Here is a 53,700-nt window from a genome sequence, read left to right on the forward strand (position 1 = left end):
CGGATTAGGATTATCGGGCTCCGGATTATCCGGGCCGGGGTTAGGACCAGGATCAGGCTGATCAGGATCCGGGTTGTCCGGGTCGGGGTTATCCGGATTGTCCGGGTCCGGAACCACCGGGTCGGGACCGACGGGCTCCTGCTTCTTTTTCACCGTCAGCGTTCCGGGCACGACCTCGACATCGAAATTCGGATCGGTGACCGTCGCGCCGATCTGGTACTTGCCAGCAGGAGAGCTCTCATCGGCATCGCAGGAGTACTCGACCTTCACACCCGAAGTATCAACCGCACTCTCCAGGCTCGAGGTAAACGCCGGGTCCGCCTCTCCCTCGAAGCGCTCGGCGTCGTCAACCTTCACCTTGAGCTTTGCCGGAGCGATCTCGAACTGGCAGGCAGCGGCACCGATGTAGCCGTGGCTGCGCAGCGTGGCGACAGCGCGGTATGTGCCGGCATCGGTCGGGGCATCCGTCGAGAAATATTGCGTACTTCCGCGTCCGTAGTACCAGACCTTCAGGTCACCCTTGCAGACCTTGGGAGCACCGGAAACTTCGGGGGCCTGCGACGCGCCATTAAAGGTAAAGTCGCCATCCGCAAACGTAAGCTTTACGCGCTTTGCCTGGACAGCGAGCGCAAAGCGGGCGGTCATGGCCTCGCCACGGGCATCCGTGCACGTAATATCGAAGGCGAAAACGCCCGTCTTGGACGGAACACCAGAGAGCGTCAGACCGCCCGAAGTACGGGAGAGCTTGAGCCCGTCGGGGAGCTTCGTCTTATCCCATGCGTACTCGTACGGAGCCTTGCCGCCCGCGGCCCCGGCAATCGTGGCGATGTACGTGCCGTGCGCACTCGCTGCCGGCAGCAGGCCACCGTTAAACACAAGGGTGTCCCAGGCAACGACGGAGACGGAGACGCAATCACTGTCCGTCTGCTTCTCAGTACCAAGGTAGCGCTGAGTGATGCGGCAGAAATACTCGCCGGCCAGCTCGTCGTCGAGGTCCGCGAGCGAGAGCGTCTCCCCCGTCTCGCCCTCGAGCGCCACGGCCTTGCCATTCACCATGCGGAACCACTGGTAGGAGAGCTCAACCTCGGCAGCGCAACCCGTGGACGAGGCCGCGTGGTCGGCGACGTTCTTGCCCGCCTCGGCCGCGACCGAGAGCACAGCCGAATCGCCCTCATGGACGCTCACGTCCTGCGGCTGCGCGACCACACGCGGAGCGTCCGCCTTCGCAAACTCGAACGCGACCTCCCGCGATGCGGTAACATCGCTCAGCGTGACCTCGTACGCCCCGCCCTTGTAATCAGAAATGTCGAGGTCAACGGTCGCATCTGAGCCGGCCTGCGCGACCGCCACGCGCTCGAGGTAGCAGCCCTCGTCGGGCGTCGCCGAGACGGTCGCATCCCCGCCCTCAACGACCGAAACCAAGTCGTTGTCGACCGAACCGTTGACTGCCTTCGCCGTCACCTTGTAATGTTCGGGCTTCTTCTTGACCGTCAGCGTACCGGGGTCGACCGCGACATCAAAGTTCGGATCGGCAACCGCCGCGTCGATCTGGTACTCACCCGCCGGCGATTTCTTATTCGCCGAGCAGAAGTACGTAACTTTAACGTCCGAGGTGTCGCAACGGCTCACCAAGCTGGAGGTAAACTCGGGATTTTCCTGGCCCTCAAAGCGCTCGGCATCGTCGACCTTCACCAGCAACTGGGCAGGTGCAACGGAAACCGTCAACTCGACGTCCTCGGCGGCAAGATAGTTTCGAGACGCCTTGGCATGGGCGACAACACGTGCCGTACCGGCAGCCTTCACCGTCGCGCAGCGTCCCTTAATCGAAACCGGGCCCCTATCGTCATCGGAATCGACCAGCTCAAAAGTCACGGGAGTCTGGGCAACGTTGTTAAACACAATGGGGTCTCCACCATACACGCCCGAATAGCTTGTCGTTCCCGTAATGACCTGGCTCGCCTTTGTAATCGAGAACTCGGCGGACTCTTTACCCTGATAGTTGGAGTCAGTCACCTTAACCGTGACGCGGTAGTTACCGCTGTCGCACGGCTCCAGCGCCGTCGGACCATAGGACGTTCCATCTATACCGCAATAGGCAACGGAATAGCCAGACGCATCAAGGCCGGCAACCGCAACCGCCGCACCGTGTCGTGCGCCATCGTATGTCACATCAGACGTCTCGATCGAAATATCGACCGGGGCCTTCTCGATCGTGAAGTCACAGGAGGCATTACCGACATATCCCTTGGCGTCGAGCGTCACCACCGCACGATACGTGCCGGCATCCACCGGCGCCTGATCCGACGAGTAATGTGTGTCGCCCGTGCCAACATAGGTCAGTTTGACATCGTCCTCGCAACCCTCGGGCACGCCCGAAAGCTCCGGGGCCTGCGCCGTCGCGTTGTAGGTAAAGGTCTGGCCCTCAAATGTAAGCGGGGCTTCCTTCGCCTTCACGAGCAGCGCGAAGCGCGCATCGCACTTGTTGCCCAGGTCATCAGTGCACCCAATCTTGAAGCTATGCACACCCGTAGCCGCAGGCACGCCCGAGAGTACCAAGGCGCCCGATCCGTCATCTGCCAGCGTCAGCTGCATGCCCTCAGGAACCTCAACATCATCCAAGTTGTACGCATACGGTGCCTTGCCGCCCGTAGCGCCCGCAATCACGACGCGGTACTCATCGTGAGCGGTCGCCACCGGCAGCACGCGCCCGTTAAACACAAGTGCTTCTCGCGGCACGATGGATACCTTCGCATGTTCGGTATCCGTCTTTGTCACCGTGCCCAGGTAGTTCTGCGTAATGCGACAGAAATACTCACCTTCGCCGTCGCTGTCGAGCTGGGTGATCGAAAGCGTCTCCCCCGTCTCGCCCTTCAGCGCCACCGCCTTGCCGCCATCGTCAGACACGCGATACCACTGGTAGCTCAGCTTGACGTCTGCAGCGGATCCAGAAGACACGGCCGCATGGACGCGAACGTTGCGCCCCGCCTCCGCGGCAACCGAAAGTTCAACCGGATCGCCCTCATAAGCACTTGCATCCTGCGGCTGAGCGAGCACCTCCGGAGCCGCAGCCTTTGCGAATTCAAACGTGACCTGCTGCGGAGCACTCACGCCACTCAGCGTGACCTCATACGCCCCACCCTTATAGTCGGAAATATCAAGGTCATAGGCATTGCCGGCCGAACCATCCTCGCCAGCCTCTTCGGCAACGGTCACGCGCGTCAGGTAGCAGCCCTCATCGGGCGCCGCCGAAAGCGTCACCTTGCCATCCGTGGCGACCAAAGCAGACTCCGGATCAACCGATCCGTTGACCGCTCGGGCCGTCACCTTGTACTTAGGTGCCTCCGCAAAGCGCGCCTCGACAGTCATGTTGTCCTCGGGGACAAACGTCCAGGTAGCATCCGTGCTCAGCGGCTCATCGCCCAGCGACCCGTCGTCGTTGCGTGCATACCACCCATCGAACACATAGCCCGCATCGGGAACGGCAGTCAGGGTCGTGGACTCACCGTTCTCGACTTCGTTGGTCACGGCATAGCCCAGAGATTCGTCCTCGGAGGAACCCTCGACGTGTCCGCCCTGACGCGAATCCACCGCCGTAACCGTCATCGACGCCCGCTCATAAACGGCCGTAAAAGTACGGTTGCCAAACACAACGCGGTTGATCACTGGCGTGGCACCCACAGGCATGCCGTTCTCGTCGACCCAGTATTTAAACTTCCAACCCTTGTGCGGCACGGTAAACATAATCGCCGCGGAGTGGTAGGAGCCGCCGGTACCAAGCGCAACCATGCTAAAGCCCGCGTCCTTGGGATACGTAGCAACCTGAACATCACAGCCCGTCTCATAGAACACGGCCGTAAGCTGCCTATTCTCCTTTGCGGTACCGATATAGAACGCGCTGTAGCTCACCGTGACACCCGCATCGTCGACCCAATGCGAGAAGTGGTACTTCTTCCACGGGATCGCGATCGCCATAAACATGTCGCCCCTGTCGTATGACCTGCTGCCGGCAGGAATGCCGTCGACCAGAAGGGCCGTACCGCGGAAGATGGACGAGCCGGTGACGGTAATGGTCACCTGTCCATCGGATTCGAACTGCGCGTAGTACGTTATGTCTTGCGTGACGGTCACATCGAGAGTCGTCGCAGTCTCGACAATCGAGGTGCCCTCCTTATCGGTGCTCCAGCCCACAAAGCGATAGCCCATGCCGGCAACAGCGGTCAGTTCCACCTGATCGCCCACGGCAAAGCTGCCGCTGCCCGTAGCACGGCAGCCCCTGTTCGATGCCTTGTCCTTCACCACGACCTCGCCCGTAACGGTCACCTCGTACGGATCGGCAAACACGGCCCGGAGCTCCAACGTATCGTCCTCGAGCCCCTCGACCATATCCTTGTCGAGCTTAACCCAACAATGGGCGTCGCAGCTCAGCAGCGACTTGTTGCCCTCGGCATCCAGGACATACCAGCCGACAAAACGTTTGGTTCCCATAGGCGTAGCGTTGAGTTCGACCGTATCACCGAATTGATAGGCACCCTCTCCGCTCAGGGTACCAACGCTATCGTCACTCGCGCTCAAAACGACCTGATAGGACTTAGGCGTAAAGGTCGCCGTATAGGTGGCGTCACCTGTGACCTTAACGGTATAGTCGGCGTTCTCGCTGACTGACTCGCCCTTGTCGTCCGTCCAACCCGCAAACGAATACCCGGTGTTGGCGATCGCACGAAGCGTTGCGCGGTCGCCGGCCTCATAGCCACCAAAACCGCTCACGGCTCCGCCCTCGGCAGGCGAAGCAACGGTATGCACGACATACGAACCCGACGCAAAGACGGCATAGAGCGACGTGTCCTCACGCACGGTAAATCGATATGTTTTCTTGGAGCTCACGCACGTGCCGTTCTGGAACCAGCCCACAAAAGCCGTATCCTCGGCGGCGATAGCGCGCACGGTTGCAACCTGTCCGGCGGCATACGCCCCCGCACCCTCGACCGTGCCCATGTTCTCTTCGCAGGAGACGTCCACCGTATATTGCTTTGCCGAGAACACGGCCTGGAGCGTCGTGTCGGACGTTGGCATCACGTGATAGGTGCTATCACGGCTTACCACGGCGCCCGAAGCATCGGCCCAATACTCAAACGCATAGTCCGAAAGCGCATGCGCGGTCAGCGTGGCGGCATGCCCCGCCTCAACGGTACCCGTGCCCTCGACCCAGCCGGCGACACTCGATTCGACCAGCGAGCCGGTGCCGGAATCGACTACCGTCGTGGCGTCGACTTCATAGCTTTTTGCCATAAAGCGAGCGATGTGCACATGGCTGCGCTCCTGGTGGCAGGTGAACTCCGCATCGGCAGACTCAAACGTGCCGTCTGCCGTATACCAACCAGTAAAGACATAACCGGGATTGGGCGTTGCCTTAAGGGCAACCTCCGCGCCGCGGTCCGCAAGAACACGGCTCGCCTTGACGGTGCCGCCCTCCGCAGGATCAGCGAGGGGCACGCAGACGGTATCGATAGGCACAAAGCCCGCGGTAATAACGCAGTGCCCGGTTTTACCGCGAGCCTTCGCAACCAACGAGGTCTCGTGCTTAAGGCTCTTCAGGCGGCCATTGACGTACCAACCCCAGAACAAAAAGCCAGGATGGGCCTTGGCCGTCAAATGAAGGGTTTCCCCTAATTTGAACTTATCGGTCGTAGGCTTCACCACGGTCCCATTGCACGTCACGGTACCGCCGAGCCATGAATCGGCGGTGACGATGACCTCGGGCTTTGAGTCGGTAAAAATCGCGGTATAGGTATCGCTCTTGGTGACCTTGACGACCAGCTCGGCGGTGTCGTACTCCTTACCGGAGTCATCCTTCCAATGGTCAAAACGATAGCCGTCGTTGGCCTTTGCCTTGAGCATCACCGTATCGCCGTAGCCACAGGTAACAGAAAATGCGCCCGGATGCCCCTCGATCTCAACGGCACCGCGCTCCACAAAGGTCTTTTTTGCCTTCGCCGTCACGGTATACGTGTTTTCCTCAAACACCGCACGCACCGTGCAATCCACGTCCTCGGGATAGAACTCAAGGTAGCTGGGGTCGGTGCCCAAAAGCAGGTCCGTCTTGGCGTCGTACCAGCCCTTAAAGGTAAATTGTTTGCTCGCCTCGGCCGTGAGCTCAATGCTCAGCGTGGCAGGCTCGCCCTTCATGCAGTAGCCCTCGCCGTGCACCAAATATTTGCCCGCCATGGCCGCGGCCGGCTCAACAACAACGTCCACCTTGCAGGCACGCGTAAACTTTGCCTGGATCACGCAGTCGGTAATGGGCTCAAAGGTATAGGAGCGCTCGCTCGAAACAAGCGTCGAGGTGGCATCCGAGCCGCCGTTGCTCAGATACCAACCGTCAAAGATATAGCCCTCGGATGGGGTGGCCTCCGCGGTCACGCGCTCGCCTTCGGGAACCTCGAGTACCATGACAGCAGTCTCACCGCGCTTCAGCGTAACGGTACCGCCCTCGAGCGGGTCGGCCTCGGCACGCACAGTATGCGCATCCCTGCCGTCCATTACAGCCTCGATCCGGGCATTCCCGTTAACGCGGTATTCGCAAACTTCCTGCTTGTTGGCAATCGTGATACCCTGCGCATCGGTTTCTCGCCACTCTACAAACCGGTACGTCTTCTCCGGATTGTCGGGGCGCACCTTGGGCCGCATCGTAAACGTGAGAATGTCCCCATCCTTCGCGCGAACCTTGCCATCCACGACCGGCACACCATCGCACAGCACCTCGGCGCTGTCGAAGGGATCGGTATTCACTAGGATGGTCTTATCCGCCCTGCGGAAGCGTGCAACCAGATGGCGGTCGACCTCGGCCTTAAAGATATACGTACGCTCGGGCGAAACCTCGACGCCGTCCTCAAACCATCCCACAAAGGCATAGTCAGGACCCTCGCTCGCAGTGACCATAGCCTGATCGCCACGCGTAATGCTCTGCTTTACGGGGCTTGCGGTGCAGCCTGTCGAAAAATCGGCCTGAATGCCATCGGCTTCGGCAACTGCCGTAATCTCGACTTTTTTCTCGAAAACGGCCGTCATCTTTACAACCTCGGGCGTCAGGTCCGTGATCGTCATCGTCTTGAGAGGAGATGTCGAGACCTCGACGCCGTTCTCTTTCCAACATACGAAGCGATAGCCGGGATTTGCGACAGCCTCGAGCGTGGCGACCGTCCCCTCATAGTGGATACCGCCTCCGGTAACGACGCCGCCCACCTCGGGCTGCGCGGTGGCAATAATTTCGATCTTATGGTCGCCATGAGGCTTGGGCTTCTTGTGGTCGTCGATGATGTCCTTAATCTCCTTGAGCACCTTGGTGCCCACAGCGGCAACATCCTCAATATTGTCGGCCATACCGATCTCGATCACCGCGTCGGCCGCGATGGGGTCGACGATCTCGCCCAAGCCATACATGGTAGCGAGAACGGCCGCAGCCGTAATCGCGGCGATGAGCGCGGCCTTCAGCGCCGCGAGTGACTCGTCGGGGTCAGTCGCCTCGCGGAAATGCGCGGTGTACTGCACATCCCCCTCGAGCACAAACGTGTAGGACGGACCATCGTCGCCGGTAAAGACAACGTTGCCGAGGGCATCGGTCGCGTAGTCAAACACATAGCCAGGCATTGGCACCGCCACGACCGTTACGCGCGATCCGATACCGTACAGACCGGTAGAGAGGAACTGTCCGAGCGGCTGCCCACTCTCATCGACCCCGTCCACACTCAGCACAACGCTCGCCTGCGGAGCACAGTAGCGCGGAGTAATTTCGATCCTAGCGTCAGTTTTGTCCTCGGACACAATCGCGTCCGCCTTGTCCACCGTATAGGTAAAGTCGAGCTGATCGCTCACGGCGTACGCATCATCGCCCTCGCCCAGATACCAGCCCAGGAACAGCGCGTTATCCGTGACGGCGGAAACCTCAACCGTCTCACCGGCATTGCGATAGCAGTTTTGAGCGGTAACACTCAGGTGCGCATAGTCCTGTGACGAATCGGTCGCCTGCGCATCGTTGACACGCACCGCATAGTCCTTGAGCTTAAAGCGAGCCTCGAGGGACAGATCCTTATCCGGCGTAAACGTGTAGACCGGCTCCCTGGAGATGTACTTGCCGGACTCGGTGTCATACCAACCCTTAAACGTGATGTTGTCGTTGAGCATTCCTAGAGCACCGGCATCGAGCGTGACCTCGTCGCCTGCATCAATCGTCGTCGCGCTGGAAACATCGGGCAGTTCAACGCCGTCCATCAGCTTGCGTTCGCCTTTATCGATCGTTTGGGCATAGGAGATCTGGAACGACGTCGGCTCAGGCTTCTTGAGCTGTAGCGTGCCCTTGGTCTGGGTTTCAAAATGCGAATAGCCGTCGTCATACACGAGCTTTACGGGCTGTCCGTCCATCGACTCATCGAAGACGTCACCGTCGCAGGGGGTGGCCGTAAGGTACTCGCCGAGCTCTTCCTGTATGAGCGCCTCGTAGTTCCAAATCGATACCGTATGCGGGTAATCGAGCTCAACGCTCATGCCCTCGAGCGAAATGGTCTCCCCCGTCTCGTAGGTCATGTTGTTGGGGTCGCATGAGATCTCAACGTTCTCGAGCACCTTGCCCACCGGGACGGGCAGGCAGCCGTTGCACCTCTCCCAAACAGCCTTGGGCTCTCCCTTGCTGTACTTTGGAATCATCTTTGCGGGGACCATGACGGTCATGTTGTATTTGGGGAACGTGTCGGTGTTAATGAGCACCGCATGGTTGCACCCAAAGAACACGGTCTCGAGATTGGTACTGCCAAACGCCTTTTCCGGCAACTCCTCGATCTTGGAGTTATATGGCAGCGTCAGTCCGCCGCTCAAGTCGGTGCCGTAGAAGCAGGTGTGGCCAAGCGTTTCGACCGTTGTGTTGCTCTCGAGCCCTGTGGTAGCAAGGTTCGAGCAGAACCTGAACGCGCAAACGCCAATCGATGTAATCGAGGCATTCTTGTCCAGGCCGGTATCGGTCAGAGCCTTGCAGCCTTCGTAGGCTCTGTCGGGAATCGATGTGAGGCCGACAACCTTGTCGAGCCCCGTGGACACCAGCCCACTCTCGGCAAACGCGGCGTCGCCCATAGAGCCAATAGTGGCAACCTCGTTGATGTTCAAACTCGTAAGCGACTTGCAGCCATAGAATGCCTCTTTCCCGATGGTGCCGATGGTCATACCGGAAAGGCTGATATCGGTGAGATTCGGGCAGTTATAGAAGGCGTGCAATCCGATTTTGGAAATGGAACTGTTCTCGAAGCGCACTGAGCGCAGATTGGTAGAGTCGGCGCAGAGCTGTGCGTCGACTTCATCAACCCCGTAATCGACAATCAAATTCGTTACCATTCGACCATCGACAGAGTTCTCGCGCGGGTTGTTTTCATCGATTTCTACCGTAAGATTTCCGTTTGCGTCGCACGGATACAGATAGTAGTTGGGCATGAGCTTGGCATACTCGTAGGCTGCCTGCTGCAGGTTGCCCTTGCTGTACGCGACAAGGCGCGTGTAGCCATCGTCATACACCAGCTGTATGGGTTCTCCGTCCATCGAGCCATCGAAGACGTCGCCGTCGCAAGGAGTTGCCGTAAGGTACTCGCCGAGTTCTTCCTTTATGAGGGCTTCGTAGTCGCTATCCATCGTCGAATGAGGATATTGAAACGTGACGCTCATGCCCTCGAGCGAGATCTTTTCCCCCTGCTGATAGGCCATCTTGTCGGGATCGCGCGAAATCTTTATCTTTTGGAGTACCTTACCCACGGGGACGGGCAGGCTACCATTGCAGCTCTCCCAAACCTCTTTAGGGTGGCCGCTTTCGTATTGCGAAACCATCTTGGCAGGGACCATGACAGTCATGTACTGCTTGGGAAACGTGGTGGAATTAATGAGCACCGCATGGCCGCACCCAAGGTACACGGTTTCGAGCTTAGAGCCATAGAACGCACGGCTCGGCAGTTCCTCGATTTTGGAATAAAGGGGCAGCGTCAGCCCGCCGCTCATATTGGTCCCGGAGAAGCAACCTTCGCGGAGCGTCTTGATCGTCGTATTGCTCTCAAGTCCGGTCGTCGCAAGGCGGGAGCAGTTTTTGAACGCATTAACGCCGATTGACGTGATGGATGTGTTCCTGCCCAGACCGGTATCGGTCAGAGCGCTGCAGGCATTATAAGCGTTCTCAGGAATCGAACAGAGGCCAACGACCTTGTCGAGCCCCGTAGACCGCAGCCCGCTCCAGGCAAACGCGGCATCGCCCATCGTGCCGATGGTAGCAACGTCGTCAATATTTAGGCTCGTAAGCGATCCGCACCCAGAAAAGGCCCCTGTTCCGATACTTCCAATGGTCATACCGGAAAAGCTGATATCGGCGAGATTGGAGCACCCAGAAAAGGCGTGTAGTCCAATTGAAGAAATAGAGCTGTTCTCAAAACGCACCGAACGCAGATTGGAGGAATACTCACAAATATATCCGGGGACCCCATCCACTCCGTAATCAACGATCAGATTGGTTACCAATTTACCGTCGACAGAGCTCCCATACGGGTCGTTTCCATCAATCTCTACCGTAACGCTTCCGCCTGCATCGCACGGATACACATAGCCGTTCGGCATAAGCTTGGCATACTCATAGACCGTTGGATCCTCATACACGAGGGGATCGACTTCGCTGTCATCGGACGAGGACTCTGACGTTGCAGGCGAGCTCTTTGCAGCATCGGAATCAGTCGCAGCACTTGTGAGGTCCTGCGCTAGGCTCGTCCCGGGGGTGTCGGATGCCGCGTTGGATGAGTCGTCCTGCGTATTATTCGTTTGGTCGGAAAACGTGGACGAAGCGTTTTCGTCCGAAGGTGATGATCCATCGACCGCATCGGTATCGGAGCCCGAGTCGGTCTCTTGGGCCTCGCTCTCCACGGCGACCGCCCCGGCATCATCGGCATAGGCCGTGCTGGGCGCAAGGGGTATCGAGGTCAAGACCATCGCGACCGAAAGATAGACGACTAAAAACCTATAGAGGGCAGCAGTGATCCTGTTCATAGGAACCTTCCCGCAATTTGCAAAGATACAGAGTCCCAGTGTGGGCCATCATCTCACAATACCCTGTATAAGCGACAATGCGGGAAGGCTGCGCAAACGGTTTATCTAAGGGCGCAAATGGTTGGTCTAATCGCTGCTTAAATCGCGCAAAGCGTCAATCGCGGTGTCGACTTCCTCGGCCGTGTTGAAGTAACCAAACGAGAAGCGAACCACGCCCCGGCGCTCGGTTCCCAGCGCGCGGTGCATGAGTGGGGCGCAATGGGCACCGGGGCGCGTCGCAATCCCCCACCCTTGCATGAGCGCGTCCGAGATCTCGGCAGAGTCGATATCACCCACGTTGAGTGAGACGATCGCCGAGCGCGACGGCTGGTCAAAGGCGCCGTAGAGCTTGATCTCCGGGATTTCGCGCACGCCAGCGAGAAAGCGATCCGCCAGGGCGCGTTCGTGAGCCGCAATCGCTTCAACTCCACCCTGTGCCTCGATAAAATCAAGGCCTGCGGAAAGGCCCGCTACGCCGTGGCCGTTGAGCGTGCCCGCCTCAAGGCGCGTGGGCCACTCCATGGGCTGCAACGTATCGAAGCTGTGCACACCCGTGCCTCCCATGGCCCAGGGCGCCACGTCGACGTCCTCCGCCACGGCCAGGCCACCGGTGCCCTGCGGGCCCATAAGCCCCTTATGTCCAGTAAAGCACACGACGTCGAGCCCCATGGCGCGCATATCGATATGCGCCGTACCGGCAGACTGCGAGGCATCGACGATCACAAGCGCACCCGCGGCATGTGCCAAGGCCGCCACGCGCGCAATGTCGACCGCGTTGCCGGTCACATTAGAGGCATGCGTCACCACCACGGCACGCGTACCGGGCGTGACCAGCCGCTCGAGCTCGTCGTAGTCGAGCACGCCGTTGGTATCACAGCCCGCATGCTCAACCGTCACACCCTGCTCTGCCGCCAGGCGGTTGAGCGGACGCAGCACGGAGTTGTGCTCGAGCACCGTTGTGACCACATGGTCGCCGGGACGCACCACCCCGTTGATGGCGGTGTTGAGCGCCGCCGTGGAGTTGGGCGTAAAGCACACATGGTCCGCCCTCGGGCAACCCAAAAGGCGCGCGAGCTTGGCACGGCAAGCGTGAATCGTACGAGCGGCATCGAGGGCACCCGACGTGGCGCCGCGCCCGGCATTGCCGAGCGAGCACATCGCCTGCGTCACGGCATCGATGACCGTCTGCGGCTTGTGCATGGTCGTCGCCGCGTTATCCAGATAGATCATCGCACGACCTCCCACATATCAATCACGGTATAGCCCTCGGTGGGAATGCCCGCTGCGGCAAGCTCGGCGCGCAGCAGTTCCTCATCGGCAGGCAACGCCTTCCACGCCAGACCGCAGCCGGCAGCGACCTCCCCGGGCACGGGAATCGTTCGCCCGGGAAGGCCGCGCTCGATGCATAGGGTCTCGCAGCCCATGGCGGCCGCCGTGGTGGGAAACGTGATGACAAGCGCCGGGCGCTTCTCCCTCATGGCAACTCCAACCAATACGCTACGGGCGCACGACGCGCACGGCCTGCTCCATCTTCTCCACGATCACGTACATGTTGGTGACCTCGCCCACCGCAAGCTGGTCTTTAATGCCAAAGTGGTCCAGGCAGGTACCGCAGGTGAGAATCTCGACGCCCTGCTCGGCCAGGCCCTTCAGGTCGTCGAGCACCGGAGAGCCCTCTACGGTGAGCTTGGCACCGCCGTTGTAGAACAGCATGGTCGCGGGCAGCTCCTCCTGCTGCGTCACGGCAAAGATGAAGGCCTTCATGAGCTTGTGGCCCAGCTCGTCGTCGCCACGGCCCATGCAATCGGTGTAGACGGAAATGACGAGTTTGCCCTTGCCGGCGCTGGCGTCGCAGAAAGCGGCACCGTCCTGCTCGGGGTCCGCAACGGCCACGGCACCCGCGGTCGTGACGGTCACGTGCCACTCGGCGTCCGAGATCTTCTCGACCGAGGCCGTGCAGCCCTTCTCCTGCGCCATCTTGGAGATGTTCTTGACGGCGGTCTCGTTATCGACCGAGGTCACCACGGCACCCTCGCCGTCAAGCTGTTTGAGCGCCTTAAGCGTCTTGACGACGGGCAGCGGACAGGCATCGCCCATGGCATTGACTTCAATCTTAGGTGACATAGCAAATCCTCTCAAAAGGGACCGCCCAGAACAGCAGACGGTCGCATAAACGGTTTTCCTTAATACACAACGTGAACGGCAGGACCACCCGGCACCGCCTCGCACACGCGGCCGATTGTGGCGGCGATGCGATCCTCGGCATGCAGACGGCGCGCGAGTTCATCCACATCGGCAGCAGGCGCTGCGATGAGCAGGCCGCCCGAGGTCTGCGGGTCGTACAGCGCATCTAGCATGCCCGGCTCCAGGTCATCGTCGGCCGCCACGCGCGGGCCAAAGAAGTCCTGGTTGCGGTAGGAGCCAGCGGGGATAATGCCCAGACGCGCCATGTCGAGCACCTGGTCAAAGAGCGGCACCGCCCCCGACGCAAGCTCAATCTGCACGCCCGAGCCCTCGGCCATCTCGCACGCATGCCCAATCAGGCCAAAGCCCGTAATGTCGGTGCAGCCGTGAAGTTCGAGCCCCTCGGCCAAACGGATCGGGGCCTCGTTGAGGGTGCGCATAGAATCAAACATCTGGCTGGCCTCGTCCTGCTCGATGAGCTCGCCCTTAATGGCCGTGGTGATAATGCCCGAGCCGATCGCCTTGGTCAGCAGTAGGACATCGCCCACGCGCGCACCGCTGTTGGCGAGCATGCGGTCGAGTGGCACAAAACCGCTCACGGACAGGCCGTACTTGGGCTCGTCGTCGTTGATGGTGTGGCCGCCCGCGATGGTGCAGCCAGCCTCGACGCACTTGTCGGCGCCACCCGCCAAAATCTGGCCGGCAACCTCGACGCCCAGGCAGTTAGGTATGCACAGCAGGTTCATGGCATGGCTCGGCCGCCCGCCCATGGCGTAGATGTCCGAAAGCGAGTTGGCCGCGGCGATCTGACCAAACAGAAACGGGTCATCGACCATCGGCGGGAAGAAGTCGATGGACTGCACGAGGCCCAAGTTGTCGCCAACGCGAAAGACGCTCGCATCGTCGGAGGTATCGAACCCCACGAGCAGGTTGTCGTTATGCACATTGGGTAAGTCGCCCAGGACCTGGGCGAGGGCTCCAGGAGCCAACTTAGCGGCTCAACCAGAGGCAGCGGTCATCTGCGTGAGCTTGATGAAATCGTCAGCCATCGATCCCTCCTCTCATAGGTCAATCTTTTCCTCCCAGTATACGCATGGTGGCGCCGCGAGCGGACGGCGTATCGCAACCCCTACGCGACGCAGCAGAAGGGACAAAGGGACTGTCCCTTTGTCACATTATCGACAAACCAGATGAATTCTCTTGGCATCGAAGTGCATGCGCAGGGTCTCGTCGGCCTGCGGCAGCTCGTCGGAAGCCACGCTCACCTTGTTGACCTTCCACTGCAGACGCGTGGGCGCATCAGTACGCGGCACGTCCAACAGCACCAGGCGCTCAAAGCGTGAATCGCTCACTCGGGCCACGTGCAAATCATAGCTGTTGCGACCCCGCTCCGCGCGATTGTCAACATGGAAGTAGCTTGCGCGAATGCCCAGGTACGCCACATTATCGGGAACCTCGCGACCCACGTTAAAGGTCATGCCCCAGTCGAGGGCCTCAACTTCTTCGTCGCCGATCTTGCGCGCCCGGCTTGTGTTCTTGCAGCCCGTCAGACGCAGCGCAGCCAAGGTTTGCGGCCGGCGGACCACGTCCTCGACGGAGCCGATCTCCTCCACATGCCCGTTATGCATCACGCAAATGCGCTCGCACAGGCGGCATGCCTCGTCAATATCGTGGCTCACGTAGAGCACGGTACGGTTACAGACGTCGAACAGGTCGAGCATGTTCTGCTCAAGCGCGCTCTTGAGATACGCGTCGAGCGCGCTCATGGGCTCGTCGAACATAAAAATGCCCGGGTGTGCCGCCACCATGCGAGCAAGCGCCACACGCTGCTGCTGGCCGCCCGAGAGGCGCGCGGGATAACGGTCGGCAAAGTCGGCCAGTCCAAAGATGCCCAGGTAGCGCTCGGCAAGTTGTCTACGCGCTGCGGCGTCACCTGCACCCTCAACGCCGGCGCACACGTTATCGGCCACCGTCATATTAGGGAACAGCTGATAGTTTTGAAACATCAGGGCGCATTTTCGCTCCTGGGGCGAAAGGTTGATGCCCGCCGCAGAGTCAAAGAAGGTCACGCCGTTGACGACGATCTTGCCCTCGTCGGGTGTCTCCACGCCGGCAATGCAGCGCAACGTGCAGCTCTTGCCGCAACCCGAGGCGCCCAGGAGCGCCACACGCTCCTCGCCGGCCTCAAGCTGCATGTCGAGCATAAACCCGGGATAGCGTTTTTTGATATCCAAAACGAGCGACATAGCTTATCGACCTCCCTGCGGTGCTGCGTCATCGCGCATGAGCTCGGCCAGCGCCTCGCGATCGATACGCAGCGCATCGCCGCCCACTGGGTCGAGCGAATCGATCTGGCTACCCAGCTGCTTGGCCTGCTTGCGCTCCGCGTGGGACAGGCCGCGCTCGCGGTACTTTTGCGAATGCGCCGTGTACATATTGATGAACAAAATGACCAGGAAACTAAACACGATCACGACAACGACCCAAAAGAGGGCCACCGAGGTGTTGCCGCCCATCCACTCAAAGTAGATGGCGATAGGGATGGTCTGGGTAATGCCGGCGTAGTTGCCCGCAAAGAACAGGGTGCAGCCAAACTCGCCCATGGCACGCGCGAAGGCAAGCACCGCGCCGGCGGCAATCGAGGGCCAGCCAAGCGGCATCATAAGCTTGGTAAAGATGCGATGCTCAGACCATCCCAGGGTTCGCGCGGCATCGAGCATCTGCGTGTCGAGGCTCTCGAAGGCTCCGAGTGCCGTGCGGTAGACCAGCGGAAACGACACAACGACGGCCGAAATGACCGCCGCCGGCCACGTAAAGACAATCGAGATGCCGTGCGCGATGAGCCACTGGCCCACCCCGGTCGAGCGGCCAAATAGCATGAGGAGCAGAAAGCCGCAGACCGTGGGCGGCAGCACCATAGGAATCGTAAAGACCGAGTCGAGCAGGCCCTTGATGCGACTCGAGGTACCCATAGTCTTCCACGCGGCGAACAGGCCCAGCGCAAAGGAAATCAGCAGGGCAAGGCCGCTCGTTTTTATGGACACCCAAAGCGGGCGATAGTCGATGTCGCCCAAAAAGGAGGCCAGAGAGGTCAAGGGACCCTGCTCATCCCGCAACACGACAGACGATGCTTCTACCATTTGAGCGCTATCAAGCCAACGCGCGCCGCCCTTGGCATCACCCGAGGCCGATGCAATCACCACATAGCGGTCCCCATCCGCACCACGCACATCAAAGCCATAGGTATACCCGCCGGCATTAAACGTTGTTTCCGCCGTGACATACCAAGGAAGATCCACGTCCCCAAGCTGCGCACCTCCCATGCAGTTTGCGCTGTCGAGCTCACAGACGAGGGCCTTGAGACCCGATACGCACTCGTTATCCTGCGGATCCAATTCATACTTCTCGACCGCCCTGGGCGATATCCACACCACAACGCGATCGGCAGCAGGCGCCACCACAAGGTCCACGTCCTCGTCAACGGGAAACCGGTAGCCCTCAGGCTGGCCCTCCATGGCACGAGCGGTCCCCTTGGCCAACCGCTCAAAACCCTCGATCCCATAGGAAAGCCCATGAGCGGTCGCAGCAACCTGGGCCCCGTCCTCAGCGACCCCAGCAAACGCAAATCCCGGCACCCAGCAAAGCGCGAAGGTCAAAGCACAGGCGACAAGCATGCGGAATCTATTAAGCACGAAAAGCTCCAAGCGAATACAAGGACGGAGTGAAACACAAAACGATGGAATTATCGCGCCAAGCCGCACTACTCGGAAAGCTCAAAGCCGTACTTAGCCCAAATCTTCTGAGCCTTCTTGTTGGACAGGCAAAAGTCGATAAACGCCTTGGCCTCGTCGGCGTGCTCGGAGCCATCGGCGACAGCGCCCGGATACACGATGGGCTTATGCGAGTCCTCGGGACACACAAAGGCCTCCTCGATGCCGTCATAGCGGAAGATATCGGAGCTGTAGACAAAACCGGCCACGCAGTCGCCCGTAGAGACGTAAGACGCAGCGGTGCCGACCTTGTCGGCCAGGGCCACCTTGTCGGCAAGCTCGGGTGCATACTCGCCGTCGTCGCCCTCGGTGCCGGTGTAGAGACCCACAGAAGCTAAGGCCTGGTTGGCGTACTTGCCGGCGGGGACGGTCTTGGCGTCGCCGATGGCGATCTTGCCGTCCAGATTCGCGACGTTGGCGATGGCCTCGATCTTGGTGTCGGAACCCTCAGCACGAATGATCACAAGGTCGTTGACGAACATATCCTCACGGGTGTCGGCATCGACGAGCTCGGCGGCCTCGGCGTCGTCCATGGTGCCTTTGGAGGCGGTGATGAGCACGTCGACCGTGGCGCCGGCGCGCATCTGCTCGACAAGGTCGCCAGACGCCTTAAACTGCGTGTCTGCAAACGTGGTGCCGGTCTGGTCGGTGTAGAGCTCTTGGACCTCGGGCAGAGCCTTCTCGAGCGAGTTGGCGGCAAAGACCTGCAGCTCGACAGCTTTCTTGGAAGATGCCTTGGCAGAACCGGCATCGGATCCGGCCGGCTCGGACGTCTTGCTGCCCGAGCAGCCGGCAAGACCAAGGCCGGCAGCGGCGACAGCAGAAAGCGAGACGAATCCGCGGCGAGAAACCATATCGAACATATTCAACCCTTTCGGACCTTGTGCCCGGGTACCCCACCGCGAGCTATAATCTGCATTCAGATTATACTTTCACGCGAATAATGTAAGTGATAAAGATTTCTCGTCTGATAATTTTCTTTTGCCGATAGTCTCAGGACGTTCCGCGCTGTTGCTGCATAAAAAGGCGGAGCGACTCGTAAAGTCGCTCCGCCGCAGGTAGTGCGATTATTTGGCGTGCCCGCCGCCCGCCGTCATTTGGGCCGCATGCTCCAGTTGATCGCTCACGGCCTCCCAGCTTTCGCGGGCCGCTTTCGTGGATCCCGGAAAGTTGATGACAAGCGTATGCCCACGCTGCATGCACACGGCGCGCGAGAGCATGGCGCGGCGCGTCTTGGTCATCGAGTACGCACGGATCGCCTCGGCAATACCCGGCACGTCGCGATCGCAGACGGCACGCGTCGCCTCGGGCGTCACATCGCGCATCGAAAGCCCCGTGCCGCCGCAGGTGAGCACGACATGGGCGTGGCACTCATCGGCGGCTTCCACAATGGCATCACCAATCTCGCTGACGTCATCGCGCACGACCACATGTGAGGCGACCGTCCAGCCCTGTGCCTCGATAAGTTCCTCGAGTGCGGCTCCGGCCTCGTCCTGGGCAAGATCGCGCGTATCCGAGCACGTCACAATCGAAATCTTCAACTCCATAGCATTCCTCCTACAACACGGCGCCCTCGGGCAGGTCGACGCGAACAACGTCCACGACATCTCCCGCCTTGAGCTCGCACGGTCCTTCGTCAATACGCAGTAGACAGTTGGCCCGCTGCATCGTGCCGAGCAGCGCCGAATTCTGCGTCTTGGCCTCGGTCACCAACAGCTCACCGGTCTCGGGGTCGCGCAAAACCGTGGCGCGATCGAAGAAGCGTCGGTCCTGGCGCTTCTTTACGCCGTGCGTCAATATCGCCTGCTGCACGGGACGCGCACCCTCGGCAAAGCCGCGCATCTTGCGGATCGCGGGGCGGGCGAGCATCTCAAAGCCCACATACGCCGCCGCGGGATTGCCCGAAAGCCCCAAATACGGCTTGCCCCCAAGCAGGCCAAACGTGATGGCTTTGCCGGGACGCATCGAAATGCGGTCGAAGAGCACCTCGCCCTCGCGCTTGACCAGCGCCGTCACGTAGTCGTAATCGCCCGCCGAGGCACCGCCGCTCGTAATGACAAAATCGCACTCCTGCACGGCGCGATGCACCAGCTCGGCAATCGCCTGCTCATCATCGGGCGCAATGCCATAGAACACCGGGTCGGCGCCGGCATCGAGTGCCTCGGCCATCAACGCCGACGAGTTGGAGTCGCGAATCTGCCCGCGTGCCGGCAGCTCACCCGGCGCGACCAGCTCCGTGCCCAGCGAGATAATGCCCACGCGCGGAGCGGCATGGACCTTCACGCTCGCGCAACCGGCGCTTGCCAGCAGGCCAGCGCCGGCCGGGGCCACAACCTCGCCGGCGTGCATCACAACATCGCCGGCATGGGCCTCCTCGGCGGCAGAGCGAACGTTCTCCCCCACTTTAGCAGGCGCCGAAAAGCTCACGTGCGAGCCCTCGTTGCCGTCGCCGTCAAGCACCTCGACGATCTCGTATTTCACCACGGCATCGGCACCTTCGGGTACCGGCGCGCCCGTCATGATGCGGACGGTCTCGCCCGCGCCAATTGTGCCCTCAAACACATGGCCCGCGGCCTCGTGTCCGATAACGTCGAGCGTCACCGGCGCCTCGCCAGATGTCTGCGCCAAGTCCGCCGAGCGCACGGCATATCCGTCCATAGCGCTGTTGGCAAACGGCGAAATGTCGATATCGGCCACCGCGTCCTCTGCCAAGGGAAGACCGGCGGCCTGCCACACGGGAATCTCGACAACTTCGGTGCGATTCACGTGCGACAAGACGATCGCCTGTGCGTCCTCCAACGGAATGAGTTTCTCAGCCATATGCACCTCTTAATGCCACGGCGCACAACAGGAGCGCCGATTCTTTATGCTTGTCTCAGTATAATCCCCCCGACGCACGACCGCGACTCGGCCTGTACCCGCAAATACACCTGTCGGTTGCAAGCCGCGAAACAGAATGGAAACCAACCCACCGGCTCGTCGCGTTTACCGCGTTTTATAATGCTCGTGTTGCAACCCAAAAGAGGAACGTATGGCTTTTACCGACAAACCCGAAAGCGCAAACGAGGCGCAGGATCATTCCCAGCCGCTCGACGACGGCGGCCTTTTCTCCCTTAATGACGTCATCATGGCAGGCAGGCAACAGCTCACCCGCTCCGAGCATCTCTTGGCTGCCGACACGCGCCGCAACGCCCGCAACCTACTCGCGAGCGCCAAGTTGCTCGTGCTCGTCGTCATCGCCTCGCTCGCCATGGGCGTTGCCGCTTGGGCGTTTTTGGCCTCGCTGAATATCGCGACCGACTATCGCGAGCACCACGCGTGGGTCTACGCATTGCTTCCCGTTGTGGGCATTGCCACCGCATGGGTGTACAAAAACCACGGCCTTGCTGCCAAACGAGGCAACAACCTGGTCATCGACTCCGCTCTGGGCACACGCCTCATCCATATGCGCATGGCCGTCCTCACCTTCGTCTGCTCTACGCTCACGCACCTAACGGGCGGATCGGCCGGTCGCGAGGGAGCCGCGGTGCAGATTGGCGGCACCATCGCCAGCAACATCTCGAGCCTCGCCCACCTCAAAAAGCATGACCACCACGACCTCATGCTCGCCGGCATCTCGTCGGCCTTTGGCGCCGTATTCGGTTCGCCCCTTGCCGGAGCTTTCTTTGGCATGGAGATGTGCTTTATCGGAAAGATCGACTACACCGCGGGCATCTACTGCCTGGTCGCCTCGTTTACCGGCTACTTTACGTCGCTTGCCTTGGGAACCGAGTACGAGGCGAATGTCATCGCCAGCGTTCCCAACATGACACCACGGACGGTTGTCATCGTTGTTATCAGCGCAATTATCTTCGGCCTGACGGCACGCCTCTTTGCCTGGTCGGTTCGAACCGTCAAAAGCCTGTACGGTCGCTTTATCACCAATTACCTCGTCCGCGCACTCATAGGCGCACTCGTGGTTTTGGCCGCCTATGCCCTCCTCGACGCCTGGGACTACGCCGGCCTTTCCACGTGGCTTTCCGGCGCCGGATTTGCAGGCAACACCACCCTGGCGGACGCAGCCATCAAGTTGGTCGTCACAGCGCTTACCCTGGGCGCGGGCTTCCAAGGCGGCGAGGTCACGCCCCTGTTTGGCATCGGTGCGGCACTCGGTGGCTGGATCGGTTGCCTTACCGGGCTTGACCCCAGTTTTCTGGCGGCTCTCGGCATGCTCGGCGTGTTCTGCGCCGGCCTCAACGTGCCCATCACCACCTGCATGATGGCCATCGACCTGTTCCACGGCACGGCCGCCGGGTTCTTTGTCATCGTGGCCTTTATCAGCTACCTAACCGGCGGACACCGCGGCGTGTACCCCGCCCAGCGCATTGTCTCGCCTAAACGCCGTTCGCTTATTGTGGATGAGGGCGGCACGGTAGCGGATGCTATCGAGCGCCACAACGACCTGATAGAGTAGACGTTAATATTCGCCGTGCAGCCACAATCGGGGGCAATTAGACCTGAGCGCGACCGCACCGTCACGTCATACGCCGGGAGTCGCCCCATGCACGCAACTGATTTTGGTCGCACGCTCATCATCGCCAACCCAGCCGCCCAGTCGGGTGCGGCGCGCGAAGTTGCCGAGCGCCTGCAGCGCTTTTTGGATATGACCGCGCGCGCATCCCAGTTTGACCTGGTGCTAACCGAGCACATGGGACACGCCAAGGAGCTTGCCGCACAGGCTCAGGGCTATCGCACCGTTATCGCACTCGGCGGCGACGGCGTGATCCACGAGGTCGTCAACGGGCTTATGACGCAAAAGGAGGACGCCCGCCCCGCTCTTGCCGTCCTGCCCGTGGGCTCCGGCAACGATTTTGCCCAAACGCTCGGTATCGAAGATTTCTCCGGCAAGGATTTTGGCGCGCTGCTCACCTGCGAGCTGCAGCGTCAGGACATCGGGCGGATTCGCTCGTGGAGCCCTGCGAGCGGCAGCGGCGAGGCTACCGTTGAGTACTACGACCAGACGCTCTCGGTCGGCATCGACGCTGCCATCGGCCTTGGCACCACCGAACTGCGCAAAAAGACCGGCTTGACGGGCGCTCCTCTCTACACCCTCTCGGGACTTGAGCAGTTTGGTCTGCGCTATCGCAACTACCCCATGACAGCCAGCTTTGACGGCACGCCCGCCGAGCGCGTGAGGGCGATTATCATGGCGATTCAGCTGGGCCCCACGTATGGCTCGGGCTATCGCATCTGCCCCGATGCCGACCCCTGCGACGGCATACTCGACGTCTGCTACGCCTGCGGCCCCGTCCCTCGCGCGGTTGCCCTACCCATGTTCCTTTCGGCCAAGGACGGCCACCACACCAAGCTGCCACCGGTTCGCATGCGCCGCTGTCGCCATGTCGAGCTTACCTTTGAGAAGCCCGACTACCCCATCCAGGCCGACGGCGAGCCCATCGTCGCCTCGCGCATCGAGGTCGACATCCTCGCCGGCGCCCTCCTCGTCTGGCACCCCACCCACTAGCCATCCCTAAGTTGCGGTGAAATAGGGACTGTTTATGCAGCTAAAGCCGCAAAACAGTCCCTATTTCACCGCAACTTATAAGGAAGCTATTCGTCGCTCCCCGGCTTGCGACGGTTGGCCTTTTTAATGGCGTTGAAGTGCTTGTCATTGAGCCTGCGCTGGCGCGATCGCTGTGGCACTTTGGTCTTGACGCGACGGCGCGGCGGACGGCCACGACGCTCAAGCTCTGCCCTCAGCTTGCGCAGACAGCTCGCACGATTCTGAAACTGACTACGGCTCTCGCGCGCCGCCACGACAATTCCCGTGGGCCCATGTTTCATGCGCACCGCAGAGTCTGTCGTGTTCACACCCTGGCCACCCGGGCCCGTCGCACGAAACACCTGAACCTCGCAGTCGCGTGCCAACTCCTCGACCGACATCTCGGCATAGCGCGTATACTCGCGCCATCCCATCTTGTTCTCATCCATATCAACACCCCCCATACAAAAAATGTGACAAAGGGAAAGTCCCTTTGTCACATCGCATACCAACCGCTTGTGTTCGCACTTAGGCGAAGGTGATCTCGCCGGTCTCGCAGTCCATATCGGCGATACGAGCCAGGCTCTCGACGCGGAAGCCGCGCTCGCGGAGCTTATCGCCGCCGCCCTGGAAGCCCTTCTCCACGGCAATGCCGATGCCGGACACCTCGGCACCCGCAGCCTCGCAGATCTTGATAAGACCCTCGAGCGCGCAGCCGTTGGCCAAGAAGTCGTCGATGATCAGGACCTTGTCGCCCTCGGACAGGAAACGCTTGCCAACGATGACCGGGTACTCCTTTTGCTTGGTAAAGGAATAGATGGTCGTGGCATACTGCTCGCCGTCGAGGTTGATGGACTGTGCCTTCTTGGCAAAGACCACCGGCACGCCGCCAAAATGCTGAGCCGCGATGCATGCCATGCCAATGCCCGAAGCCTCAATCGTCAGGATCTTGTTGATCTCGACACCCTCGAACAGACGGGCCCACTCGGCGCCCATGTGGTCGAACAGCTCAACGTCGCATTGGTGGTTGAGGAAGGCATCAACCTTAAGGACGTTACCGGCCTTTACGATGCCGTCATGGCGAATACGATCCTCAAGCTCCTGCATGGCGCAACCCCTTCTCGCGGCAACGATACCGCGCGATTAATAAACGTTGTTCGATAGTCTACCACGGACCGACCCCCGCCCGTCCCACAAGCCGCATCGCACCATAAAGCCGCAAGACCAGTAGATAGGCCCGTTCGTGGCAGACAGCCTCCCAACACGCTAATGACGGGCGCGCATCTTCACCAAACGCACCATGGCGAGCGCAAAGCCCACTGCCGCCACAGCCATCAACACATAGAACACCGAACGGAAACCAAACAGGAACACATCCGGACGACCTGCGACAAAACTGGTCACGGCCTCGCCCATCGCCACGCTCATCTGCCCATACAGGATATGCGACGCCGCCGTAATGCCCACTGCCATACCCGCATAGCGCGCCAGGCTGCCCAGGCTGCCCGCAAAGCCGAGCGCTTCGCGCGGAGCCGAGCCCATATACAGCGAGTTATTGGGACTCTGGAAAATCGACGTACCACACGACATAAACGCGACGCAGCACACGATCACAGGGATGGAAGAGTGCTCGTCGAGCGTGCTTACCACAAAGAGACCGCATACATACACGCCCAGGCCGACCGCCGTGGGGCCCTCGCAGCCGACACGGTCCGAAACCGTACCCGAAAGCGGGCCGATAAAGGCATTCACCATCGGCAGCGCCAAAAAAAGCAATCCGGAAATGTCAGAACCAAAGCCGTGGGCGTCCTGAAAATAGAACGGCAGGATAAACTCGGATGCGCCAATACCAACGAACACGATGAGCATGCAGGCAAGGTTGATGGTAAAGGCCGAATTTGCAAAGCAGCGACGAGCAGCCTCAAACAGGGACATGGGGCGCTCGCCGGCTTCCGGCTTAACATGCGGTAGCGTATAGAGCCCCACAATAAACGAGATGACGCCAATGGGCAGGTTGATGAGGAAGATGCTCTCCCAGGGAAAGCTTGCCACCAGCATGCCGCCGAGCACGGGGCCACACATCATGCCGAGGGCCACGAAGGTCGCGAGAATACCCATGGCACGACCGCGCTCGCGCGCCGGAAACGACTCGGTGATGATGCCCATGTTGTTGGCCATGGCCGCCGCGCAACCGACGCCCTGCACAATGCGTGCCAGAATAAGAACTTCGAGAGAACCCGAAAGGCCGCACAGCAACGAGCCGAGCGTAAAGACAATGACGCCCAGCTGGAACACGCCCACCTTGCCGCGCACGTCGCCCAAACGACCAAACGGCAACATGGCCACGCACGTCGCAAGCAGATACACCGAGCTCACCAGCTGAATGCGGTCGAGGCCCACGCCCAGCTCCTTTTGCATCACGGGCAGTGCCACGGTCACGACGGTCGAATCCAGACACGACATAAACGTCATGATGAGCACGGTAAACAGAATCGCCCATTTGTTCTTGCCATGAGTATCGCCCTCTAGGGCAATGTGCTCGCGGCGCAGCTGCTCTGCGGTTTTCTCCATATCCATCCTTTCGAGTGGCCCAATGCAAAAAACGGGGCCCCAATCGCCTGCAAACAGACGCGATTGGGGCCCCGCCTACGGAATCGGAACAAAAGGTCACCGAAGCTTTCTGCCAGCATCGGCACCTTGTACGGAGCTAGCCTAGCACTGCTCGAGCGCCTGCTCAAGGTCGGCAATCAGATCGGCCGTGTCCTCGAGGCCGCACGACAGGCGCACCATGTCGGCGGAAATGCCACAGGCGATGAGCTCCTCATCGTTCATCTGGCGGTGCGTGGCGTTAGCGGGATGCAGGCAGCAAGTGCGGGCGTCGGCCACATGCGTGGCGATCTGGGCGAGCTTGAGGCTCTTCATAAAGGTCTCGGCCGCCGCGCGACCACCGTTAAAGCCAAAGCTCACGACACCGCACGTGCCGTTGGGCATGTACTTCTGAGCCAGGTCATAGTACTTATCGCCCTCCAGGCCCGGATAGCTCACAAAGCGCACCTTGGGATGGCTCTGCAGGAACTTGGCAACGGCCAGGCCGTTCTCACAATGACGCGGCATACGCACATGCAGGCTCTCGAGCGAGCTGTTCAAGAAGAACGCCGCCTGCGGGTTCTGCATGGGGCCGAGGTCGCGCATGAGCTGAGCGGTTGCCTTGGTAATGAAGGCACCCTCGCGACCGAACTTCTCGGCATAGGTCACGCCGTGATAGCTCTCGTCGGGCGTGGTGAGACCCGGGAACTTGTCTGCATGGGCCATCCAGTCAAACTGGCCGTGGTCGACGATCACGCCACCCAGGTAGGCCGCATGCCCATCCATGTACTTGGTGGTAGAGTGCGTGACGATGTCGGCGCCCCACTCAAAGGGACGGCACATCACGGGCGTCGGGAAGGTGTTGTCGACCATCAGCGGCACGCCGTGGTCATGCGCGGCCTTGGCAAAGCGCTCAATATCGAGCACGGCAAGGGCGGGGTTGGCAATCGTCTCGCCAAAGACGAGCTTGGTATTGGGCTCAAAGGCTGCCTCCAGCTCCTCATCGGTGCAGTCGGGGGCGACAAACGTGCAAGCCACGCCCATGCGGCCCATGGTGTGGGCGAGCAGGTTATACGTACCGCCGTAGATAGCAGAGCTCGCGACCACGTGATCACCGGCACCGGCCACGTTAAAGATCGCGAGGAAGTTCGCGGCCATGCCCGAACTCGTGAGCATCGCAGCGGTGCCGCCCTCCATCTCGCAGATCTTGGCGGCAACCAGATCGCACGTGGGATTCTGCAGACGGCTGTAGAAGTAGCCCGACTCCTCCAGGTCAAACAGCTTGCCCATGTGCTCGGACGTGTCGTATTTCCACGTGGTGGACTGGTAGATGGGCACCTGGCGCGGCTCCGCATCGCCCGGATGATAGCCGCCCTGAACACATGTAGTTCCGATGGTCTGCTCGCTCATATCTAGCTCCCTTGCCTGGGTTACGTTTTCTTCGGTTCACGATACCGCTACCCTGCACCCCTCTCAACCCATCCCCAAGGTAGGTTAAGGGACAAATTGATCAGAGGTATTTATCTCAAGCCTTGGGCATTTGCTCGATAGATAAAAACGAGGCATACATGAAGCTCTCGATGATTACATGCCCCGTCACGGGTACCATAGGCGGGTACACCGTAACCAAGGAGACAACGATGAAGCAAATCGATACGGCCCAGCTCGACATCACCGCCTGTCAGGCTCAGGCTGCCGAATACCACGCCCGTGGCTTTAACTGCGCCCAGGCCGTCGCCTGCACGCTCGCGCCCGCTGTCGGGCTCGACCCCCAGGTCGCCTTTACCCTCACCGAGGGCTTTGGCGCCGGCATGGGCGGTATGACCGAGACCTGCGGCGCCATCTCGGGCGCCGTGGCCGTAATGGGCTTTGTGATGAGTGACGGCATGGAGAACCCCAAGACCAAGGGCCAGACCTACAAGCTGTCGCGCGAGATTGCCAAGCGCTTTGGCGAGAAGAACACCACGACCGTCTGCGGCACGCTCAAGGGCATCGGCTCGGACCAGGGTCCGCTCCGCAGCTGCCCCGGCTGCATCGACGACGCCGTCGACATCGCCTGCGATGTGCTAAAGCAGCTCGCCGAGTAAACGGCGACAACATAAAACGACGGCCGGCGCGCTTGGGATTCATCCAAAAGCACGCCGGCCGTCGTCGTTAGAACTCGGCAAATTCGGGAGCGCCGACCTCAATCTCCTCGCGCCCCGCCATAAGCTCGCGCATCTTAACGCAAAACGGCTCCTGCTCCCCCGCCTTAAACACCAAATGAATCGTCACGGCATCCGCGTAATCGGTATCCAAAACCTTGGCACCACAATCCTGCGCCAAACGAAGCACCTGCTCATACTGCGGATAGGCAACATACACGTCAACCGGCACGACACTTGTCATCTCAACGATCTGACCGGCCTCCCGAGCAGCTGCCACCGCCGCCTGAGTCGCCGCGGTATAGGCGCGCACCAAGCCACCAGGCCCTAACAGCGTGCCACCAAAATAGCGCGTCACAACGCAGCATACGTTTTTAAGTCCCGCACCGCGCAGCACCTCGAGCGTCGGCATTCCGCTCGTGCGGCTTGGCTCGCCATCATCGCTCTGGCGCTCGCGTCCATCGACCAAAATCCACGCGGGCACATTATGCCGAGCGTCATAATGACGCTTGCGAACCATCTCGATAAAGGCATTCGCCTCGTCCTCGGACTCAATATGGATCAACTGGGCAATAAACCGGCTCTTGCGGTCCACAAACTCGCCCGAAGCCTCAATATTCAATTGCAGAGTAAAATAGCTGTCCAACAAAGCCCCTCAACAGAATAATGCGCGGCAACAAACAGCCTCAATAATACGGCAAAGGCCGTACCAATAACCCCGGTAAAAAGAACAGCAACGCCGATGACCAGGAAACAACAGCGAGACGGCGTCAGCTGAGTCGATTTGGCCCGAAAGAGGAGGGAGCACGCCTTATGGCGGCGACCGACGAATGAGCGCCAAATCGGCCAGCTGACGTCGTCGCAGCGTCAACAAGAAAGCTGAGTGAGCCTGTAAGCCGGGTTCTGTCGTGAACGGTCATTTATCTTGTCTGCACGTTACCATGCAGCTCCACGCACGCTACCCGAACGCGGACCGGGCCGGCCCATAGCGTTCCTATTCGCGCTTGCTCCGGATGGGGCTTGCCAAGCCGCCGTGTTGCCACGACGCTGGTGGTCTCTTACACCACCGTTTCAGCTTTTCCCTTTACGCCTTGCGGCGCAGGTGGGAGTCTTCTTTTCTGCGGCGCTTTCCGTCGGATCACTCCGCCCGGCCGTTAGCCGGCATCCCGCCCTCTGGAGCCCGGACTTTCCTCACGCGTACCGCAAGCAGCACATCGCGCGACCGTCTGGCCCACTCAGCAGTGCAAGAGTGTAGCACACCGTTACCGCAGGCAATGGCACAACGCAAACGCTCGACACGATAAACCAAGAACCGCCATGCGCTACAATGGTCCTGTCGATGGGCAACGTCGTCAGTCGAGACGCGACCGCGCTCCGCACCCCTCCGTCTACTCGGTGTGTTCCCGCCTCCTCCCCGAGGCGGGATGTCGGCTTTTTTTCATGCACCGACAATCCAATAGCCTGTGGACAGCCCGGCAGCATTGCGCATCTCGGCGCCAAATGCAAAAAGGGACCCGTCCATTACGGACGGATCCCTTAAAACAAGTGATCGTCAAACCGAATTACTCGGCGTCGGTCTCCTCGTCCTTCTTCTCGGAAGGCAGCGGGGTAACCTCGATCTCGACGCCCAGAGTCTCAGCAGCAGACTTCATGGACAGGGAGATACGACGACGGTCGAGGTCGATCTCCATGACCTTGACCTGAACCTTGTCGCCCACATGGGTGACCTGAGAAGGCTGGTCGACGTGCTTGTTGGCCATCTCGGAGATGTGCACCAGGCCCTCGATGCCCTCGCCCAGGTCGACGAAAGCGCCGAACGGGACAAGCTTGGTCACAGTGCCCTCGACGATAGCGCCGACGGGGTACTTCTTGACCAGTGCGCGCCACGGATCCTCGGTGGTCTGCTTGAGACCCAGGGAGATGCGCTCGCGGTTGAGATCGACGTCGAGAACCTCGACCTCGACCTCCTGGCCGACCTTGACAACCTCGGAAGGATGGTTGACGTGGTTCCAGGAGAGCTCGGAGATGTGGATGAGGCCGTCGATACCGCCGAGGTCGACGAAGGCGCCAAAGTCGACGATGGAGGAAACGGTGCCCTGGAGACGCATGCCAGACTTGAGCTTGGACAGGATCTCGGAGCGCTCGGCCTTACGAGACTCCTCGAGCACGACGCGACGGGAGAGGACGACGTTGTTGCGGTTGCGGTCCATCTCGATGACGCGGGCCTCGATGCGGGTGCCCATGTAGGAGGTGAGGTCCTTGACACGACGGAGATCGACGAGGGAAGCGGGCAGGAAGCCACGCAGGCCGATGTCGAGGATCAGACCGCCCTTGACAACCTCGATAACCTCGCCCTCGACGTTCTCGCCGGAGTTGAACTTCTCCTCGATGCGGTTCCAAGCACGCTCGTACTCGGCACGCTTCTTGGACAGGACCAGACGACCGTCCTTGTCCTCCTTCTGGAGAACCAGGGCCTCGATGGGATCACCAAGTGCAACGATGTCTGCAGGGTTAGCGTCCTTACGGATGGACAGCTCGCGGACCGGGATAACGCCCTCGGACTTGAATCCGATGTCAACGAGCACCTCGTCATGCTCGATCTTAACGACAGTGCCGTTAACGAGATCGCCCTCATCAAAGTCGGTAATCGTACCGTCGATGAGGTTGTTCATCTCCTCCTCGTTGACATCGTCAAGAGAGAAAATGGACGAGTTCTGAATCTCACTCAAAGGTGGACCCCTTTCGAACTACGGGGCCCCGATTGCTAGGACCTACAGAAGGGTGCGACAAGCACACAACGTTTAGGAACACTCGGGAGCCGACAGATACTAATGTGACGCTTATGCAATCACGTTCGTATAGGTTACGGGGAAATGGGTTCGATTTCAAGCGTGAACTGCGTTTTTTTACTCGTGTGGAAACTTTTTTCGTAATCTTATGGACAGGTGTCTCCACAACTTGACGATAAGCAGTTTGCCCATACGCCTTTGGGGTAAAGTATCCCAGACATACGATTCTGGAACGATTTTTCGAGAAAGGTGCCCGCGTGCTCAAAGCAGTCGTTTTCGATATGGACGAAACGCTTCTTAGCATTAACCTCAACGCGTTCATCCTTCGGTATTTTAAGGATGTCTCGTCGATGCTCGCGGATATCGGGCGACGCAGCCGCGGTGGCACGATGGCGCGCCTGGGCACGATTCTGGTCGACCTCAACGCCAATCGTCGAAGCGGTACGGATAATCGCACCAATCTTGAGTTCTACCAAGAAGAGGTTGAGCGCCGGTGCGGCATCTGCCTCTCGGACCCACTCATCTACGAGGCGTTTACCTACTACGATCGCGAAGTCCTGCCGTACAAGAATGACGACGTCATCAACGCCCACGCCATGCCGGGTGCACACGCCGCGCTTCAGGCGGTACAGAACGCGGGCCTGCGCTGCGCGCTCTTTACAAACCCCAGCTTTCCCCAAGGCGCCATCGAGTGTCGCATGGGTTGGGGCGACCTGGCCGACGCCCCCTTTGAGCTCGTCACGCACATGGGAAACGCCACCCGTTGCAAACCCGATTCCACCTACTATCTAGAGCAGCTTCAGGTGATGGGGCTCGAACCGCACGAGGTCCTTATGGTGGGCAACGATCCCAAACGCGACTTCCCTAGCCCCGCCTGCGGCATTCAGACTGCCTATGTAGGCCAGGGCAAGCCCAACCGAGTCACCTGGCGCGGAACCATGGAAGGCTTCGCCCGCGACTTTAACGCCGTAGTAGAAGCCTTCTACGAACACCAAGTAGCCGACGAACTAAGCTAGTCCACAAATCTGGAATGAGACAAAAGGTCAGGTACGTTTGCCGCATGCTTCCTTACGTAGGCAACGACTTGAGGACAGGATGCGATGCCCCGGCGTCCTAGGCCGTAATCATCTTGACACGCTCGCCGATTTTGGCGTCGCGCTTGTCGGAGATAACAGTAAAGCCCTCCAGGTCGCACACCTTTACATTTGAAAACACATGGAACTTGGAGCTATCGGCGAGTACATAACTCGCTTGGGAATTCCGCATCACAATGCGCTTTTTGATAGCCTCGGGATAACCAGGCGTCATGATGCCACGATCCTCGTCCACCGCGTTGACGCCTATAAACGCCCGGTCAAAGTACAGCTCACGCAACGCGTTCTCCACCATTGGCCCGGTCAGCGAGCAGGTAACGGGATTAAAGTCGCCGCCAATAACCACCACCTTGGCAGCGAGGTCGCCCGTAAACCTACATGCGTAGCCGTTGGTGGTGTAGATAGTCACTGGTTTGTCGACGAGCAGACTCAGGAGCGCCGTCGCGGTGGTACCGGAGTCGACATAGACCGTCTCACCGTCCTCGACCTCCGCTGCCGCACGACGCGCGATCAGGTCCTTCTCGCTACTCCGCTGCGCGCCCTTTTCAAAGACACTCACCTCGCGAGCTGCAGAATGCAGTTTGACCGCACCGCCGGTCAGATACTCGATGCTCCCCCGCTTCTCGAGCTCCTTGAGGTCGCGGCGCAGCGTAGACATCGACACATCGGGCATAAAGGCCGCGAGCTCATCTATCTTGAGCAGGTCAGCCTCCTTAAGCTTATTAAGAATCAGTTCATGGCGCTCATACGGAATCATCGGCGTTCCTTCCTTTTCATCTATTTTCAAAGTTTAACCTAATCAAGCCAAACAAAAGCAAAAAGGGCCGCTGCGATATAAGCAGCGACCCCTTATTAGATGGAAGTCGGTCTTAGCCTTGGGCTCATGACTCGTAGCCCCAAAGCAAGACTAGGCGAGCTGATCGTCCTTGTCGGTGAAGATGTAGCCGAGTACGCCGGCGACAACAGCCGAGATAACCATGCCGATCATGGCGAAAGCGAAGTTCATCGGATCGGAGGAGACGAAGGCCGGGAACGTAGTGACGGAGCCAAAGACAAAGGCCGTGGTGACGACCTTGAAAAGGCCGAGGAACGCGCCGCCGCAGGCACCGCCGATGATCTGAGCCAAGAAGAGCTTCTTGTTCTTGACAAGCATGCCAAAGAGCGTGGGCTCGATGATGGCAGAGAGGCAGATGGTCACGGCACCGGTCATGGCAAAGCTCTTGAGCTTCTGATCGCGGGCCTTGAGGAAGACGCCGAGGGCGCAGCCGATAACAGCGAAGTTGCAGGCAAAGGTGGCCGGGCAAATGTAGTCGAAGCCATTGGAGGCGATGTTGTTAATCATGATGGGGTTGACTGCCCAGTGGATACCCATCGAGACGAGCACGGACCAGCCGCCGCCCACCAGGATGCCAGCAAGCACGTTGGAGCGGGCGATGAGCCAGTTGACCACGAAAGCGATGCCCTCGCCGGCATAGACACCCAAAGGACCGATCACGAGCATGGTGGCGGGGACCATGATTATCAGCGAGACCGCGGGAAGCACGACGAGCTTGAGGGTCTCGGGCACATGTTCATCCAGGAACTTATAGAGGAACGAGTAGACCCAGATGGCGATGATGGCCGGGATAACGGTGGAGTTGTAGCTCATGAGCACCACAGGAATGCCGAAGAACTCGCTCATGGCGCCGTTGCCCGCATCGCCCATCAAGCCGATAAAATCGGGATAGAGCAAGCAGGCGCAGATCAGGGCCGAAAGGTACGGGCTCGCACCGAAGCGTTTGCCCGAGGAGAAGCCTAGAAGCACCGGCAGGAAGTAGAACACACTCATCGAGAGGGTGTAGAGGATGGTGTAGGTACCCGTGCCCTCGGTGATAAGACCAAGCTGAACCGCAAGAATCAGCAAGCCGCGGAGGATACCGGAGCCGGCCATGGCGGGCAGCAACGGAGCAAAGACACCCGAGATGGCGGAGAAAATCCTGGAGACGATGCCCTCATCGGAGGAAGCGCTCGTGGAGACCTCGGCGCCCGAGCCCTTGACAAGCGGCTCGAACTTCTCATAGAGCTTGGGTACCTCGGTGCCAATCAGCACTTGGTACTGGCCGGCTGAGTTGACGGTGTTGACCACGCCGTCGACTTCCTTAACGGCCGCATCGTCACACTTGGAATCGTCGCGCAGGTTCAGGCGAAGACGAGTGGCGCAGTGCGTCATGCCCGAGATGTTCTCGGGGCCGCCCACGGCGGCAAGAATGCCCTCGGCAGTAGCTTCCCAATCACGTTTCATAGAATGATTACCTCCCCATAGCGCAGAAGAGCTCGCGCACGAGCGCGGCCGCTGCAAGTGCATCGTTTGCATCAATCACGGACTGTATCTTTTCCTGGCCCACACTTTCCAAGGAGTCATTCATAAGCTTCATCATAGCGAGGTTATGAGCGCACTCCCCTTCCGCATCCTCGATAATTGGGAACGTATCGAAGTAGATAGCGTGGTCAAAGGCGTATTTCTTGAGATAGAAGAGCATTTCGAGCGTCTTGACAGGCGTAGCCATGCCGATCATGAGTCCGTCGTCCATCACGCCGTAGCCATCGTTGAGGTGAATGCCGTAGAGCTTGCCGGCACGACCGAAGATATCGGTAGCCATCGCGGGGTTCTCGTGCTTCATGAGCATGTGACAGTAATCGAGCGTAACGCCAAGATTCTCGCGGTCCACCGCGTTGAGGATCATGCCGGTGAGGCCCATCGTATCGATATAGGCGTAGCTGCGCTCCTCATAGGGCTTGTACTCGATGGAGATATGCAGATCGGGCGCATAGTCGCAAACCGCCTGGAACGCCTTAACGAGGTTGTCAAACACGAGGGTGTAGTCGATCTGGAAGCTGTAGTCAAAGCCGTCATGACCGAGCCAGATCGTCACGGTATCGCCGCCGCAGGTGCGACAGTAATCACAGGCCTCATAGCAGAGCTTAAGCGCCTCCCCAGCGAGTGCGGGATCCTGATTGCCCAGGTCGCCATTGATAAAGTCGTTGCGAAAGCGAAGAGCAGTGCCGTTGAGCTTGAGGTCGTGCGCGTCGAGCTTGGCCTTCATCTCCTCGGCGGAGATGTCCACCACGTGCTCAGGGTAATTAAGGTCCACATGGGTGAGGCCGACGTGCTGGAACTGGTCGAAGACGCGGTCGATGTTCTTCTCACCGGTTCGGTAGTAGGAGTTGATGCGGGTTGCGAATTTCATCGCTGAGCTGCCTTTCCTGTAAGGAAACGTTCAAACGGAAAGCCCCGACCGTTGCGCGCGTTTGGGCAGGTGCCCCTTCCGTAACTACAGTCTATTGCAAGTAATTCTCATTCGCAATCATAGTTTTTCATATGTATTCATAGTTTTTCAAAGTAAATGAACAGGACACCGTCTTTTACCTGCACTTTTAGTTGATGCAAACATCTGACACTAGTTGAAACTAAATGACTATTCCTGATTCTAACTACCGTTTACCGACAATTATTAACCGTTTGCCGGCAAAGAAATGCACCTGCCCACTATGCAGGCAGGTGCTTTACGGCCACAAGAGCGACGACTTTAACAGCAAGATGCAGTGATCCGGAGCCCCTAGCAATCGACGACGGTCTTGCCGATCATGATGTTGAGGATCTCGACGTCGGTATCCTTCATGCCTACACGGCCCACATAGCCCATGCTGGCAATCGTCTCCTCCACCGTATCCTGGATCAGGCCCTCGCCGGCACGGAAGCCGCGGCCCTGCATGGCCATATCGTGGCCCAGAATCGCTGCATCGACAGCAGCCGAAATCTTGGCGGCGCAACTTGCCTTGGCGCCATCGCACACGATGCCGCCCACGTTGCCGAGCGTATTGGAGACCGTCGCACCGATCTGCTCGCGCGTGCCGCCGCACAGCCAGGTAATCGCAGCGCCGGCACCACACGCAGCGCAAATAGCACCGCAAAACGCCGAGAGCGCACCAATATAGCTCTTGATGTGCACGGCAATAAGGTCGGACAGTATCACGGCGCGCACCAGACGCTCGTGGTCGCAGCGCAGGTAGTCGGCATATTCCATGACGGGCAGCGCGCAGGTAATGCCCTGGTTGCCCGAGCCGCACACAATGGCGACCGGCAGCGCGCAGCCGTTCATACGGGCATCGGAGCCGGCGGCCGCACGCGCACGCGCACGGCAGGCGACGTCATCGGCACGAGCGCCCAGCAGCGTACGGCCCACCTCGGCGCCCCAAGCGTGCGCGAGGCCCTCGGCACTGATCGCGCCGTTCAGCTCAATCTGACGCTCGACGGCCGCGCGGGCATCCTCAATGTCGCCGGCCTCGATAAAGTCGATGATGGACTCGATCGACATGGGTGTGTCGGCCTTATCCGCCGCCCGCTCGGCCACCACGCGCTCGGCGCAGGCGGCACACTCCCCCGCCGACTTGCCGCATACCGGAATACCGTCGAGCGTATGGCACGTGACATTGGTGTGGTGATCGGTAATCTCGACGACCGCGGTATGGCCACCAGCCGTGGCAGTCACCTTGATGTAGAGGTTGGGCACACCCTCGACAAGCGACACATCGCAGTAGCCAGCGTCGGCGAGGAGCTCGGCCACACGAGCGCGGTCTTCATCGTTAACGCTCTCGAGCACCTCAAGCGCGCTCTTAGCGTCGCCGCCCACGGCACCCAGCACGGCCGCGGCCTCAATACCGTGCATACCGCCCGAGTTGGGCACGGTCACGCTCTTAACGTTCTTGATAATGTTGCCCGAGCAGGCAACATCCATATGATCGGGTTCGCAACCGAGCGTCTGGCTCGCCAGCGCCGCTGCATAGGCAACGGCAATGGGCTCGGTGCAGCCGAGTGCACAGACAAGCTCGCGGTTCAAAACATCGCAAAACGCGGCATCACGGATGGAATCGGTAGGCATAGGTATCTCCTGCTTGCATAACGGGCTGGGCTCTCGAAATAATTAGCCCTTTTATTTGATAACAATGCATCAAAAACCGCAACCATGGTTCCGGCGGACGGCGCTCAAGCACAAACTGGCGGCATTCATTCATGAAAAGCAGGTCTTGTTGCATGCTAAAGCGTTTGACCAAAAAACGCCCGAGCGTTTACACAAAAGTCGCGTTATCATGCAGTCGAACGCGGTAAAACCTTTAGCAATTCCGCCGCACGGACCAGAGAGGAACCACTCATGAAGATCGGTATCGGTAACGACCACGCCGCCGTCGAGCTCAAGAACATCATTTCCGAGCACCTGAAGGAGCGCGGCTGCGAGGTCGTGAACTATGGCACCGACACCTCCGAGAGCTTCGACTACCCCATCGCCGGTTACAGGGTGGGCAAGGCCGTGGCCAACGGTGACGTCGACCTGGGTATCCTGATCTGCGGTACCGGCGTCGGGATTAGCCTGGCTGCCAACAAGGTCGAGGGCGTACGCGCCGTCGTGTGCTCCGAGCCCTTCAGCGCCAAGCTCTCCCGTATGCACAACAACACCAACGTGCTGGCCTTTGGCGCCCGCGTCGTTGGCTCCGAGCTCGCCAAGATGATTGTCGACGAATGGCTCGACGCCGAGTTTGAGGGCGGCCGCCACGAGCGTCGCGTCAATCTCCTCAACGAGATCGACCAGACCCGCGGACTAAAGATTGTCGACGAGGCCTAAAGACTTACAAAGCCATACGCTAGCGCCAGCCCCCGCCCGGAAGAAACATCCGGACGGGGGCTCTTTAGTAGTTTTCTATGCGTTTACCAAAAATCTACCGGAATAAAAGGGCACCGCGGTTGGAATTCCGCGGCGCCCAAGCCACACGCTAACAGCTTTAAGGAGTCAAAGCTGGTTTAGCCAAAGAAGCGCTTGATCTCGATCTCGGCGTTCTCCAGGCAGTCGGAGCCATGGATCACGTTGGCATTGACATCGACAGCGAAGTCGCCGCGGATGGTGCCAGGAGCAGCATCAAGCGGGTTGGTAGCGCCCATAAGGGTGCGCATCTTGGAAACAGCGGAGAGACCAGAAACGACCATCTTGACGACCGGACCGCTCGTCATAAAGTCGCAGAGACCGCCAAAGAAGGGCTTGTCGGCCAGATGGGCGTAGTGCTCCTCGACGGTAGCGCGCTCGAGCGTGGTCATCTCCATGCGCTCGATAACAAGGCCGCTGCGCTCAATGCGAGCAACGATCTCGCCGATCTTGCGATCGCGCACGGCGTCGGGCTTAATCATGATGAAGGTCTTCTCGATAGCCATAAGGTAGCCTTTCAAGTAGGTTCGCGCGTGCCCAAGTCCCATTCCGGCACCCGCCTGGACTGCATCGTAACAGAGTTCTAGCTGCAGTTAAACAAAAAGCCGTTTATTGAAGCGTTATTATTTATTAAAGCGCTCCATATGTGTCACTTCTGTTTCGAAGCCCGACTAGAGTACCATCCGTCCCACTTTCAACTGCAACGAACAGAACGGGCGGTCGATTGTAGCCCGTGAACGCACCCCCTTCACAACCTGCGCAAATGTCCTACAGAAGTTCTCGACAAGCTCCTTCCTTCTCAATAACAAAACGGGTGCCCACCGTAGCGGGCACCCGTAAAGGCAAAATATGATGAACACACCAGACAGACGCATCCAATAAGCTAATTAGCTCCGTGGCCCATCTCGACGACCTTGGATAACGAGCCAAACACACCCTCATCGGCCGCGAGCTGCGCCTCGGCGCTTCCCAACTGCACGGCAACGGCAGCAGGGGCGGTACCACCCTCGGTCGTGCGTGCGGCGACAATCGACGGGATGTCGAGCGCCTCGGTAATGTCGCGCTCAAAGAGCGGGCTTGCCTCCTGGAACACCTCAAACGGCAGGTCCTCAAGATTGCAGCCGTGCTTCTCACACATCAGGACCAGATGGCCCACCACGGCATGTGCCTCACGGAACGGCAGACCACGCTTAGCCAGGTAATCGGCAACATCGGTGGCGGCAAGATGCCCCACGCCGCACTCGCGCGCCATGGCATCCTCGTTGACGGTCCAGGTCGAAATCATTCCGGCCATAACGGACAGGCACTGCATGAGCGTGTGAGCGGTATCGAGCGCGCCCTCCTTGTCCTCCTGCAAGTCCTTGTTATAAGCAAGCGGCAGGCCCTTCATGGTCACGAGCAGCTGCACCAGGTTGCCGTACACGCGACCGCTCTTGCCGCGGATAAGCTCAGCAAAGTCGGGGTTCTTCTTCTGCGGCATGATAGACGAGCCGGTGGAGTAGGAGTCTGAAAGCGTGATAAAGCCAAATTCGGAGCTCGACCACAGCACGATCTCCTCGGAAAGACGCGACAGGTGCATCGCCATGACGGATCCGGCGTAATGCAGATCGAGCAGGAAATCACGGTCGGAAACCGCATCGAGCGAGTTGGGAATCACGCCCGCAAAGCCAAGTTCGGCAGCCGTCATCTGGCGATCGAGCGGATAGCTCGTACCGGCAAGCGCGGCAGCACCCAGCGGGCAGTTGTCGGCGGCATCAAAGGCGGCCTTCAGGCGCGTAAAGTCGCGCGCGAACATCCAGGAATACGCCAGCAGATGATGCGAGAGCAGCACGGGCTGAGCGTGCTGCATATGCGTGTAGCCCGGCAGAATCACCTTGTCGTACTTCTTGGCCGCATCCACCAGCACATGGCGCAGCTCAAGATTGGCCTCCATGAGCTCCTTGGCCAGCGCCTTGACGCCCAGGCGCGTATCGGTCGCCACCTGGTCGTTGCGCGAACGCCCAGTATGCAAGCGCTTGCCAGCCTCGCCGATACGACGCGTTAGCTCGCTTTCGATGGACATATGAATGTCCTCGTCGTTGATATCAAAGGTGAAGTTGCCGGCATCGATATCCTGTTCGATTCCGGTCAGGCCCTCGGCAATCGCCTGCTCGTCCTCGGCGCTGATAATGCCCTGGGCCGCCAGCATCTTGGCATGTGCCTTAGATCCGGCGATATCCTGCTTATAGAGATGTTTGTCAACCGGCAACGACGCGCCAAACTCCTGCGTGACCTCGGCCACGCCTGCCTCAAAACGACCGCCCCAAAGAGCCATGGAACCGTCCCCTTTCATCAAATCCCAAAACAAGCGCCCAAAGCAATGCGCCCTGTCGCTAAAGCGATTTCTCAACCGCTAGTTTTGCATATTCCCCACCATGTGCGAGGCCATATAGCTAATTTGCAAAGAAGTGACGCGCCATACACTTGGCGCCCAACGTCTCCCTCCGAATGTTGCCCTGCGAACCATCGATCCAGGCCTTTAGGCTCATAGGAACGTCCTCGACTTTTGCAGCATCGAACTCGGGCGCGAGGGCAAGTAAAGCATGCGCGATAGCATTGAACATAATGGATACTCCCCATATATATAGGCGCAGGGCCGTCAAATTGATAGGAGGAGCCCCGCCGGACAACCCCGGCGGGGCTCGGACTCAGCCGCAGACGCGGCATCATATATGCGGGCGGAACGTAGGGGCCACCGATGTTAAGAAGTGTCAGTAAGCATAACGAAAGGTGGGGACCCCATGCGCCCGTTATGTATCACGCGGATGGGCCGCGCGGATACCAAAGGAAGGAGGCGCTAGGCCTGGGCGGCAGCAGAGCTGGGGCCCTGGACCTTAGCCCACGTCTTGAGCGACAGCGTATCGATCTCGATAAAGCCGGCGCTGGCCTTCTCGTCAAACGTAGTGTCGCGGTCGTAGGTAGCCAGACCGTAGTCATACAGGCTAAACGGGCTCTTGCGGCCGACGACATGGCAGTTGCCCTTAAAGAACTTCAGACGGACGGTGCCGGTCACGAACTTCTGGGTGTCGGCCATAAAGGCATCGAGCGCGTTTTTGAGCGGGCTGTACCACTGGCCGTTGTACACGGCGGTGGCCCAATCCTGCTCGAGCTTAATCTTGGCCTTGAGCAGGTCGCCCTCGACGCAAATGTCCTCAAGCGCCTTGTGGGCGGTGATGAGCGTCAGGGCGCCGGGAACCTCATAGCACTCGCGGCTCTTGAGGCCCACTAGACGGTCCTCGACCAGATCGAGACGGCCAAAGCCGTTGTCACCAGAGATCTTGTTGAGGGCGATGACGATCTCGGAGAGCTTCATCTTCTTGCCGTCGACGGCGACGGGCTTGCCGGCCTCAAACTCAATCTCGGTGTAAGTCGGAGTGTCGGGCGTGTCCTCGGGGTTCTTGGTCATAACCCAGGCGTCGTCGAGCGGCTCGTTCCAGGGATCCTCCAGGTGACCGCACTCGATGGCACGACCCCACAGGTTATCATCGATGGAATAGGGGTTGTCGTTGGCACCCTCGGGAACCGGCACGTTGTGGGCGTGAGCATAGGCGACCTCGTCGGGACGACACTTCAGGTCCCACTCGCGAACCGGAGCGATAACCTTAAGCTCGGGGTCGAGGGCCTTGACGGCAGCCTCAAAACGAACCTGGTCGTTACCCTTGCCGGTGCAGCCGTGGGCGACGTAGGTCGCGCCAAACTCGTGAGCGACCTCGACGAGCTTCTTGGCGAGCAGCGGGCGAGACAGGGCGGAGAGCAGCGGGTACTTATTCTCGTACATGGAGTTTGCGGCGATGGCCTTGGTCAGGAACTCATCGGAGAACTCGTCGCGCAGGTCGAGCACCTGGCAATCGAGAACGCCCAGGTCAAGCGCCTTCTGCTTCTTGGCATCCAAGCCGGTCTCCTCCTGGCCCACGTTGCCGCAGACGCAAACGACATCGAGATTCTTCTCGTCCTGGAGCCACTTGACACATACGGATGTATCAAGACCACCGGAATATGCGAGAATGACTTTTTCCTTGCTCATGGCTGTTTCCTTTCGCCCTTGGTAGCTAATTAGAACATCGGTCAGTTGCAAGTCATTTCAAGGTCATATACCGTGCAATATCAGGTTAAATAGCAAAAATCAGCACATACATGCCCTAGAAACATGCAGCAATGTCGTGCTAAAACCCAACGACCTCAAAATGACTCTGTTGAGGCAATTCGCCCCATGCGGACAGAGACGATTGTTATCGTCGTCGGGAAATTGCGCGCTGGCGTCGGATGGCATTGTCTGCAGTGGTGATGATCTTTACGAACTGCATCTGCCTCTCCTTTCACCTATCGCCGGGCGCAATTCTAATATCGCAAACGGTACCTTTTCCTCGGTAAGCGGTGCTTTTGCCGTCTCCGTTTTCGATGGTCGCCATATTACGCTAAAGTGCCTGCTGTACAAGCGACAAATTCAAATTTCTGAAAAGTTTTTTCATTAGTTTGTGAATTGCAGTGCAAGTACGCACCATTCCTGCGAAAATACGCTCGATTACATAGCAGAGGGTCATTACGCCCGAAACAATCTGGAAACGGAAAGGCGCATTTATGCAGACTTATGAATCAGACGCTAACATCGGCAACATTAAACTCATCGCCGTCGACATGGACAAGACGCTGCTCACCGACGAGCGCGTGTTGCCGCAGGGTCTTGATGAGCGCCTGGACAAGCTCGCCGACGCCGGCATCGTATTCTGCCCCGCCAGCGGACGTCCAGCCCCCAAGCTCGAGGAGATGTTCGAGGGCATCAAGAACCGCCTCGCCTTTTGCCCCGACAACGGAGCCTGCGTCATCTATCGCGGCAACTATATCTATAAGAGCAACATCGATGTGGCGCTGTATCAGCAGGTCTTGAGCCGCGCCTCGGAGGATTCTCGCGCCGTCCCCGTCCTATGCTGCTACGACGAGTTCTACGTACTTGCCCGTGACCATCAATACCACGACGAACTCAGCGTCTACTACAACACGATCAACTACGTCGATAGCTTTGAGGGCATTGATATCGAGTCCAACAAGATTTCGATCTTCTTCCCCGCCTACGATGCCGAGCCCGCGTTTCGCGAGAACTACAGCCCCGAGTTCTCGGACAAGCTCTACGTCACCAACGCCGGGCGCGAGTGGATAGACTTTATGAACCTGGGCGTCGACAAGGGGTCGGGCGTCGCGCACCTGTGCGAGCAGCTGGGCATTGATATCGCTGATGCCGCCGCCGTGGGTGATACGTACAACGACATCCCCATGCTGGAGCGCGTCGGGCATAGCTTTATCGTGGATAATGCCGAGGAGCACATGAACGCGCACGCCAAATGGCGCATTCCGAGCAACAACGACGGGGGCGTACTGACACTCATCGACGCTATCCTGGCGGCACGTTAACGTTGCTCGTCGGACCTGGCCGGGCGAGTCGGGTCCTTGGGCTACTTGCTTGCCGCCTGGATGGCGTCTTGGCGTCTAGATACTTGGCTGAATTGTTTGAATTGAAAAGGGCTCATCGTTGATACGAGCCCTTTTTCTGTACGGTCAATTTGGCTAGGCTTCAGCCGCTTCGAGCTGCTGCGTCTCTTTGATCTTGGCGATCATGTCGATGCGGCGCTGGTGACGACCGCCTTCGAACTTGGCGTCGAGCCATTCGTCCACGATCATCTTTGCGAGCTCGGAGCCCACCACGCGGGCACCGAAGGCCACGATGTTGGTGTTGTTGTGCTCGCGGCTGAGTTTGGCCGAATAGGGCTCGGAGCATACCACGGCGCGCACGCCCTCAACCGCGTTGGCTGCCAGACTGATGCCCACGCCCGTGCCACAGATAAGAACGCCCAGATCGCACTCCCCTGCCGCCACGGCGCAGCCGACCTTGTAGCCGCTGATGGGATAGTCAAAACGCTCGGTGGAGTTGGTGCCAAAGTCCACGACCTCGTAGCCGCGCTCCTCCAGGTGCTCCTTGATGATGTTCTTGAGCTCGACGGCCACGTGGTCGTTACCGATTGCGATCTTCATTTACAGGTTCCTTTCGATCGAGCCACATGGCTCTTTGCTATTAACTGACATCCTCTGGCCTGCCGCGGTTAGTACTCCTCTCCCTGACGCAGCTTCTCAAGCGCTTCCGCATAGGTCATGTCCTTGCCAAACAATGCGCTCGTGCCCAAGATGAAGCCGTCGGCACCGATGGCCGAGAGTTCCTTGACGCGCGCGGGCGAGCAGGCGCCGTCGATCATGATCTTGAAGCCGTACTCATCCTTGAGAGCCGCAAGCTGTTCAATCTTCTTTTTAGTGAATTCGATAAACGCCTGCCCGGCAAAACCGGGATTGACCGTCATGACCATCACGTAGTCGCAGAGGTTGAGAATCTCCTCGAGCAGGGTCACCGCGGTATCAGGGTTGACGGCGATGCCCGCAGCGCAACCGAGCGCTTTGATGGCGGCGAGCGTCTTGACCACATAGCGCTCGGACTCGGGATGAATGTAGATGATATCAGCGCCAGCATCGGCAAAGAGGTCGATCTTGGCCGCCGGGTTCTCGATCATCAGATGCACGTCGACGAGCTTTTGCGTGGCAGCGCGCACGGCCTTGATGTCCTCGAGGCCCATCGCAAAGTTAGGTACAAAGCTACCGTCCATCACATCGCAGTGAAAGACATCGGCACCCGCGGAGTCGAGCTCGCGCACCGTGTTGGCAAGCTCGCCGTAATCGGCGCACATCATACTGGGGCAGAGAAGCATAGATGATCCCTCACAAATTCGTCCAAGAGCGTCATTTGGTTAATCGTATAACCAGCTGCGAATCTACCAAATTCCAGTGTATGAATCGGTAAGCGGTAGTTATTCACTCCGTGAACGGTACCTAATTCATGGTTAATCGTATAATCAAGTGTTAACCAAATAGGACGTTATAATTGTTAACCAGCAGGCGTTAACCAAGCTGGAGGTCCCATGGCGCAAAAACAGCTCTCAATGAAAGAAATCGCCCAACTTGCCGGGGTCTCCGTAGCCACCGTGAGCCATGTGGTCAACAACGTTGGCCGTTTCTCCGAGGACACGCGCAAACGCGTGCAGGATGTTATCGACCAGTACGGTTACGTTACCAACCAGTCCGCCAAGACGCTTCGCCAAGCGCAGTCGCGCTCCATAGGCATGATCGTGCCCGATATATCCAACGACTTCTTTTCCAAGATCGCCTACCACGTAGAGCGCACGCTTGCGGCGCAGGGGTACTCTGTCTTTGTCTGCAACAGCGGCAACGATCCGCAGCGCGAGCGCGATTACTTCCATAGCCTTGCCAGCAAGCAGGCCGACGGCATCATATGCATCTCGGGCCTGCGTGAGCTCACGGACGACATCGTCACGCGCGGTATCCCCGTGGTCTGCATCGACCGCATGCCGCAGTCGGACCTCGCCATCCCCCACGTGGGGACCGATGACGAACGCGGCGCCTACCTGGCAACGAGCGCACTCATTGACCGCGACTGCAAAAACATCCTCACCATCTCGAGCTTTACCGCAGACTACGACCGCAACGACCGCCTCACGGGCTATATGCATGCGCTCGCCGATCATGGCCTGCCGCTTCGCCGCGAGTACATGGCCTACGTCACCGGCCAGCGTCCTAGCATGGACGAGGCTCAGGATATCGTTGCCGGAATGATCGATGCGGGCATGCCGCTCGACGGCATCTTTGCCACAAGCGACCATTCGGCCGCAGGAGCGCTGCGCGCCGTGCAGGCAGCAGGTCTCAACGTGCCCGGAGACATCAAGATCGTGGGCTACGATGACTCCATCTACTCCAAGCTCACCACGCCGCAGATCACCACGGTTCAGCGCCACCCCGAGCTCATGGCACAAGAGGGTTGCAAGGCGCTCCTCGACCTCATCGCAGGCCGCACCCCCGCCATGGAGACCGTGGCCCCCGTAGAGCTCGTGCGCCGCAGGAGCTGTTAACCGCACAGAAAGACGCCGCGGGACGCATCCAAGCCTGAAAACGTTCCGCGGCGTCGGCATTGGCGACCTGCGACCATCGGGCGGCCAGAAGCGTCGCACCCATGGTCATCGCCCGCAAGCTCGTCGCTCGCTACTTGGCGTCGGCCCAGGTTATGCCGGTACTGGCTTCGGCGATTAACGGTACGCGGAGGTCTACTACGTGCTCCATGACGTCGCGGACCATCGCGGTGAGCGCCTCGACCTCATCCACTGGGCACTCAAAGTCCAGTTCGTCGTGTACCTGCAGGATCATGTGGGCGGCAAAGCCCTCTTCTTCCAGACGGCGGCTCACGCGGGCCATCGCGATCTTGATGATGTCGGCCGCAGTGCCCTGCATGGGGTGGTTCATGGCCGTGCGCTCGCCAAAGCCGCGGAGTTGCGGGTTTTTGGCCTTGAGCTCGGGAATATGGCGTCTGCGGCCATACATGGTCTCGGCATAGCCCGTCTGCTTGGCACGTGCCACCACGTTGTCGAGGAACGTGCGCACGCCCGGGTAGGCCTCGTAGTAGCGATCGATCATGTCGCGCGCCTCGGCCATCGAGATATGCAGCGACTGCGACAGACCGTAAGCCTGCTGACCGTACACGATGCCAAAGTTCACGGCCTTGGCGCGGCTGCGCAGGTCGGGTGTCACCTCGGACACCGGCACGCCAAATACGCGCGCGGCCGTCTCGGCATGGAAGTCCTCGCCCTCGTTAAAGGCACGTACCAGATGCTCATCACCCGAGAGATGCGCCAGCAGACGCAGCTCGATCTGCGAGTAGTCCACCGCCAAAAAGACGCTGCCCTCCCCCGCCGAGAACGCCGTCTTGACGGTACGTCCCAGCTCCGAGCGCGTCGGAATGTTTTGCAGATTGGGGTCGCTCGAAGACAGACGCCCCGTCGCGGTGATGGTCTGGTTGTACGTGGTGTGCACGCGACCGTCACCACGGCGCAGCGGGCCCAGCGTGTCCAGATAGGTGGACTTGATCTTGGACTTCTCACGCCAGTCCAAGATCAGGCGCACGATCTCGTGGTCGCGGGCAAGGTCGCTCAGCACCTTAGCGTTGGTCGAATAATAGCCGCGCTTGGTCTTCTTGAGGCCCTTGGTCGGAAGCCCCATCACATCAAAGAGTACGTGCGACAGCTGCATGGGGCTGCCAATATTAAAGGTCTCGTCACCGGCAAGGTCGCGAATGCTTCGCTCGACCTCGGTGATCTGGGTCGCCAGGCCCTCGGACAGGCTGTGCAGGCGATCGGGATCCACGAGCATGCCCGCGCGTTCCATCTTGGCAAGCACCGGCACGAGTGGCATCTCGATGCCATCGAACACGTTGGCGGCGTTCTCGCGGGCCATGTGGTCGCGCAGCGGTGCGACCAGCGCCAGCGTCAAGGCCGCCGTGCGAGCGGCGGGTGCAGGAGCGTTCTCGCCGGCACCCTCTGCACCGCGCGCCGCAGGCAGCGCCATCTGCAGATAGGTATCGGCCAGATACGCCTCATCGAACTCGGAGCGGTCGGAATCCAGCAGGTAGGCGGCAACCACGGTATCGAAGATGCGCGTGGAATCGGCAGACAGCGGGTCCATGAGCTCGGGCTCAGAGGAATCGATAGGAGAAAGCTCGTGCAGCAGCGCCTTCATGTCCGGACTCGCCACGCGGCCCTCCATAAACAGGCGCGCGAGCACGCCGGTAATCACGCCGTGGGCAAAGTTGAACCCATCAACGGCAGCGGCCACGCCACCGTCGCCCTCCTCAAGCGCAAGCAGCCCCTTGGACGTCGCCAGCCACAGCGTGCGTGTCAGGCCAAAAAGCGCGCCCTCCTCCTTGTCGTCGTCCACCACGGTGGCAATCCACTCGCCTGCCTCGATCGCGCGAGCGATCTCGGCAGTAGCGGCAGCGAGCGCCTCGGCATCGCCGGCGACAACGCGCATAACGGGGGGAATCTCAAACGTGCTGGCAGTGGCCGCAGCCCCACCCTCATCACCGATCAGCGACAAGAAACGGTTCTGCATGGCCGTAATGCCCAGCCCGCCCAGTGCCGCGGACACCTCATCGGCAGAAAACGCCGGGAAGGACGTTTCGTCAAAGTCGAGCTCGACAGGCGCATCGGTGCGAATGGTTGCGACCTTGCGGCTCAGCAGCGCATCGTCGATATGCGCACGCAGGTTCTCGCCCATCTTGCCCTTGACCTCGTCGGCATGCGCGATGACCTCGTCCAGGCTGCCGTACTGCGCGATAAGCGCGCTCGCCTTTTTGGGACCGATGCCCGGCACGCCGGGAATGTTATCCGACGTATCGCCCTTCAGGCCGTAAAAATCGGGCACGAGCGCTGGCGTGATGCCGTGATACAGATCGTCCACGCTCTCGGGCGTCATAATCGCCACGTCGGACAGGCCCTTGCGGGTCGAGACCACGTTGACGTGCTCGGTCACGAGCTGATACATGTCGCGGTCGCCGGTCACCAGCAGCATGTCGCAGCCGGCTTCCTCGCCCAGACGAGCCATGGTACCCAGGATATCGTCGCCTTCCCAGCCCTCGGACTGCAGAATCGGCACGTTGAGCGCCGTGAGCAGCTCCTTAATCATCGGAAACTGCGCGTGCAGATCGGGGTCCATGGGCGGGCGCTGCGCCTTATACTGCGGCAGCATCTCCATGCGCACGCGCGGCTTGCCCTTGTCAAACGCCACGACCACACCGTCGGGGTTAAAGGCGTCGATCATCTTGAGAAACATGTTCAGGAAGCCAAAGATCGCGTTGGTGGGGCGACCGTCCGGCGCGTTCATGGTGGGCGGCACGGCGTGGAAGGCGCGGTGCATGAGCGAGTTGCCGTCAATAACGGCAAAGGTGCGGCGCTTGTCAGACATATTGAATACCTCGCTTTGGGCTGGGCACGGTTTGCTTCCACCAGTTTACACGCTCCCCGCCCCGCGGCCACCGCACATCAAGCTCCCCCGCCACCACGCGCCTGCGCGTGATACGATGGCTCACGGTACATCAACCAGCACGATCGATCCGAAAGGAGCCTGCGTCATGGAGCGTCCCTGCGCATGGAAAAAGTACACGCCACAGCAAATCGAGGAGCTCGAGGAGCTTTGCCGCGGCTATAAGCAGTTTTTGAGCGAGAACAAGACCGAGCGCCTGTGCGTCAAGACCGGGATCAAGATGGCCGAGGAGGCGGGATACGTCGACCTGGAGACCGTGATCGCCGAGGGCCGCGCGCTCAAGGCCGGCGACAAGGTGTACGCCGCCAATCACGGCAAGGACCTTATGCTCGTCAACCTTGGCACCGCCCCGCTCGAGCAGGGCTTTAACATCCTGGGCGCCCACGTTGACTCGCCGCGTCTGGACCTCAAGCAAAACCCCGCCTTCGAGGCCGGCGACATGGCCTACCTCGACACGCACTACTATGGCGGCGTCAAGAGCTACCACTGGGTCGCTTCCCCGCTCGCACTCGTAGGCGTCATCTGCAAAAAGGACGGCACCACCGTCGACATCAACATCGGTGACAAGGCCGACGATCCGGTCTTTACCATCTCCGACCTGCTGATCCACCTCTCGAGCGAGCAGATGGCCAAGCCCGCCAAGGACGCCGTCGACGCCGAGATCCTCGACGTGATCGTGGGCGGCCGCCCCGTCAAGTTTGACGAGGACGACAAAGACGCTCCCAAGGAGCCCGTCAAGCAGATGTTCCTGGACATCCTCAAAGAGCAGTACGCCGTCGAGGAGGAGGACTTCCTCTCCGCCGAAATCGAGGTCGTGCCCGCCGGCCCCGCCCGCGACATGGGCCTCGACCGCTCCATGATTCTGGGCTATGGCCACGACGATCGCGTCTGCGCTTACCCCTCCATGCTCGCCCAGATCGACGTTGCCAACGTAGAGCGCACGAGCATCACGCTCATCGTCGACAAGGAGGAGATCGGCTCCGTGGGTGCCACCGGCATGACGAGCCGCTTCTTCGAGAACGCCGTCGCCGAGATCATGACGCTTGCCGGCGAGGGCAGCCCGCTGGCCCTGCGCCGCGCACTCGCCCACAGCCGCATGCTTTCCTCCGACGTGTCCGCCGGCTTCGACCCGGGCTATGCCGGCAAGTTCGAGACCAAAAACGCAGCCTTCATGGGTCGCGGCCTGTGCTTTAACAAGTACACGGGTAGCCGCGGCAAGGGCGGCTCTAACGACGCCGACGCCGAGTATGTGGCCCTCATCCGCGACATCATGGACGAGGCGGGCGTGGACTTCCAGACCTGCGAGCTCGGCCGCGTCAATGCAGGCGGCGGCGGCACCATCGCCTACATCATGGCCAAGTACGGCATGAACGTCATCGACTCCGGCGTTGCCGTCCTGTCCATGCACGCCCTGTGGGAGGTCGCCAACAAGGCCGACATCTACGAGGCATATCGCGGCTACAAGGCCTTCCTCGAGCGCGCCTAACCAGTCTCTTGTAACTTGCGGTGAAATACGGATTGATTTGGTCTTTCAATAGCCCAAACAGACCGTATTCCACCGCAACTTCCTTTATGGCAGAGGAGAGTCCATGCTGCAGGTCATCATTTCGCCCGCCAAGCAGATGCGCGCGGCCCAAGATGCTTTTGAAGTCCTGGGCATTCCACCTTTTGCGCACGAGACGGCTCGCCTCCACCGCGCACTGATAGATATCGAGCGAAATGAAGGCAGCGGCGGCCTGCAGGCGCTATGGAACGTGAGCGACAAACTGCTGGGGCCTTGCCTCAACACCCTGCATGAGTTCGGGCCCATCCTGAAAAACGGCGATCTCGACAATCCCGCACTCGCCCGTCGCCTCTCCCCCGCCGTCATGTCCTATCACGGTATTCAATACCAGAGCATGGCGCCCGAGGTGATGGATTCCACGCAGCTCGCATGGCTGCAAGACCATCTATGGATCCTCTCGGGCCTTTACGGATGCGTACGCCCCTTTCATGCCGTTGAACCGTATCGGCTGGAGATGGGCGCGAAGCTTGCCGTCGACGATGCCCGAGACCTCTATGCGTTTTGGGGCGACAAGCTCGCACGGGCCATCGCTCCGGCGGGCTCCAACGCTACGATCGTCAACCTCGCCAGCGTAGAGTATGCCAAAGCCGTTTTGCCCCACCTCGCGAGCGACGCCACGGCCGTCACATGCCTCTTTGGCGAGGGTATTCGCAACGGCAAGCCCATCCAGCGCTCGACCGCCAGCAAAAAGGCGCGCGGCTCCATGGTGCGCTGGATGGCAGAAAACAAGCTCGAGGATGTAAGCGGGCTCACCGCGTTCGACGTTGGCTATCGCCACCTTCCCGAGCTTTCAAATAAAAACACTTTGGTCTTCCTGAACGATCAGGCCTTGTAGGACCACCGCTACTTTTGAATGTGCCGCCTAGGCACGGCGTCTATCCCGCCAAGCCGTCGGCTTTGGCAATTTTATTTGTCGAGCCGTCCTGATAAGTAATCTTGACGTGCTCAACCTCGGACACCGCAACACCCGTCGGAGGCTCCAGACGCCATTCCGTCAGGGCGATATCCATGGTCGTGGGCACATCTCCTTGATCTTTGAGCTTCACCGTGAGCGTTTTGAGCGCCGCGTCAAACGTCACGCGTTCGATTTCTTCACCTGGAATGGACCCACCACTCAGCTGCAACTGCACAAACTCATCGCGCGGGTACCAATAATCGCCCGAAACGGCGAGCGTATTGGCATTACCGCCAGTACTCCTCACCGTCATAATCGGTAGGCTATCATCAGCCTCGAACCCCCATGCAGCGCCGCCGCGACCGCCAAACGTCCAAATACAAAAGGCAATCACCAACACGGCAAGCACCGCAAAACCAATCGCGACAAGGCCATGGTGCGCACGGCTTTCCTCGGCCGATACATCCCATTGCGTCTCTCGATATAGATGCTTGTCTTCCATGTTCGCCTCCCCATGGGCATGCTCATCGCGTCAATCGTACCCATTCAGGCTATACTTGAGCCCACCACATAAACGGGGAGCTTGCAGGACAAGACGGCAGGCTGAGACTGGGCGCGCCCGCCCTGACCCGCAAACCTGATATGGGTAATGCCAACGAAGGGAGCCGTGCCAATGAGCACACAGACCGAGCCCAAGCTTGTCACGCAAATCGACTTCGCCCGCGCCGGGCAGATCACGCCGCAGATGAAAGAGGTCGCCGAGCGCGAGCATCGCGACCCCGAGTACATCCGCGAGCGCGTGGCAGACGGCCGCATCGCCATTCCCGCCAACATCGTGCACATCAAAAAGGGCATGCGCGCCTTTGGCGTCGGTGAGGGGCTGTCCACCAAGGTCAACGTCAACCTGGGCATCTCGGGCGACAAGGCCGATGCCGCCGAGGAATGGAAGAAGGTCAAGATTGCCGAGGACTTTGGCGCCGACGCCATCATGGACCTCTCCAACTCGGGCAAGACGCGCCAGTTCCGCCAGCAGCTCATCGACGAGACGCCGCTCATGGTGGGCACGGTGCCGATGTACGACGCCATCGGCTACATGGAAAAGCCGCTGGTCAAGCTTACCAAGGACGACCTGCTCGAGGTCGTGCGCGCACATGCCGAGGACGGCGTGGACTTTATGACCATCCACTGCGGCATTAACAAGTCGGTCATCAAGACCTTTAAGGAGACAGGCCGCCTCATGAACATCGTCAGCCGCGGCGGCTCGCTGCTGTTTGGCTGGATGGAGGTCACCGGCAACGAGAACCCCTTCTACGAGTTCTACGACGAGGTGCTCGAGATCTGCCACGAGTACGACGTGACGATCTCGCTCGGCGACTCCTGCCGCCCGGGCTGCCTCTACGACTCCAACGACGCCACCGAGACCGCCGAGATGATCGAGCTGGGCAAGCTGTGCAAGCGCGCCTGGGCAGCCGGCGTCCAGGTCATGGTCGAGGGCCCGGGCCACATGGCGCTCGACGAGATCGCCGCCAACATGAAGATGCAGAAGCGCCTGTGCCACAACGCCCCGTTCTATGTGCTGGGGCCGCTGGTGACTGATATCGGTGTGGGTTACGATCACATTACCGCCGCCATCGGTGGCGCCATCTCCGCGAGCTCGGGTGCCGACTTCCTGTGCTATGTGACACCAGCCGAGCACCTGTGCCTGCCTAACGCCCAGGATGTGCTCGATGGCCTCATGGCCACCAAGATCGCCGCACACGCCGCCGACATCGCCAAGAAGGTGCCGCACGCCCGCGACATGGACGACAAGATGGGCCAGGCACGCCGCAAGCTCGACTGGGACTCCATGTGGAAGTGCGCGCTCGACCCGGTCACCGGCAAGAAGCGCTACGAGGAGTCCCCCGCCGCCACCGAGGGCACCTGCACCATGTGTGGCAAGATGTGCGCCGTCCGCACCGTCAACAAGGTGTTCGAGGGTACGACGATCGATCTCGGCATGGAGGACTAACTCGTCACCGGAGCCACAATCAGTAACATGGTGTTCGTCAATTGTTGACGTGTGAACATTTGCTTACATTTGCGTAAAGATTACATCGCCCGCCCGGGTTCGACATAGAGTCGGCCCGGGCATCTTTATAATGCTGGCTTAAAGACCCATTTGATTCCGACCGAACAAGGGAGCAAACATGGATCGCAGTAAGGTACCTGCCGTTCTATCCATCGCAGGATCCGATTCCAGCGGTGGCGCCGGCATTCAGGCCGACATCAAGACCATCACGGCGCACCGCCTGTATGCCGAGACGGCCATCACCGCCATCACCGCACAAAACACGCTCGGTGTCACCGCCGTGCAGAATATCTCCCCTGATATCGTCGCTGCGCAGATCGACGCCGTATTTGACGATATCCGCCCCAGCGCCGTCAAGATCGGCATGGTTTCCTCTGCCGAGATTATCGAGGTTATCGCCGACCGCCTGAGCGCCTGGAACGCGACAAACGTGGTCGTCGACCCCGTCATGGTAGCCACCTCGGGCGCACGGCTGATTGCCGAAGATGCCGCCGAGGCGCTCACCCGCCGCCTGTTCCCACTAGCAACCGTCATCACGCCCAATATTCCCGAGGCCATGGCCCTGCTTGACTACGAGGTCGACTCCGAGCGCACACAGCAAAATGCTGCCATGCTCCTCACCCGCCGCTTTGGTTGCGCATCCCTCGTTAAGGGTGGGCATCTTGTCAACGAGGCCAACGATGTATTGGCCGAACCCGCGCCACTCGATGACGAGGGCAACCATCTGGGCGATCCGCTCACCACGTGGTTCCGCCACAAGCGCATCGAGACCGACAACACACACGGCACCGGCTGCACGCTTTCGTCCGCCATCGCCTGCGCGCTGGCCCAGGGCATGGATCTTGCCGATGCCGTCAATGCGGGCAAGGCATACCTGACAGGCGCTCTGGCCGCCGGCCTGAACATGGGCAAAGGCTCCGGCCCTGTCAACCACATGTGGCAGTATTAAGATTCACAGCCCAGAGCCACCGCAAAGGGGGCAGGCACCTTTGCGGTGGCTCCCACAAACATCTCGATCTGTAACAGTTAGAGCCCATTTTTCGGCCCACCTGTTACAGATCGAGACATTCAAATTCCGCTGAGAAGATAATCTCAATCTGTAACAGTAACTCGGCAAAATCGACCCTAGATGTTACAGATCGAGACAAACGACCGATATCGACCTAAATAATCTCAATCTGTAACATCTAGCCCGTTTTCGACCTTACAACTGTTACAGATCAAGACAAACAAACGATCCAAAACCACCGCAAAGGGGGCAGTGAACTGCCTCCCATTTCTTGGACATCGGGAAATGGGA

At 59.7% G+C, this 53,700-nt stretch carries 38 protein-coding genes, 1 other RNA gene, 1 pseudogene and 1 riboswitch; of the genes and pseudogenes, 11 read left to right on the forward strand and 29 right to left on the reverse strand.

All coding sequences use genetic code 11. From position 1 onward, the window contains the following. The 10 genes from DW899_RS10665 to glp form a co-directional block, all read right to left on the reverse strand. The coding region (locus DW899_RS10665) for a leucine-rich repeat protein (protein ID WP_199570278.1) at window positions 1–11,055 on the reverse strand (11,055 nt) is incomplete at its 3' end. 126 nt (window positions 11,056–11,181) lie between these two features. Continuing rightward, complete coding sequence (locus tag DW899_RS06075; protein ID WP_117800323.1) at window positions 11,182–12,324, reverse strand: aminotransferase class V-fold PLP-dependent enzyme; 1,143 nt, start codon at window positions 12,322–12,324, stop codon at window positions 11,182–11,184. Continuing rightward, window positions 12,321–12,572, reverse strand: a complete 252-nt coding sequence (locus DW899_RS06080) for a DUF3343 domain-containing protein (protein ID WP_117564982.1) — start codon at window positions 12,570–12,572, stop codon at window positions 12,321–12,323. The genes DW899_RS06075 and DW899_RS06080 overlap by 4 nt, the downstream gene beginning before the upstream one ends. Window positions 12,573–12,591: 19 nt before the next feature. Then, entirely contained in the window at window positions 12,592–13,218 is a 627-nt protein-coding gene (gene yedF, locus DW899_RS06085; protein WP_117757036.1) for a sulfurtransferase-like selenium metabolism protein YedF, read from the reverse strand. 59 nt (window positions 13,219–13,277) lie between these two features. Then, a complete protein-coding gene (gene selD / locus DW899_RS06090) occupies window positions 13,278–14,327 on the reverse strand; it encodes a selenide, water dikinase SelD (protein WP_369832242.1) in 1,050 nt (349 codons plus the stop codon). A gap of 126 nt (window positions 14,328–14,453) precedes the next feature. Further along, on the reverse strand, window positions 14,454–15,524 hold the full coding sequence (locus tag DW899_RS06095) for a sulfate/molybdate ABC transporter ATP-binding protein (protein WP_117800325.1): 1,071 nt from the start codon (window positions 15,522–15,524) through the stop codon (window positions 14,454–14,456). A gap of 3 nt (window positions 15,525–15,527) precedes the next feature. Beyond that, window positions 15,528–16,970 (reverse strand): molybdate ABC transporter permease subunit, encoded by a 1,443-nt coding sequence (modB, locus tag DW899_RS06100; protein ID WP_233539925.1) that lies wholly within the window; start codon window positions 16,968–16,970, stop codon window positions 15,528–15,530. 68 nt (window positions 16,971–17,038) lie between these two features. Continuing rightward, window positions 17,039–17,911, reverse strand: a complete 873-nt coding sequence (gene modA, locus DW899_RS06105) for a molybdate ABC transporter substrate-binding protein (RefSeq protein ID WP_117800327.1) — start codon at window positions 17,909–17,911, stop codon at window positions 17,039–17,041. A gap of 204 nt (window positions 17,912–18,115) precedes the next feature. Continuing rightward, entirely contained in the window at window positions 18,116–18,595 is a 480-nt protein-coding gene (locus DW899_RS06110) for a molybdenum cofactor biosynthesis protein B (RefSeq protein WP_117800328.1), read from the reverse strand. Window positions 18,596–18,605: 10 nt separating this feature from the next. Further along, window positions 18,606–19,868, reverse strand: coding sequence for a gephyrin-like molybdotransferase Glp (gene glp, locus DW899_RS06115; RefSeq protein ID WP_117800329.1), 1,263 nt, complete (start codon window positions 19,866–19,868; stop codon window positions 18,606–18,608). Between the two features lie 211 nt (window positions 19,869–20,079). Between glp and DW899_RS06120 the strand changes: the two genes are divergently transcribed. After that, entirely contained in the window at window positions 20,080–21,501 is a 1,422-nt protein-coding gene (locus DW899_RS06120) for a chloride channel protein (protein ID WP_199570279.1), read from the forward strand. Window positions 21,502–21,588: 87 nt separating this feature from the next. After that, the gene (locus DW899_RS06125; protein ID WP_117800330.1) at window positions 21,589–22,551 is read left to right on the forward strand and encodes a diacylglycerol kinase family protein; all 963 of its coding nucleotides are present in this window, start codon (window positions 21,589–21,591) and stop codon (window positions 22,549–22,551) included. 86 nt (window positions 22,552–22,637) lie between these two features. Here the strand turns inward: DW899_RS06125 and DW899_RS06130 are convergent. The 4 genes and pseudogenes from DW899_RS06130 to DW899_RS06145 all read right to left on the reverse strand — a co-directional run. Continuing rightward, window positions 22,638–22,946: pseudogene (locus DW899_RS06130) on the reverse strand (peptide chain release factor-like protein); the annotation flags it as partial. A 151-nt stretch (window positions 22,947–23,097) separates the two neighbouring features. Continuing rightward, complete coding sequence (locus tag DW899_RS06135; RefSeq protein ID WP_022095227.1) at window positions 23,098–23,676, reverse strand: xanthine phosphoribosyltransferase; 579 nt, start codon at window positions 23,674–23,676, stop codon at window positions 23,098–23,100. Window positions 23,677–23,835: 159 nt separating this feature from the next. Then, window positions 23,836–25,140 (reverse strand): MFS transporter, encoded by a 1,305-nt coding sequence (locus tag DW899_RS06140; RefSeq protein ID WP_117800331.1) that lies wholly within the window; start codon window positions 25,138–25,140, stop codon window positions 23,836–23,838. Between the two features lie 141 nt (window positions 25,141–25,281). Further along, window positions 25,282–26,565, reverse strand: coding sequence for an O-acetylhomoserine aminocarboxypropyltransferase/cysteine synthase family protein (locus DW899_RS06145; protein ID WP_117800332.1), 1,284 nt, complete (start codon window positions 26,563–26,565; stop codon window positions 25,282–25,284). A 158-nt stretch (window positions 26,566–26,723) separates the two neighbouring features. Here DW899_RS06145 and DW899_RS06150 point away from each other — a divergent pair, with 158 nt between their 5' ends. After that, window positions 26,724–27,242, forward strand: a complete 519-nt coding sequence (locus DW899_RS06150) for a C-GCAxxG-C-C family protein (RefSeq protein WP_117800333.1) — start codon at window positions 26,724–26,726, stop codon at window positions 27,240–27,242. Window positions 27,243–27,309: 67 nt separating this feature from the next. Here the strand turns inward: DW899_RS06150 and DW899_RS06155 are convergent, their stop codons facing one another. The 3 genes from DW899_RS06155 to rpsA form a co-directional block, all read right to left on the reverse strand. Beyond that, window positions 27,310–27,948 carry a YigZ family protein gene (locus tag DW899_RS06155; protein ID WP_199570280.1) on the reverse strand — a complete coding sequence of 213 codons (639 nt, stop codon included), beginning with the start codon at window positions 27,946–27,948 and terminating at the stop codon, window positions 27,310–27,312. A 227-nt stretch (window positions 27,949–28,175) separates the two neighbouring features. Next, window positions 28,176–28,537, reverse strand: an RNA gene (gene rnpB, locus DW899_RS06160) — RNase P RNA component class A. Between the two features lie 324 nt (window positions 28,538–28,861). Continuing rightward, complete coding sequence (rpsA, locus tag DW899_RS06165) at window positions 28,862–30,028, reverse strand: 30S ribosomal protein S1 (protein ID WP_022095232.1); 1,167 nt, start codon at window positions 30,026–30,028, stop codon at window positions 28,862–28,864. A 317-nt stretch (window positions 30,029–30,345) separates the two neighbouring features. On the opposite strand from rpsA, the gene DW899_RS06170 reads away from it, so the two are divergent. Further along, a complete protein-coding gene (locus DW899_RS06170; protein ID WP_117800335.1) occupies window positions 30,346–31,104 on the forward strand; it encodes an HAD family hydrolase in 759 nt (252 codons plus the stop codon). 97 nt (window positions 31,105–31,201) lie between these two features. Here DW899_RS06170 and DW899_RS06175 read toward each other — a convergent pair whose 3' ends face one another. From DW899_RS06175 to DW899_RS06190, 4 genes are all read right to left on the reverse strand, one after another. Continuing rightward, window positions 31,202–31,939 (reverse strand): DeoR/GlpR family DNA-binding transcription regulator, encoded by a 738-nt coding sequence (locus DW899_RS06175; protein ID WP_117800336.1) that lies wholly within the window; start codon window positions 31,937–31,939, stop codon window positions 31,202–31,204. A gap of 150 nt (window positions 31,940–32,089) precedes the next feature. Beyond that, window positions 32,090–33,463, reverse strand: coding sequence for a PTS transporter subunit EIIC (locus tag DW899_RS06180; protein ID WP_117800337.1), 1,374 nt, complete (start codon window positions 33,461–33,463; stop codon window positions 32,090–32,092). Window positions 33,464–33,470: 7 nt separating this feature from the next. Then, window positions 33,471–34,409, reverse strand: coding sequence for a sugar phosphate isomerase/epimerase (locus DW899_RS06185; RefSeq protein WP_117800338.1), 939 nt, complete (start codon window positions 34,407–34,409; stop codon window positions 33,471–33,473). A gap of 369 nt (window positions 34,410–34,778) precedes the next feature. Then, on the reverse strand, window positions 34,779–36,101 hold the full coding sequence (locus DW899_RS06190) for a serine dehydratase subunit alpha family protein (RefSeq protein WP_117800339.1): 1,323 nt from the start codon (window positions 36,099–36,101) through the stop codon (window positions 34,779–34,781). Between the two features lie 270 nt (window positions 36,102–36,371). Here DW899_RS06190 and rpiB (DW899_RS06195) point away from each other — a divergent pair, with 270 nt between their 5' ends. After that, a complete protein-coding gene (gene rpiB, locus DW899_RS06195; RefSeq protein ID WP_117800340.1) occupies window positions 36,372–36,839 on the forward strand; it encodes a ribose 5-phosphate isomerase B in 468 nt (155 codons plus the stop codon). A 176-nt stretch (window positions 36,840–37,015) separates the two neighbouring features. Here rpiB (DW899_RS06195) and ndk read toward each other — a convergent pair whose 3' ends face one another. The 4 genes from ndk to DW899_RS06210 form a co-directional block, all read right to left on the reverse strand. Then, entirely contained in the window at window positions 37,016–37,420 is a 405-nt protein-coding gene (gene ndk, locus DW899_RS06200) for a nucleoside-diphosphate kinase (RefSeq protein WP_055251725.1), read from the reverse strand. 377 nt (window positions 37,421–37,797) lie between these two features. Then, window positions 37,798–39,228 (reverse strand): argininosuccinate lyase, encoded by a 1,431-nt coding sequence (argH, locus tag DW899_RS06205; RefSeq protein WP_117800341.1) that lies wholly within the window; start codon window positions 39,226–39,228, stop codon window positions 37,798–37,800. Between the two features lie 118 nt (window positions 39,229–39,346). Further along, a complete protein-coding gene (locus tag DW899_RS10560; RefSeq protein WP_156058436.1) occupies window positions 39,347–39,517 on the reverse strand; it encodes a hypothetical protein in 171 nt (56 codons plus the stop codon). Between the two features lie 233 nt (window positions 39,518–39,750). Then, window positions 39,751–40,977: an argininosuccinate synthase gene (locus tag DW899_RS06210; RefSeq protein ID WP_117800342.1), complete on the reverse strand. Its 1,227-nt coding sequence runs from the start codon at window positions 40,975–40,977 to the stop codon at window positions 39,751–39,753. Between the two features lie 554 nt (window positions 40,978–41,531). Here DW899_RS06210 and DW899_RS06215 point away from each other — a divergent pair. Next, on the forward strand, window positions 41,532–42,359 hold the full coding sequence (locus DW899_RS06215) for a Cof-type HAD-IIB family hydrolase (protein WP_117800343.1): 828 nt from the start codon (window positions 41,532–41,534) through the stop codon (window positions 42,357–42,359). 153 nt (window positions 42,360–42,512) lie between these two features. Here the strand turns inward: DW899_RS06215 and rpiB (DW899_RS06220) are convergent, their stop codons facing one another. Both rpiB (DW899_RS06220) and rpe read right to left on the reverse strand, forming a co-directional pair. Next, window positions 42,513–42,977, reverse strand: coding sequence for a ribose 5-phosphate isomerase B (gene rpiB / locus DW899_RS06220; protein WP_117800344.1), 465 nt, complete (start codon window positions 42,975–42,977; stop codon window positions 42,513–42,515). Between the two features lie 68 nt (window positions 42,978–43,045). Then, the gene (gene rpe / locus DW899_RS06225) at window positions 43,046–43,699 is read right to left on the reverse strand and encodes a ribulose-phosphate 3-epimerase (RefSeq protein ID WP_117640306.1); all 654 of its coding nucleotides are present in this window, start codon (window positions 43,697–43,699) and stop codon (window positions 43,046–43,048) included. Between the two features lie 210 nt (window positions 43,700–43,909). Here rpe and DW899_RS06230 point away from each other — a divergent pair, with 210 nt between their 5' ends. Next, window positions 43,910–44,914 (forward strand): LacI family DNA-binding transcriptional regulator, encoded by a 1,005-nt coding sequence (locus tag DW899_RS06230; protein WP_117640307.1) that lies wholly within the window; start codon window positions 43,910–43,912, stop codon window positions 44,912–44,914. Between the two features lie 130 nt (window positions 44,915–45,044). Here DW899_RS06230 and polA read toward each other — a convergent pair whose 3' ends face one another. Next, window positions 45,045–47,795 carry a DNA polymerase I gene (gene polA / locus DW899_RS06235; RefSeq protein WP_117800345.1) on the reverse strand — a complete coding sequence of 917 codons (2,751 nt, stop codon included), beginning with the start codon at window positions 47,793–47,795 and terminating at the stop codon, window positions 45,045–45,047. Between the two features lie 166 nt (window positions 47,796–47,961). Here polA and DW899_RS06240 point away from each other — a divergent pair, with 166 nt between their 5' ends. Further along, window positions 47,962–49,359, forward strand: a complete 1,398-nt coding sequence (locus tag DW899_RS06240) for an aminopeptidase (RefSeq protein ID WP_117800346.1) — start codon at window positions 47,962–47,964, stop codon at window positions 49,357–49,359. A 103-nt stretch (window positions 49,360–49,462) separates the two neighbouring features. Beyond that, a complete protein-coding gene (locus tag DW899_RS06245) occupies window positions 49,463–50,272 on the forward strand; it encodes a YaaA family protein (protein WP_117800347.1) in 810 nt (269 codons plus the stop codon). A 40-nt stretch (window positions 50,273–50,312) separates the two neighbouring features. On the opposite strand, the gene DW899_RS06250 is transcribed toward DW899_RS06245, so the two are convergent. Further along, window positions 50,313–50,834, reverse strand: coding sequence for a hypothetical protein (locus DW899_RS06250; protein ID WP_117800348.1), 522 nt, complete (start codon window positions 50,832–50,834; stop codon window positions 50,313–50,315). Window positions 50,835–50,897: 63 nt separating this feature from the next. Further along, window positions 50,898–51,013, forward strand: a riboswitch (TPP riboswitch). Here DW899_RS06250 and thiC point away from each other — a divergent pair. Beyond that, entirely contained in the window at window positions 51,006–52,340 is a 1,335-nt protein-coding gene (gene thiC / locus DW899_RS06255; RefSeq protein ID WP_117800349.1) for a phosphomethylpyrimidine synthase ThiC, read from the forward strand. (Overlaps the previous riboswitch by 8 nt.) Window positions 52,341–52,518: 178 nt before the next feature. Continuing rightward, window positions 52,519–53,349, forward strand: a complete 831-nt coding sequence (gene thiD / locus DW899_RS06260) for a bifunctional hydroxymethylpyrimidine kinase/phosphomethylpyrimidine kinase (RefSeq protein ID WP_117800350.1) — start codon at window positions 52,519–52,521, stop codon at window positions 53,347–53,349. The last annotated feature ends 351 nt before the right edge of the window (window positions 53,350–53,700 follow it).

The organism is Collinsella sp. AM41-2BH (assembly GCF_003468085.1).
Classification (GTDB): Bacteria; Actinomycetota; Coriobacteriia; order Coriobacteriales; family Coriobacteriaceae; genus Collinsella.

Bases quoted from the DNA above. Each gene is read 5' to 3' on its own strand.
- DW899_RS06245 (WP_117800347.1), top strand. From the start codon at position 49,463: ATGCTGCAGGTCATCATTTCGCCCGCCAAGCAGATGCGCGCGGCCCAA.
- thiD (WP_117800350.1), top strand. From the start codon at position 52,519: ATGGATCGCAGTAAGGTACCTGCCGTTCTATCCATCGCAGGATCCGAT.
- DW899_RS06190 (WP_117800339.1), bottom strand. From the start codon at position 36,101: ATGCCTACCGATTCCATCCGTGATGCCGCGTTTTGCGATGTTTTGAAC.
- DW899_RS06185 (WP_117800338.1), bottom strand. From the start codon at position 34,409: ATGAAATTCGCAACCCGCATCAACTCCTACTACCGAACCGGTGAGAAG.
- yedF (WP_117757036.1), bottom strand. From the start codon at position 13,218: ATGTCACCTAAGATTGAAGTCAATGCCATGGGCGATGCCTGTCCGCTG.
- thiC (WP_117800349.1), top strand. From the start codon at position 51,006: ATGAGCACACAGACCGAGCCCAAGCTTGTCACGCAAATCGACTTCGCC.
- rpiB (WP_117800340.1), top strand. From the start codon at position 36,372: ATGAAGATCGGTATCGGTAACGACCACGCCGCCGTCGAGCTCAAGAAC.
- polA (WP_117800345.1), bottom strand. From the start codon at position 47,795: ATGTCTGACAAGCGCCGCACCTTTGCCGTTATTGACGGCAACTCGCTC.
- DW899_RS06080 (WP_117564982.1), bottom strand. From the start codon at position 12,572: ATGAGGGAGAAGCGCCCGGCGCTTGTCATCACGTTTCCCACCACGGCG.
- glp (WP_117800329.1), bottom strand. From the start codon at position 19,868: ATGGCTGAGAAACTCATTCCGTTGGAGGACGCACAGGCGATCGTCTTG.
- DW899_RS06180 (WP_117800337.1), bottom strand. From the start codon at position 33,463: ATGAAACGTGATTGGGAAGCTACTGCCGAGGGCATTCTTGCCGCCGTG.
- DW899_RS06230 (WP_117640307.1), top strand. From the start codon at position 43,910: ATGGCGCAAAAACAGCTCTCAATGAAAGAAATCGCCCAACTTGCCGGG.
- DW899_RS06210 (WP_117800342.1), bottom strand. From the start codon at position 40,977: ATGAGCAAGGAAAAAGTCATTCTCGCATATTCCGGTGGTCTTGATACA.
- DW899_RS10560 (WP_156058436.1), bottom strand. From the start codon at position 39,517: ATGTTCAATGCTATCGCGCATGCTTTACTTGCCCTCGCGCCCGAGTTC.
- DW899_RS06215 (WP_117800343.1), top strand. From the start codon at position 41,532: ATGCAGACTTATGAATCAGACGCTAACATCGGCAACATTAAACTCATC.
- DW899_RS06125 (WP_117800330.1), top strand. From the start codon at position 21,589: ATGCACGCAACTGATTTTGGTCGCACGCTCATCATCGCCAACCCAGCC.
- DW899_RS06175 (WP_117800336.1), bottom strand. From the start codon at position 31,939: ATGATTCCGTATGAGCGCCATGAACTGATTCTTAATAAGCTTAAGGAG.
- rpiB (WP_117800344.1), bottom strand. From the start codon at position 42,977: ATGAAGATCGCAATCGGTAACGACCACGTGGCCGTCGAGCTCAAGAAC.
- DW899_RS06110 (WP_117800328.1), bottom strand. From the start codon at position 18,595: ATGGAGTTGAAGATTTCGATTGTGACGTGCTCGGATACGCGCGATCTT.
- argH (WP_117800341.1), bottom strand. From the start codon at position 39,228: ATGGCTCTTTGGGGCGGTCGTTTTGAGGCAGGCGTGGCCGAGGTCACG.
- ndk (WP_055251725.1), bottom strand. From the start codon at position 37,420: ATGGCTATCGAGAAGACCTTCATCATGATTAAGCCCGACGCCGTGCGC.
- DW899_RS06075 (WP_117800323.1), bottom strand. From the start codon at position 12,324: ATGATCTATCTGGATAACGCGGCGACGACCATGCACAAGCCGCAGACG.
- DW899_RS06145 (WP_117800332.1), bottom strand. From the start codon at position 26,565: ATGAGCGAGCAGACCATCGGAACTACATGTGTTCAGGGCGGCTATCAT.
- DW899_RS06250 (WP_117800348.1), bottom strand. From the start codon at position 50,834: ATGGAAGACAAGCATCTATATCGAGAGACGCAATGGGATGTATCGGCC.
- DW899_RS06135 (WP_022095227.1), bottom strand. From the start codon at position 23,676: ATGCAGGAGCTTGAGGATCGTATTCGCCATGACGGCATCGTAAAGGCC.
- DW899_RS06240 (WP_117800346.1), top strand. From the start codon at position 47,962: ATGGAGCGTCCCTGCGCATGGAAAAAGTACACGCCACAGCAAATCGAG.
- DW899_RS06120 (WP_199570279.1), top strand. From the start codon at position 20,080: ATGGCTTTTACCGACAAACCCGAAAGCGCAAACGAGGCGCAGGATCAT.
- rpe (WP_117640306.1), bottom strand. From the start codon at position 43,699: ATGCTTCTCTGCCCCAGTATGATGTGCGCCGATTACGGCGAGCTTGCC.
- DW899_RS06140 (WP_117800331.1), bottom strand. From the start codon at position 25,140: ATGGAGAAAACCGCAGAGCAGCTGCGCCGCGAGCACATTGCCCTAGAG.
- DW899_RS06150 (WP_117800333.1), top strand. From the start codon at position 26,724: ATGAAGCTCTCGATGATTACATGCCCCGTCACGGGTACCATAGGCGGG.
- modA (WP_117800327.1), bottom strand. From the start codon at position 17,911: ATGTTCGATATGGTTTCTCGCCGCGGATTCGTCTCGCTTTCTGCTGTC.
- DW899_RS06095 (WP_117800325.1), bottom strand. From the start codon at position 15,524: ATGTCGCTCGTTTTGGATATCAAAAAACGCTATCCCGGGTTTATGCTC.